At 71.9% G+C, this 54,730-nt stretch carries 53 protein-coding genes, 1 pseudogene and 2 riboswitches (2 of these 56 cut by a window edge); of the genes and pseudogenes, 34 read left to right on the top strand and 20 right to left on the bottom strand.

The window, feature by feature from the left end:
* Together ACIBQZ_RS00525 and ACIBQZ_RS00530 are read left to right on the top strand one after the other, a co-directional pair.
* Positions 1-271, top strand: the 3' portion of a protein-coding gene (locus ACIBQZ_RS00525; RefSeq protein ID WP_212991311.1) for a PadR family transcriptional regulator. 71 nt of this gene lie to the left of the window's left edge; the window shows 271 of its 342 coding nt (coding positions 72-342); its start codon lies off the left edge, out of view; the stop codon is at positions 269-271.
* The gene (locus ACIBQZ_RS00530) at positions 268-900 is read left to right on the top strand and encodes an HAAS signaling domain-containing protein (RefSeq protein ID WP_396086296.1); all 633 of its coding nucleotides are present in this window, start codon (positions 268-270) and stop codon (positions 898-900) included. Before ACIBQZ_RS00525 ends, ACIBQZ_RS00530 begins: the two co-directional genes overlap by 4 nt.
* Before the next feature lie 13 nt (positions 901-913).
* On the opposite strand, the gene ACIBQZ_RS00535 is transcribed toward ACIBQZ_RS00530, so the two are convergent.
* Entirely contained in the window at positions 914-2,575 is a 1,662-nt protein-coding gene (locus ACIBQZ_RS00535; protein ID WP_396086297.1) for a DNA repair helicase XPB, read from the bottom strand.
* Positions 2,576-2,753: 178 nt separating this feature from the next.
* Positions 2,754-5,189: a helicase-associated domain-containing protein gene (locus ACIBQZ_RS00540; protein WP_396086298.1), complete on the bottom strand. Its 2,436-nt coding sequence runs from the start codon at positions 5,187-5,189 to the stop codon at positions 2,754-2,756.
* Positions 5,190-5,260: 71 nt separating this feature from the next.
* Between ACIBQZ_RS00540 and ACIBQZ_RS00545 the strand changes: the two genes are divergently transcribed.
* The 3 genes from ACIBQZ_RS00545 to ACIBQZ_RS00555 are packed head-to-tail and all read left to right on the top strand — an operon-like array spanning position 5,261 to position 6,529.
* Positions 5,261-5,473, top strand: a complete 213-nt coding sequence (locus ACIBQZ_RS00545) for a hypothetical protein (RefSeq protein ID WP_396086299.1) — start codon at positions 5,261-5,263, stop codon at positions 5,471-5,473.
* Positions 5,470-6,096, top strand: coding sequence for an HAD family hydrolase (locus tag ACIBQZ_RS00550; protein ID WP_396086300.1), 627 nt, complete (start codon positions 5,470-5,472; stop codon positions 6,094-6,096). The genes ACIBQZ_RS00545 and ACIBQZ_RS00550 overlap by 4 nt, the downstream gene beginning before the upstream one ends.
* 46 nt (positions 6,097-6,142) lie before the next feature.
* A complete protein-coding gene (locus tag ACIBQZ_RS00555; protein WP_396086301.1) occupies positions 6,143-6,529 on the top strand; it encodes a cold-shock protein in 387 nt (128 codons plus the stop codon).
* Here the strand turns inward: ACIBQZ_RS00555 and ACIBQZ_RS00560 are convergent.
* The 3 genes from ACIBQZ_RS00560 to ACIBQZ_RS00570 all read right to left on the bottom strand — a co-directional run bounded on the left by ACIBQZ_RS00560 (position 6,526) and on the right by ACIBQZ_RS00570 (position 10,165).
* Positions 6,526-7,341 carry a 1,4-dihydroxy-6-naphthoate synthase gene (locus ACIBQZ_RS00560; RefSeq protein WP_396086302.1) on the bottom strand — a complete coding sequence of 272 codons (816 nt, stop codon included), beginning with the start codon at positions 7,339-7,341 and terminating at the stop codon, positions 6,526-6,528. The two genes, ACIBQZ_RS00555 and ACIBQZ_RS00560, sit on opposite strands and share 4 nt — an antisense overlap.
* A gap of 107 nt (positions 7,342-7,448) precedes the next feature.
* Entirely contained in the window at positions 7,449-8,195 is a 747-nt protein-coding gene (locus ACIBQZ_RS00565; RefSeq protein ID WP_396086303.1) for a futalosine hydrolase, read from the bottom strand.
* Positions 8,192-10,165: an MFS transporter gene (locus ACIBQZ_RS00570; protein ID WP_396086304.1), complete on the bottom strand. Its 1,974-nt coding sequence runs from the start codon at positions 10,163-10,165 to the stop codon at positions 8,192-8,194. The genes ACIBQZ_RS00565 and ACIBQZ_RS00570 overlap by 4 nt, the downstream gene beginning before the upstream one ends.
* Before the next feature lie 51 nt (positions 10,166-10,216).
* On the opposite strand from ACIBQZ_RS00570, the gene ACIBQZ_RS00575 reads away from it, so the two are divergent.
* Positions 10,217-11,089, top strand: coding sequence for a DUF3027 domain-containing protein (locus ACIBQZ_RS00575; protein ID WP_396086785.1), 873 nt, complete (start codon positions 10,217-10,219; stop codon positions 11,087-11,089).
* Here the strand turns inward: ACIBQZ_RS00575 and ACIBQZ_RS00580 are convergent.
* Positions 11,086-11,298 carry a DUF2530 domain-containing protein gene (locus ACIBQZ_RS00580; RefSeq protein WP_396086786.1) on the bottom strand — a complete coding sequence of 71 codons (213 nt, stop codon included), beginning with the start codon at positions 11,296-11,298 and terminating at the stop codon, positions 11,086-11,088. The two genes, ACIBQZ_RS00575 and ACIBQZ_RS00580, sit on opposite strands and share 4 nt — an antisense overlap.
* A 229-nt stretch (positions 11,299-11,527) precedes the next feature.
* On the opposite strand from ACIBQZ_RS00580, the gene ACIBQZ_RS00585 reads away from it, so the two are divergent.
* From ACIBQZ_RS00585 to ACIBQZ_RS00595, 3 genes are all read left to right on the top strand, one after another.
* Positions 11,528-13,006, top strand: a complete 1,479-nt coding sequence (locus ACIBQZ_RS00585; protein ID WP_396086305.1) for an NCS2 family permease — start codon at positions 11,528-11,530, stop codon at positions 13,004-13,006.
* 120 nt (positions 13,007-13,126) lie between these two features.
* Entirely contained in the window at positions 13,127-13,546 is a 420-nt protein-coding gene (locus ACIBQZ_RS00590) for a MarR family winged helix-turn-helix transcriptional regulator (RefSeq protein ID WP_396086306.1), read from the top strand.
* Positions 13,547-13,618: 72 nt separating this feature from the next.
* The gene (locus ACIBQZ_RS00595) at positions 13,619-14,962 is read left to right on the top strand and encodes an MFS transporter (RefSeq protein ID WP_396086307.1); all 1,344 of its coding nucleotides are present in this window, start codon (positions 13,619-13,621) and stop codon (positions 14,960-14,962) included.
* A gap of 10 nt (positions 14,963-14,972) precedes the next feature.
* On the opposite strand, the gene ACIBQZ_RS00600 is transcribed toward ACIBQZ_RS00595, so the two are convergent.
* Complete coding sequence (locus ACIBQZ_RS00600) at positions 14,973-15,647, bottom strand: FadR/GntR family transcriptional regulator (RefSeq protein WP_396086308.1); 675 nt, start codon at positions 15,645-15,647, stop codon at positions 14,973-14,975.
* A 22-nt stretch (positions 15,648-15,669) separates the two neighbouring features.
* On the opposite strand from ACIBQZ_RS00600, the gene ACIBQZ_RS00605 reads away from it, so the two are divergent.
* The 3 genes from ACIBQZ_RS00605 to thpR all read left to right on the top strand — a co-directional run bounded on the left by ACIBQZ_RS00605 (position 15,670) and on the right by thpR (position 17,919).
* Positions 15,670-16,884, top strand: coding sequence for a CynX/NimT family MFS transporter (locus ACIBQZ_RS00605; protein ID WP_396086309.1), 1,215 nt, complete (start codon positions 15,670-15,672; stop codon positions 16,882-16,884).
* Positions 16,885-16,968: 84 nt separating this feature from the next.
* Positions 16,969-17,424, top strand: a complete 456-nt coding sequence (locus tag ACIBQZ_RS00610) for a hypothetical protein (RefSeq protein WP_396086310.1) — start codon at positions 16,969-16,971, stop codon at positions 17,422-17,424.
* 24 nt (positions 17,425-17,448) lie between these two features.
* Positions 17,449-17,919 carry an RNA 2',3'-cyclic phosphodiesterase gene (thpR, locus tag ACIBQZ_RS00615; RefSeq protein ID WP_396086311.1) on the top strand — a complete coding sequence of 157 codons (471 nt, stop codon included), beginning with the start codon at positions 17,449-17,451 and terminating at the stop codon, positions 17,917-17,919.
* 1 nt (position 17,920) lies between these two features.
* On the opposite strand, the gene sepH is transcribed toward thpR, so the two are convergent.
* Positions 17,921-19,003, bottom strand: a complete 1,083-nt coding sequence (sepH, locus tag ACIBQZ_RS00620) for a septation protein SepH (RefSeq protein WP_396086312.1) — start codon at positions 19,001-19,003, stop codon at positions 17,921-17,923.
* 196 nt (positions 19,004-19,199) lie between these two features.
* Between sepH and ACIBQZ_RS00625 the strand changes: the two genes are divergently transcribed.
* On the top strand, positions 19,200-19,652 hold the full coding sequence (locus tag ACIBQZ_RS00625) for a GNAT family N-acetyltransferase (RefSeq protein WP_396086313.1): 453 nt from the start codon (positions 19,200-19,202) through the stop codon (positions 19,650-19,652).
* Here the strand turns inward: ACIBQZ_RS00625 and ACIBQZ_RS00630 are convergent.
* The 3 genes from ACIBQZ_RS00630 to ACIBQZ_RS00640 form a co-directional block, all read right to left on the bottom strand.
* Complete coding sequence (locus tag ACIBQZ_RS00630) at positions 19,649-20,830, bottom strand: pyridoxal phosphate-dependent aminotransferase (RefSeq protein ID WP_396086314.1); 1,182 nt, start codon at positions 20,828-20,830, stop codon at positions 19,649-19,651. The two genes, ACIBQZ_RS00625 and ACIBQZ_RS00630, sit on opposite strands and share 4 nt — an antisense overlap.
* Before the next feature lie 140 nt (positions 20,831-20,970).
* Positions 20,971-22,092, bottom strand: a complete 1,122-nt coding sequence (gene serC, locus ACIBQZ_RS00635) for a phosphoserine transaminase (protein ID WP_396086315.1) — start codon at positions 22,090-22,092, stop codon at positions 20,971-20,973.
* 30 nt (positions 22,093-22,122) lie between these two features.
* Positions 22,123-23,229 (bottom strand): citrate synthase 2, encoded by a 1,107-nt coding sequence (locus ACIBQZ_RS00640; protein WP_396086316.1) that lies wholly within the window; start codon positions 23,227-23,229, stop codon positions 22,123-22,125.
* A 226-nt stretch (positions 23,230-23,455) separates the two neighbouring features.
* On the opposite strand from ACIBQZ_RS00640, the gene pdxH reads away from it, so the two are divergent.
* From pdxH to ACIBQZ_RS00675, 7 genes are all read left to right on the top strand, one after another.
* Positions 23,456-24,079: a pyridoxamine 5'-phosphate oxidase gene (gene pdxH, locus ACIBQZ_RS00645; RefSeq protein WP_396086787.1), complete on the top strand. Its 624-nt coding sequence runs from the start codon at positions 23,456-23,458 to the stop codon at positions 24,077-24,079.
* Positions 24,076-25,398: an MFS transporter gene (locus ACIBQZ_RS00650; protein WP_396086317.1), complete on the top strand. Its 1,323-nt coding sequence runs from the start codon at positions 24,076-24,078 to the stop codon at positions 25,396-25,398. Before pdxH ends, ACIBQZ_RS00650 begins: the two co-directional genes overlap by 4 nt.
* 10 nt (positions 25,399-25,408) lie before the next feature.
* The gene (locus ACIBQZ_RS00655; RefSeq protein WP_396086318.1) at positions 25,409-26,338 is read left to right on the top strand and encodes an aldose 1-epimerase family protein; all 930 of its coding nucleotides are present in this window, start codon (positions 25,409-25,411) and stop codon (positions 26,336-26,338) included.
* Positions 26,339-26,340: 2 nt separating this feature from the next.
* The gene (locus tag ACIBQZ_RS00660) at positions 26,341-26,991 is read left to right on the top strand and encodes a nitroreductase family protein (protein ID WP_396086319.1); all 651 of its coding nucleotides are present in this window, start codon (positions 26,341-26,343) and stop codon (positions 26,989-26,991) included.
* A gap of 94 nt (positions 26,992-27,085) precedes the next feature.
* Positions 27,086-27,382 (top strand): type II toxin-antitoxin system VapB family antitoxin, encoded by a 297-nt coding sequence (locus tag ACIBQZ_RS00665; RefSeq protein WP_360223018.1) that lies wholly within the window; start codon positions 27,086-27,088, stop codon positions 27,380-27,382.
* Positions 27,383-27,401: 19 nt separating this feature from the next.
* Positions 27,402-28,571: an acyl-CoA dehydrogenase family protein gene (locus tag ACIBQZ_RS00670; protein ID WP_396086320.1), complete on the top strand. Its 1,170-nt coding sequence runs from the start codon at positions 27,402-27,404 to the stop codon at positions 28,569-28,571.
* Positions 28,572-28,632: 61 nt separating this feature from the next.
* On the top strand, positions 28,633-29,400 hold the full coding sequence (locus ACIBQZ_RS00675) for a DUF4230 domain-containing protein (protein WP_396086321.1): 768 nt from the start codon (positions 28,633-28,635) through the stop codon (positions 29,398-29,400).
* Between the two features lie 56 nt (positions 29,401-29,456).
* Here ACIBQZ_RS00675 and ACIBQZ_RS00680 read toward each other — a convergent pair whose 3' ends face one another.
* Positions 29,457-29,639 (bottom strand): PspC domain-containing protein, encoded by a 183-nt coding sequence (locus ACIBQZ_RS00680; protein WP_396086322.1) that lies wholly within the window; start codon positions 29,637-29,639, stop codon positions 29,457-29,459.
* 222 nt (positions 29,640-29,861) lie between these two features.
* Here ACIBQZ_RS00680 and ACIBQZ_RS00685 point away from each other — a divergent pair, with 222 nt between their 5' ends.
* From ACIBQZ_RS00685 to ACIBQZ_RS00715, 7 genes are all read left to right on the top strand, one after another.
* Positions 29,862-31,865 (top strand): DUF5941 domain-containing protein, encoded by a 2,004-nt coding sequence (locus tag ACIBQZ_RS00685; protein WP_396086323.1) that lies wholly within the window; start codon positions 29,862-29,864, stop codon positions 31,863-31,865.
* Positions 31,865-34,039: a CDP-glycerol glycerophosphotransferase family protein gene (locus ACIBQZ_RS00690; RefSeq protein WP_396086324.1), complete on the top strand. Its 2,175-nt coding sequence runs from the start codon at positions 31,865-31,867 to the stop codon at positions 34,037-34,039. The genes ACIBQZ_RS00685 and ACIBQZ_RS00690 overlap by 1 nt, the downstream gene beginning before the upstream one ends.
* A 212-nt stretch (positions 34,040-34,251) precedes the next feature.
* A complete protein-coding gene (locus tag ACIBQZ_RS00695; RefSeq protein ID WP_396086325.1) occupies positions 34,252-35,550 on the top strand; it encodes an ABC transporter ATP-binding protein in 1,299 nt (432 codons plus the stop codon).
* A 131-nt stretch (positions 35,551-35,681) separates the two neighbouring features.
* Positions 35,682-36,569, top strand: coding sequence for a hypothetical protein (locus tag ACIBQZ_RS00700; protein ID WP_396086326.1), 888 nt, complete (start codon positions 35,682-35,684; stop codon positions 36,567-36,569).
* A 142-nt stretch (positions 36,570-36,711) separates the two neighbouring features.
* Positions 36,712-37,155 carry an ATP-binding protein gene (locus tag ACIBQZ_RS00705; RefSeq protein ID WP_396086327.1) on the top strand — a complete coding sequence of 148 codons (444 nt, stop codon included), beginning with the start codon at positions 36,712-36,714 and terminating at the stop codon, positions 37,153-37,155.
* 78 nt (positions 37,156-37,233) lie between these two features.
* Positions 37,234-37,971, top strand: a complete 738-nt coding sequence (locus tag ACIBQZ_RS00710) for a beta-phosphoglucomutase family hydrolase (protein WP_396086328.1) — start codon at positions 37,234-37,236, stop codon at positions 37,969-37,971.
* Between the two features lie 40 nt (positions 37,972-38,011).
* Positions 38,012-40,378 carry a glycoside hydrolase family 65 protein gene (locus ACIBQZ_RS00715; protein WP_396086329.1) on the top strand — a complete coding sequence of 789 codons (2,367 nt, stop codon included), beginning with the start codon at positions 38,012-38,014 and terminating at the stop codon, positions 40,376-40,378.
* A gap of 62 nt (positions 40,379-40,440) precedes the next feature.
* Here ACIBQZ_RS00715 and ACIBQZ_RS00720 read toward each other — a convergent pair whose 3' ends face one another.
* On the bottom strand, positions 40,441-41,463 hold the full coding sequence (locus tag ACIBQZ_RS00720) for a coiled-coil domain-containing protein (RefSeq protein WP_396086330.1): 1,023 nt from the start codon (positions 41,461-41,463) through the stop codon (positions 40,441-40,443).
* A gap of 3 nt (positions 41,464-41,466) precedes the next feature.
* A riboswitch (cyclic di-AMP (ydaO/yuaA leader) is annotated at positions 41,467-41,604 on the bottom strand.
* 276 nt (positions 41,605-41,880) lie between these two features.
* A riboswitch (cyclic di-AMP (ydaO/yuaA leader) is annotated at positions 41,881-42,029 on the top strand.
* Between ACIBQZ_RS00720 and ACIBQZ_RS00725 the strand changes: the two genes are divergently transcribed.
* The gene (locus ACIBQZ_RS00725) at positions 42,027-43,118 is read left to right on the top strand and encodes a coiled-coil domain-containing protein (RefSeq protein WP_396086331.1); all 1,092 of its coding nucleotides are present in this window, start codon (positions 42,027-42,029) and stop codon (positions 43,116-43,118) included. Its footprint overlaps the riboswitch before it by 3 nt.
* Before the next feature lie 17 nt (positions 43,119-43,135).
* Here ACIBQZ_RS00725 and ACIBQZ_RS00730 read toward each other — a convergent pair whose 3' ends face one another.
* Entirely contained in the window at positions 43,136-43,960 is an 825-nt protein-coding gene (locus ACIBQZ_RS00730; RefSeq protein WP_396086332.1) for an ABC transporter ATP-binding protein, read from the bottom strand.
* Positions 43,917-44,813 (bottom strand): ABC transporter permease, encoded by an 897-nt coding sequence (locus ACIBQZ_RS00735; protein WP_396086333.1) that lies wholly within the window; start codon positions 44,811-44,813, stop codon positions 43,917-43,919. Before ACIBQZ_RS00735 ends, ACIBQZ_RS00730 begins: the two co-directional genes overlap by 44 nt.
* 172 nt (positions 44,814-44,985) lie before the next feature.
* Between ACIBQZ_RS00735 and ACIBQZ_RS00740 the strand changes: the two genes are divergently transcribed.
* Positions 44,986-45,594, top strand: coding sequence for a TetR/AcrR family transcriptional regulator (locus ACIBQZ_RS00740; protein ID WP_396086334.1), 609 nt, complete (start codon positions 44,986-44,988; stop codon positions 45,592-45,594).
* On the opposite strand, the gene ACIBQZ_RS00745 is transcribed toward ACIBQZ_RS00740, so the two are convergent.
* Positions 45,557-48,250 carry a putative bifunctional diguanylate cyclase/phosphodiesterase gene (locus tag ACIBQZ_RS00745; RefSeq protein WP_396086335.1) on the bottom strand — a complete coding sequence of 898 codons (2,694 nt, stop codon included), beginning with the start codon at positions 48,248-48,250 and terminating at the stop codon, positions 45,557-45,559. The genes ACIBQZ_RS00740 and ACIBQZ_RS00745 overlap by 38 nt on opposite strands.
* Positions 48,251-48,544: 294 nt before the next feature.
* Here ACIBQZ_RS00745 and ACIBQZ_RS00750 point away from each other — a divergent pair, with 294 nt between their 5' ends.
* The 4 genes from ACIBQZ_RS00750 to ygiD are packed head-to-tail and all read left to right on the top strand — an operon-like array spanning position 48,545 to position 50,676.
* On the top strand, positions 48,545-48,892 hold the full coding sequence (locus tag ACIBQZ_RS00750; RefSeq protein ID WP_396086336.1) for an Atu4866 domain-containing protein: 348 nt from the start codon (positions 48,545-48,547) through the stop codon (positions 48,890-48,892).
* Between the two features lie 31 nt (positions 48,893-48,923).
* Positions 48,924-49,220: a hypothetical protein gene (locus tag ACIBQZ_RS00755; protein WP_396086337.1), complete on the top strand. Its 297-nt coding sequence runs from the start codon at positions 48,924-48,926 to the stop codon at positions 49,218-49,220.
* Between the two features lie 20 nt (positions 49,221-49,240).
* Entirely contained in the window at positions 49,241-49,804 is a 564-nt protein-coding gene (locus tag ACIBQZ_RS00760; protein ID WP_396086338.1) for a hypothetical protein, read from the top strand.
* 17 nt (positions 49,805-49,821) lie between these two features.
* Positions 49,822-50,676, top strand: a complete 855-nt coding sequence (gene ygiD / locus ACIBQZ_RS00765) for a 4,5-DOPA dioxygenase extradiol (RefSeq protein ID WP_396086339.1) — start codon at positions 49,822-49,824, stop codon at positions 50,674-50,676.
* A 3-nt stretch (positions 50,677-50,679) separates the two neighbouring features.
* On the opposite strand, the gene ACIBQZ_RS00770 is transcribed toward ygiD, so the two are convergent.
* From ACIBQZ_RS00770 to ACIBQZ_RS00780, 3 genes and pseudogenes are all read right to left on the bottom strand, one after another.
* Positions 50,680-51,198 carry a GNAT family N-acetyltransferase gene (locus ACIBQZ_RS00770; RefSeq protein WP_396086340.1) on the bottom strand — a complete coding sequence of 173 codons (519 nt, stop codon included), beginning with the start codon at positions 51,196-51,198 and terminating at the stop codon, positions 50,680-50,682.
* Between the two features lie 30 nt (positions 51,199-51,228).
* Positions 51,229-51,432: pseudogene (locus tag ACIBQZ_RS00775) on the bottom strand (type II toxin-antitoxin system RelE/ParE family toxin); the annotation flags it as partial.
* 17 nt (positions 51,433-51,449) lie between these two features.
* A complete protein-coding gene (locus ACIBQZ_RS00780; RefSeq protein ID WP_396086341.1) occupies positions 51,450-53,009 on the bottom strand; it encodes a diguanylate cyclase in 1,560 nt (519 codons plus the stop codon).
* Positions 53,010-53,176: 167 nt separating this feature from the next.
* Between ACIBQZ_RS00780 and ACIBQZ_RS00785 the strand changes: the two genes are divergently transcribed.
* Positions 53,177-54,106 carry a DUF1996 domain-containing protein gene (locus tag ACIBQZ_RS00785; RefSeq protein ID WP_396086342.1) on the top strand — a complete coding sequence of 310 codons (930 nt, stop codon included), beginning with the start codon at positions 53,177-53,179 and terminating at the stop codon, positions 54,104-54,106.
* Here the strand turns inward: ACIBQZ_RS00785 and ACIBQZ_RS00790 are convergent.
* Positions 54,100-54,730: the 3' portion of a hypothetical protein gene (locus ACIBQZ_RS00790; RefSeq protein ID WP_396086343.1), read on the bottom strand. The gene runs 128 nt beyond the window's last position; the window shows 631 of its 759 coding nt (coding positions 129-759); its start codon lies off the right edge, out of view; it ends in the stop codon at positions 54,100-54,102. The two genes, ACIBQZ_RS00785 and ACIBQZ_RS00790, sit on opposite strands and share 7 nt — an antisense overlap.

Raw genomic sequence — 54,730 nt, forward strand, 5'->3', positions numbered from 1 at the left:
CGAGCACGAGGACCGCTACGGCACGGAGATCGTCCGCCGCTTCGGTGAGGAGCGGAACCTGGCCGCCTCCGAGGGCACGATCTATCCGCTGCTGTCCCGGTTGCGCCGCGTTGGTTGGCTGGACAGCAAGTGGAGCGAGTCGCCGTCCGGGCCGCCGCGGCGTTACTACGCCCTCACCGACAGCGGGCGGTCGGCGTTGGAGCACTTTCGCTCGGAGTGGGTTTCCTTTCGACAGACCGTCGACCGTCTCGTAGGGACCGGTGGAGCATGAGCAGCAACAAGACCGACGACGCCGTGGCGGAGTATCTGCGCGAGCTGGAGCTGCGGCTCACCGGCCTGCCGGTGCTGCAACGCCGCGAGCTGCTCGCGGAGATCGAGGCGCACATCAGCACCGAGCGCGTCGACCGCGGCGTGACCTCGGAGAGCGACCTGCTGGAGCTGCTGGAGCGGCTCGGCAGCCCGGAGGTGGTGGCCGCCGCGGCGTACGAGGAGGCCGGCATGCTCGAGCCGCGCCTCGTGCACGCCGGGACCACCCGGACGGCGGTGCGGCCGCTGCCGGTCGTCGCGCCGCCGCCGGACTCGCCGCCGCCGGCCTACCTCGGCCCGTTCCCGCCCGCGTCGGCGTCGTTCGGCGCGCACCGGCCCTACTCGGTGCCGCCGGTCGCCGGGCCGCCGTTCGCGCCGCCGCCGGCGCCCCGGAAGGAGAGCGACACGGGCCTGCGGCTGGTGATCGGCTTCGCCATCGCCACCGTGGTGTTCGTGCTGCTCGGCTGTGTCGCCGGGGGATTCCTGCTGACCAGCAGCACCGGGGGAGCACCCGCCCCGGTGGTGGAGCAGGTCGAGCCGGCCCGCCCGGCCCCGCCCGCCCTGCCGGACCAACCGGCGCCGACCGCCGAGTGACCCCGGCCGCCGGTCAGTCGATCTGCGGCAGGGGCGGGCCGAGCACGTCGTCCGCGTCGACGATCGTGTAGGCGTAACCCTGCTCGGCCAGGAACCGCTGGCGGTGCGCCGCATACTCGGTGTCGATCGTGTCGCGGGACACCACGGTGTAGAAGTGCGCCTGGCGGCCGTCCGCCTTCGGGCGCAGCACCCGGCCCAGCCGCTGGGCCTCCTCCTGCCGGGAGCCGAACGTGCCCGACACCTGGATCGCCACCGCCGCCTCGGGCAGGTCGATGCTGAAGTTGCCGACCTTGGAGATCACCAGGGTCTTCAGCGTGCCCGAGCGGAACTCGTCGAAGAGCCGTTCGCGTTCCTTGTTGGTGGTCGAGCCCTGCACGATCGGGGCTTCGAGGTATTCGCCGAGCTGGTGCAGCTGGTCGATGTAGCCGCCGATCACCAGCACCTGCTCGTTCGGGTGCTTCTCCACCAGCGCGCGGACCACCGGCAGCTTGGTGCGGGCGGTCGCCGCCACCCGGTAGCGCTCCTCGGCCTCGGTCACCGCGTACGTCATCCGCTCGGCGTCGGTGAGCGTCACCCGGACCTCGGTGCACTCGGCGGGCGCGATCCAGCCCTGCGCCTCGATGTCCTTCCACGGCGCGTCGTAGCGCTTCGGGCCGATCAGCGAGAACACGTCACCCTCGCGGCCGTCCTCGCGGACCAGGGTCGCGGTCAGGCCCAGCCGGCGGCGGGCCTGCAGGTCGGCGGTGAAGCGGAAGATCGGCGCCGGCAGCAGGTGCACCTCGTCGTAGATGACCAGGCCCCAGTCGCGGGCGCCGAACAGGTCGAGGTGGGTGAACGCGCCGCCGCGCCGCGAGGTGAGCACCTGGTAGGTGGCGATGGTGACCGGGCGGATCTCCTTGCGCTCGCCCGAATACTCGCCGATCTCGTCCTCGGTCAGCGACGTGCGGGCGACCAGCTCACGCTTCCACTGCCGGCCGGCGACCGTGTTGGTCACCAGGATCAGCGTGGTGGCCTTGGCGGTGGCCATCGCGGCCGCACCGACCAGCGTCTTGCCGGCGCCGCAGGGCAGCACGACCACGCCGGAGCCGCCGGCCCAGAAGCCGTCCACCGCCTCCTGCTGGTAGGACCGCAGGTGCCAGCCGTTCTGGGCGAGGCTGATCTCGTGGGCCTCGCCGTCCACGTACCCGGCCAGGTCCTCGGCCGGCCAGCCCAGCTTGAGCAGCGCCTGCTTGAGCCGGCCGCGCTCGGAGGCGTGCACCGCGATCGTCTCGTCGTCGAGCCGGCCGCCGAGCATCCCGGCCAGCTTCTTGCTCTTCGCCACCTCGACCAGCACGATCTTGTCGAGGCCGCGCAGCACCAGCCCGTGCGACGGGTCGTTGATCAGCTGGAGCCGGCCGTACCGGTCCATGGTGTCGGCGACGTCGACCAGCAGCGCGTGCGGCACCGGGTAGCGGGAGAACTTGATCAGCGAATCGACCACGCTCTCCGCGTCGTGGCCCGCGGCGCGCGCGTTCCACAGGCCCAGCGGGGTCAGCCGGTAGGTGTGCACGTGCTCGGGGGAGCGCTCCAGCTCCGCGAACGGGGCGATCGCCATCCGGCACGCCTTCGCGTCCGGGTGGTCCACCTCCAGCAGCAGAGTCTTGTCGGACTGGACGATCAGGGGTCCGCCGGTCACCAGGTGCCCTTCGACGTGCGAGAGAAGACCCTCCAGTGTGACACGGGCCGTGACGCAGTGAAGAAGGTTGATCCGGTGTGCAACCCTTCGCTCAAGCTGGGCGTTTCAACAAGCGGAACCATCGGACAGCGGACGGGTCGCGCGCGGGTTTGCCAACGGGGGCGCGCGGTCCCGGCCGTCACTCCGCCACGACGGCGGCCGTGATCCGGTGCAGGGCGAAGGTGTGCAGCGTCTCCGTCCGTTCGTCCTCGGCGCGCAGGTAACCGGCGCTCAGCGACACCGGCCGGACCAGCCGGGACAGCGTCGCGCCGTGCGAGTCCACGTACCCGACCCAGACCTGGGCCTTGTCGCGTACCGCCTGCTGCAGGACCGCCATCGCCTGGGTGTGCGCCTGCACCGAGGTCAGGCCCGGCACCTGCCGACCGTTGGCCGCCCGGACCGTGACCGGCGCGCGGCGGGCCGCCCGGGTCGCCACATCCCCGCGGCGGATCTGCTCGACCACCCCGGCCAGCCGTGGTCCGGCCAGGACCGGGGGCCCGGCCTGGTCGCCCAGCCGGGACGAGACCGGGGTACGGGTGACCGCGCGGCGCACCTTCGGCCGGGCCAGCACGGCCGACCCGGCGGCGTCCTCGGCCACCGGGGCGAAGCCGGCGTCCCGCAGCGCGCCCAGCAGCCGGGCGATCTGCACCGGGCTGCACAGCACCGTCGGAGCCAGCCGGCGCAGCGCGAGCGTGCCCAGCCGCTTGTCGGCCAGCACCTCGGCGATCAGCGCCTCGTCGTCGCTGCGCAGGTAGGAGCCCGCCGAACCGGCCCGCAGCCCGCCGTGCTTGCGGGCGGAGTCGTCGATCAGGTAGGCCAGCGCCTGCGGCACCGGCGTCCGTGACCGGCGCTGGAAGAGCCCGTGCAGGTCGCCGGCGCTGTAGCCGACGTCCAGGGCGCGACGCACGCTGGCCGCGGTGACCCGGTACACGCTGGCGCCGCCGGCGGATTCCGGCTCGGCGACGACGTCCAGCTCCGCCGCCAGCTCGGGCTCGGGCGGGCCCGGCACGACCACCGACAGGTCGGCCTGGACCAGCACGTGGTCGACGGGCGCGGGGAGCAGCGCGTCCAGGGCCCGTACGGCGTCCGAGGCCCCCGGCACGCGTCCGCCACCCGGTCCGGCGCCCAGCGGGTCGCCGTCGGCGGTCGGCGCCTCGGCCTGCACCAGCCGCCCGTACGAGGTCAGCGCCCCCAGCCCGGTCACGCCCAGCGTGGCGACCCCGGCCAGGGCGTCGCGATGGGCCGCCTCGCGCCCGCGGGCCCGGCGGGGCGCCTGCCAGGCCAGCAGCTCGAGCACCTCGTCGGCCTTGGGGGCGGTGCCGGGGGTGAGCGCGGCCAGGGCGGCCAGCACCTCCCGGCGGGCCTGCGGGGCGCCGGCCCGTTCGGCGTCCGGGGCCAGCGGGTTGATCGGGCGGTCCCGGTCGTCGCGCTGCCCGACCAGCCCGGGCTGCCGGGTCATCGCCAGCCACGAGTTGGCCAGCGCCTCCCAGCGCTGCGCGATGCTCAACGCGCGCCACAGGTCGTAGCCGCCGGTGGGCAGGAACACCTCGTCGACCAGGCCGGACGCCCGGCTGCTCAGCACGCCCCGGCCGGTGCCGGCGGCGTCCGCCTCGCCCAGCAGGCCGGCCGCGTGGGCCACCTCGATCAGCAGCGCGGCGGCGGGCTCGTCCAGGTTCGCGGCGCGGGCCAGCCGCTTGAGGTCACGGACGCCCAACCCGCCGGTCTTCAGCACGGCGGCCGGCTCGACGGAGAGCGCCTCCAGCAGGGTCTCGACGTAGCGGACCGCCTCCATGGCCTGTCCCGCGCCGGCCGAGTCCACCGACTTGGGCTCGCGGACCGGGCTCTCGGGGGTGGGCGGCAGCGGGCGCAGCACGCCCAGCGGCCCGGCGTCGCGGCGCAGCAGCATCCCGACCTCGCGCGGCAGCTCGACCAGCTCGCCGTCGGGGCGCGGCGCCCGGCCGGCCTCGGAGACCGGCACCAGGATGTGCTGGTCGATCAGCCACCGCACCGGCTCGGCGACGGCGCCGCCCGAGCTGAGCGCGCCGACCGGCGGACCGGCCGCGAGCCGGTCGAGCACGGCCCGGGCGCCCGCGGGCGCGGCCAGCACGGCCCGGCGCAGCTTCGCCCGGTCCGCGCACAGGGCCGCCGCCTGCGGGTCCAGATAGTCCGCCGGGCGGCCCAGGCCGGCCGGGTACGGCGAGGTGACCTCATCGACGGCCCCGACGACCTGGAGCGCGTCCTCGGGGCCGTGCAGCAGGAAACGGGACCGGAGACGGTCGATCGCCACCCGGACGTCCGCCTGGTCGGCCAGGCCGTCGGCGAGCTCCAGGATCGCGGCGACCGAGGTCAGCGCGGTCTGCTCGGCCCGGCTCAGCCGGGCGGCGTCCAGCACGGCGAGGGTGAACTCGTCCAGCGCGTCGAGGCAGCGGGCCACCGAGCCGCGGGACTGGGCGCGGACGGCGAGCGCGGAGACGTCGGAGGGTACGGGCACGACGAGATCCGGGCGCAGCTGGATCAGCGCCCCCAGGGCGTCATCGGTGAGCGACCGGAGCTGGTCGGCGAATGCGGTGGCCATCGTTCTCAACGCTAGCCGCCGTGGGACCATGATGAGAGGTCGGATCATGCGACAGACCAAGGGGAGTGACCGTGGGGACCGACAACAAGATGCCGGGCACGTCGGTGGAGGCCGGTTCGGCCTCGCGGAAGACGACCGGACGGCAGTCCTCGATCAAGGAGGGGCACCTGCCCGTCTCCGAGCTGATCGCCGACCGGCCCGCCGCGCCGTCGCCGTTCGGTGACGACCAGGAGTTCCCGCTGCCGGTGGAGCAACTGAAGTACACCCCCACCACCACGCCTTGAGGCCCGCGGTTGGCTTCGACCTGGACATGACCCTGGTCGACTCCAGGCCGGGGATCCACGCGGCCTACCGGGCGCTGACGGCCGAGACCGGGGTGTGGGTCGACGCCGACCTGGCCGTCAGCCGGCTGGGCCCGCCGCTGCGCACCGAGCTGCGCGAGTGGTTCCCGCCCGAGCAGGTGGAGGACGCGGTCACCACCTACCGCACGCTCTACCCGGACTACGCGATCACCCCGTCGGTGCCGACTCCCGGCGCCGTCGAGGCGCTGGCCGCCGTTCGCGCCCAGGGTCTACGTGTGGTGGTTGTCACGTCCAAGCTCGGCCGGCTGGCCGCGCTGCATCTGGCACACCTCGGCATGATCGCCGACGAGCTGGCCGGCGATCTGTTCGCCGAGGGCAAAGCGGCGGCGCTCACCGAGCACGGGGTCGAGTGGTACGTCGGCGACCACCGGGGTGACATGGTCGCCGCCCGGACGGCCGGGGTCCCGGGCATCGGGGTGGCCACCGGTCCGTGTGACGCCGACGAGCTGCGGGACGCGGGTGCGGCGTACGTACTGTCCGACTTGACCGGCTTCCCGGAGCTGCTCGAAAAGATAACGGTTGGGCGTGGCGCGGGGGCTGGATAACCTTGCCGTGAGCAATCGAGTCCAATGAGTGAAGTTGAGGTCAGCGGTGCCCACGGGTCGAGTGAAGTGGTACGACGCGGCGAAGGGTTTCGGGTTCGTCACCAGTGACGAGGGCGGGGACGTGTTCCTGCCCAAGGGCGCCCTGCCCACCGGGACCGCGGACCTGAAGGCGGGTCAGCGGCTGGAGTTCGGCGTGGTGGACAGCCGCAAGGGTGCGCAGGCGATGAGCGTGAAGGTGCTCGACGCGCCGCCGTCGATAGCCCAGCTGCGCCGGCGCCCCGCCGACGAGCTGCACGGCATGGTCGAAGACATGATCAAGGTGATCGAGGCGAAGATCCAGCCGGATCTGCGCCGCGGCAAATATCCGGACAAGCGGACGGCCGAGAAGGTCGCCCAGCTGGTCCACGCGGTCGCCCGGGAGCTGGAGATCTAGCGCCCGAGGGGCTTGACCACCGGAGTGATTCCCGCTGCCGCCGCACGCCCGAGCAGGGCGTCGGCGGCAGCGAACCCTTCCTCGCCCAGGTCGAGGGTGAACTCGTTGACGTACAGCCCGATGTGCCGGCGCACCACGTCGGGCTCCATCTCCTGGGCGTTGGCCAGCACAAATTCGCGGCTCGCGTCCGGGTTGGCCCAGGCCATGCTGACCGACTTGCGGATCCACTCGGCCGCCTCGGCCGGATCCACGGCGCCCTTGCGGGCCAGGATCGCGCCCAGCGGGATCGGCAGGCCGGTGTCGCCCTCCCACCACTCGCCGAGGTCGACCAGCGCGGTCAGCCCGTGTCGCGGATAGGTGAAGCGGGCCTCGTGGATCACCAGGCCGGCGTCGAACCGACCCTCGGCCACGCCCGGCATGATCTGGTGGAACGGGACGACCTCGACGCGGGCCGGCGGGTGCTGCTCCGACCAGAGGCGGAAGAGCAGGTAGGCCGTGGTGCGGTCACCGGGCACGGCGACGGTCGCGCCGGTGAGGTCGGTGCGCCCCTCGCGGGTCAGCACCAGCGGGCCGCAGCCCCGCCCGAGCGCACCGCCGCAGGGCAGCAGCTCGTAATCGTCGAGCAGCCAGGGCAGCGCCGCGAAGCTGACCTTGACCAGGTCGAACGCGCCGCGCTCGGCCGCGGTGTTGGTCACGTCCACATCGGCGAAGGTCAACTCCACCGGCTCGGCGCCGGGGATCAGGCCATGCACGAGGGCGTGAAAGACGAAGGTGTCGTTGGGGCAGGGCGAAACCGCCAGAGAAAGCGCCACGCCCTCACGGTAACGAGGCGAACCCGCCGACACCCGCAACGACCGGTGTCTGCATTGCCACACGTCGTTTCGCCCACACCACCGTGCCCCTGCCGTTGTCCACAGGGTTATCCACAGGCTGCGGCGGCGGCCTCGGCAAGCGCGGAGAATGCTTCGCGGAGACGCCAGGCGGCCCGGTCACGCGGCCCGACCGGGTTCGAGACGGCACGCAGCTCGGCGAAGGGCACACCGGCGAGCCCCGCGGCGCAGGCCACGCCGTAGCCCTCCATGGCCTCGGCCACGGCGTGCGGGTGCCGGGCCTGCAGGAGGCCGGCGGTCTGCGCGGTGCCGGTGACGGTGGCCAGGGTGAGGACGTCGCCGACGACGGCGGCGGGAAGGGCGGTGATGAGGCTCTTGAGCAGGGTGGGGTCGGCCTCGATGACGTTGCTGCCGAAGCCGAGCTGATCCACCGGGAGGAAGCCGTCCGGGGATTCCGCGCCCAGGTCGGCGGCGATGGTGCGAGCGCCCAGGACGGTGGCGCCCACGGATGCCCGGCCGGGGAAGCCGCCGGCGATGCCCGCGCTGATGACCGCGCGGTAGGGATCGTGGGCGGCTTCGGCGAGGGTGAGGAGGCGGGCGGTGGCGGCGGCCGCGGCTGCGGGGCCTACGCCGACGGGGGAGACGACGACGGCGGCGGGATCGACGCCGGCGGATCGGATGCCGGCGCGGACCGCCTCGGCCTCGGCCTCGACGGCGGTGACGATGAGCAGGCGGCCGGGGGTCCGCGGGCGCTGCCCGGACCCGGCCGGGTCCGGCTTGGTCGCCTGGTCCGGCTGCGCGGGTTGGTCCGGTTGGGTGGGCCGGGGCAGGTTCATGGGTTGGTCTCGTCGGGGGAGCCGGTGCCGTTGGTGGCGGATGACGGGCGGTAGATGTGGAAGCCGGGGGGTGCCAGATCGTCCTTGGGCTCGTTCGTGTCGGTGGCCCGGGTTCGGCCGGTCGCGCCTGCCTTGTCGGCTGCTGACGGACGGGTGGGCGCGGTGCGAGGCGGGCTGGGCCGTCCCGGCCGTGAACCCGCTGCCGGTGCGTCGGGGGTCGGGTCTGCGGTCGGTGGCGGTGGTGTCTCCGTGCGCTTGCGGGAACCGGCGCGTGAGAACAGGCGACGTTTCGGTGCGCCAGCCGCAGCGGCGCCGCCGGCCATCCCGTCAGCGCCGTCAGCGGCAGCGTCGGCGGCGGCTCGGTTGCTCTCGGCTGGATCGCCGGCTGGGGACGTCGGCCTTTCGGCCTTCCGGTCGGCGGCGGTCTGCCGGGGGTCGGTCTGCCCCGGCACCGTCCGATCGGCGGCCGGCCGGCCTGATCCGGACCGTGCGGGTGGGGCTGGGGTGGACGATGCGCGCGGCGGGCGGGCCCCATTCGTCCCGGCCGGGGTCGACTCGGTGAGGAGTGGCTCCGCGTCCTCCGGCGCCTGTTCTTCTTCCATCGTCACGTCCGGGCGGCCGTGCAGCCGCTCCTTGTGCAGGCGGCCCGCCACGATCGTGCCTCGGGCCGCCGCGGCCACCGCGAAGACCGCCATCACCGCGACGCCCAGGCGGCCGTTCAGCGGGATGATGCCTACCGCGCCGCCGACCACCCAGGCGATCATCAGCACCGTCTCGGAGTGGGCGAAGGCGCTGGCGCGCAGCCGTTCCGGCACGCGTTCCTGGATGCTCGCGTCCACCGTCAGCTTCGAGATGCCGCTGAAGATGGCCGCGACCAGCGACAGCAGCGCCACCATCGGCAGCGTGAAGAAGATCGCCGTCAGCACCGCCACGCCGGCCGTGATGGTCAGGCCGCTGGATTGCAGGGCCGTCGGGCGGCGGATGCGCAGCCGGGTGCCGACCGCCGTCGCCAGGAACGTGCCGACCGCCAGGGCGCCGCCGACCAGCGCCACCGCGCCCTGGCTGCCGATGTCGCGGCCGAAGAACGTCGTGCCCAGCGAGCCGGCCTTGACCGCGAAGGCGAAGTAGAGCAGCAGGAAGCCGTACAGGCAGCGGAAGCTCGCGCTGCCGATCAGGGTGGCCACCACCAGCTTGCCGGAGAGCGGGCGGTCCTCGCCGCGGCGCAGGCGCAGCATGGTGCGGAACGGTCTCGGCACCGCCTCGGGCGGGTCGGAGTCGGCGCGGGGTGGCAGGCGCAGCGAGATCACCATGCCGACCAGGAAGATCAGCGAGGCGACCCGCAGCGGCCACTGCGGACCGAACCAGAACGCGGCCAGCCCGATCGGCGCGACGACCGCGCCGGCGAAGGTGCCGTAGACGCTGGCGCGGGCGCCCACCTGGGACAGGCCGATCCCCTCCGGCAGCAGCCGGGGCACCGCGGCCGAGCGGGCCACCCCGTAGGCCCGGGACAGCGCCAGCACGCCGAACGCCGCCGGATACAGCCCCCAGCCCAGCAGGTTGTCCGCGATCACGTACGCCAGGAACGCCCGGCCCAGCATCGTCACGGCCAGCGCGTACCGGCGGCCGTGCCGGAAGTGGTCCAGCAGCGGGCCCACCACCGGGGCCAGCAGGGCGAACGGCACCATCGTGATGAACAGGTAGAGCGCCACCTTGCTGCGGGCCTCGCCCAGCGGCACGTTGAAGAAGATCGTGCCGGCCAGGCCGATCGCGATCAGGGTGTCGCCGGCGCAGGAGATCGCGTGCAGATCGAAGAGCCGGACCATGCCGATCTCGTTGGCCGCGCCGCGGGCCCGGGCGTCACCGACCCGCCGGGTGGCCCACGCGCTGCCGCGCACCGATCCCCGCACCAGCATGCGGAGCGCCCTCACGCTGGTGCCGACGGTGCGTCCGATGGTGGGAAGCAGCGGCATCGCCCCATCCTGTCGCATCGGGGCGACATCCGTCCCCTCCCGGGTGCGGAGATCTGGGGGAGTCGCTGCGTCGGCCGTGCGCGAGTAGGGAACAATGATGCCGTGACGACCAGGACCTCAGTGCGTGCCGCCCGACTTGACCAGGTCTGTGCCGATGCTGTCGGGGTTGCGCGCGGTGCCATCACCGAAGTGGAGCCGAGTGATGTCGGTGACCATCTCGAGGCGGTGGCCGAGGGCGACCGGGTCGTGACCCACTTCTTCGAGAGCCACCTGGCCGGCTACCAGGGCTGGCGCTGGGCCGTGACGGTGACCCGGGTGCCCCGCTCGCGGCACGTCACCGTCTGCGAGACCGTGCTGCTGCCCGGCCCGGACGCGATGCTCGCCCCGGCCTGGCTGCCCTGGAACGAGCGGGTGCAGGCCGGCGACCTGGGCGTCGGCGACCTGATGCCGACCGCGCCGGACGACGACCGGCTGGCCCCGGGTTACGTGCTCAGCGACGACGCCGCCGTCGAGGAGGTCTCCTGGGAGCTCGGCCTGGGCCGGTCCCGGGTGATGTCCCAGGAGGGCCGGATCGAGACCGCGCAGCGCTGGTACGACGGCGACGCCGGCCCCGAGGCGCCCATCTCGACGGCCGCCCCCCGCAACGCCCGCTGCGGCACCTGCGGCTTCTACCTGCCGCTGGCCGGCGCGATGCGGGGCATGTTCGGCGTGTGCGGCAACCTGTACGCGCCCGACGACGCCAAGGCGGTCAGCGCCGACCACGGCTGCGGAGCGCACTCCGAGGCACTGCTCGGCGCGACGGAGCAGCCGGTCGAGGAGCTGCCCACGGTCTACGACGACAGCGAGGTCGAGGCGGTCGCGGTCAGCCGCGCCCACGGCTCGGTCGAGACCGGCGAGCCCGCGGAGCCCTACGGCCACAGCTAGGCCGTCTCGGTCACCTTGAACTCGGGGTGGGTCAGGGCCCGGCGGCGGCGTCGGTTGGCGTCGTGCCGGAGCATCGTCAGCAGGCCCGGGATGCCGCACAGCATGCCCGCCAGGCAGGTCCACAGCCAGCTCTCCGGCGCCCCGGCGAGCAGCAGCACCAGCCCGGCCACCGCGAAGGCCGCCGTGCCGCCCAGCGCGAACGGCACCATCGGCGGGTCCAGCGGTTCGGGCCGCGGCTTCCGGGCGCCGGTGAGCGCGTCGAGGCCGTGAGGGTGTTCCTGGGGTGCGGGGGACAGGTCGGCCACGAGCATCAGCGTACGTCCGTGGTGATCGTCCGTGTGCCCCCGTGACTGTTGTAACAGTTTCGATCTTTTGCCGAGGTCAGCGTTCTGATTTGATGCGCGCATCGACCCCTGTTGGTCCTGTGGAGAGGCGCGAATGTCCACTGCTGCTGCCGAGACGGACGCCGGCGCGTCCGGGCGTACCCCGAAGAATGCTTTTGATCGATTTTTTGAGATCTCGGCCCGCGGCTCGACCGTGGGGCGGGAGGTGCGCGGTGGGTTCGCCACGTTCTTCACGATGGCCTACATCGTGGTGCTCAACCCGCTGATCCTGGCGGCGGGCGTGGACGCGGTCGGTGGCACGCTGCCGGTCGCGGCCCTGGCGGCCGGTACGGCGCTGGTGGCCGGCGTGATGACGATCCTGATGGGCGTGGTGGCCCGCTTCCCGCTGGCGCTGGCCGCGGGACTCGGCGTGAACGCGCTGGTGGCGTACGAGATCGCGCCCGAGATGACCTGGGCCGACGCGATGGGTCTGGTGGTCATCGAGGGCGTCGTCATCGGCGTGCTGGTGCTGACCGGGCTGCGTACCGCCGTCTTCCGCGCCGTGCCCACCCAGCTGAAGACGGCGATCGGCGTCGGCATCGGGCTGTTCCTGATGATCATCGGTCTGGTCGACGCGGGCTTCGTGCGGCGCATCCCGGACGCCGCCGGCACGACCGTGCCGGTGGAGCTGGGGCTCGGCGGCAAGCTGACGACCTGGCCGCTGCTGGTCTTCAGCGTCGGCGTGCTGTTCACGCTGGTGCTCTTCGTCCGCAAGGTCAAGGGCGCGATCCTGATCGGCATCCTGGTCACCACCGTGCTGGCGATCATCGTGGAGGCGATCGCCAAGGTGGGCCCGTCGTTCGTCGACGGCAAGCCGAACCCGAGCGGCTGGTCGCTGAACGTGCCCGCGCTGCCGGACAAGATCGTCGACCTGCCCGATCTCTCGCTGCTGGGCAAGTTCAACGTGTTCGACTCGTGGGGCCGGGCCGGCTGGCTGGTCGTGCTGATGTTCGTGTTCACCCTGCTGATCACCGACTTCTTCGACACGATGGGCACGATGGTCGCGGTGGGCCAGGAGGGTGAGCTGCTGGACGCCGAGGGCATGCCGCCGCGCACCAGGGAGATCCTGCTCGTCGACTCGATCGCCGCGGCGGCCGGCGGCGCGGCCAGCGTCTCCAGCAACACCTCGTTCATCGAGAGCGCCTCGGGTGTCGCCGAGGGGGCCCGCACCGGGGTGGCCAACCTGGTCACCGGCGTGCTGTTCCTGCTGGCCATGTTCCTGGCCCCGCTGGTCACCGTGGTGCCGTTCGAGGCGGCGTCGACGGCGCTGGTGGTGGTCGGCTTCCTGATGATGATGGCGGTCCGGCAGATCGACTGGACCGACTACGAGATCGCCATCCCGGCGTTCCTGGCGATCACGCTGATGCCGTTCACGTATTCGATCTCCAACGGCATCGGCGCCGGGATCGTCTCGTTCGTGGTGATCAAGCTGGCCGTCGGCAAGGCCCGCGAGGTGCACCCGCTGCTGTACGGCGTCGCCGTGCTCTTCGTCCTGTACTTCCTGCGCGGCCCGCTGGAGTCGATCCTGCTGTGACTGACGGGTCACCGGGTGCGCTAGCGTGCCCGGTGACCACGGTCATAGCCGTCGGCATGTCGTTAGCCAAGCTCATTAGCTAAGCTAAGAAACGTGATGGAGCGGTCGGTGGCGGAGCGGATGACAGCCGAGCAACTGGCCATTTCGCTGCGCGAGTCGATCACCCGGCTCAATCGTCGGCTGCGCCAGGCGCGGGCGGTCGGCGATCTGACGTTCAGTCAGCTTTCGGCGCTGACCAGTTTGCAGCTGGCCGGCGCGCTCACCCCACGGGAGCTGGCCGACACCGAGCGGGTGCAGCCGCCGACGATGACCAAGATCGTCGGCAAGCTGGAGGAACGTGGGCTGGTCGTGCGGACCCCCCACCCGACCGACCGCCGCCAGGTGATCCTGGCGGCGACCGAGCAGGGCCGGTTCGTCTACGCCCAGTTCGAGAAGGCGCGCAACGAATGGCTGGCCCGGCAGCTCGTCGAGCTGACCCCGGACGAACGCGACACGCTCGAGCGGGCCGCGCAGATCCTGCAGCAGGTGGCTCGCAACTGAGCGGTCGCGCCGCGTCCGGTCGTTCCGTCACATCGCGATGACGCGTACGGCTGATGAGGAGGCGCAACCCGAGTGCGGGCAGTGCTGAGCACGACATTCCGGTCCTTGCAGGTCCGCAACTACCGGCTGTTCTCGATCGGGCAGCTGGTCAAGCTCGTCGGCGTGTGGATGATGTTCACCGCGCAGGACTGGCTGGTCCTGGAGCTGTCGAACAACTCGCCCGGCGCGCTGGGCATGGTGACCGCCCTGCAGTTCCTGCCCGTGCTGCTGCTGACCCTCTGGGCCGGCAAGCTCGCCGACCGCTTCGACAAGCGCAAGCTGCTGATCAGCGCGAACGCGGCCTTCGCGGTCACCGCGATCCTCTTCGCGATCCTGGTGGCCAGCGGCGTGGTGGTGCTCTGGCACGTGTTCCTCTTCGCCGGCCTGCTCGGCATCGCGAGCGCCGTGGAGACCCCGGTGCGCCAGTCCTTCGTCTCCGAGCTGGTCGAGCTCCGGCTGCTGCCCAACGCCCTGGCGCTGTCGGCGGCGACGTTCAACACCGCCCGGATCGCCGGCCCGGCGCTGGCCGGCCTGGCCCTGGCGCTGTTCGACACCGGGCCGGTCTTCCTGATCGCCACCGCGCTCGCGGTCGCGCCGATCTTCAGCTACCTGGTCATGCGCCCGCAGGACCTGAACCGGTCGATGGAGCGCCCGTCGGCCGAGGACACCCGCATCACCGACGGCCTGCGGTACGTGTGGAAGCGGCACGACCTGCTGCTCCCGATCGCGCTGATGGCCGCGGTCGGCATGATCGGCTTCAACTTCCCGGTCACCCTGGCGGCGCTCGCCAAAATCAACTTCCATGCCGGCCCGTCGTCCTTCGGGCTGCTGACCACGGCCCTGGCGGTGGGCGCGCTGGGTGGCGCGCTGGCCGGCAGCGGCCGCCGCAGCAGGCCCGGGGTGTACGTGGTGCTGGGTGCGGCGCTGGCCTTCGCGGTCTTCGAGATCGCGGTCGGCTTCGCCCCCACGTTCCTGGTGGCGATGATCCTGCTGGTGCCGACCGGGTTCTTCTCGATCTACCTGGCCCAGGCGACCAACCACCGGGTCCAGATGGGCCTGCACGCGGCCTACCGCGGCCGGGTGATGGCCCTGTACGTGCTGGTCTTCCTGGGCACGACCCCGATCGGCGCGTCGCTGGCGGGCTGGTGGGGTGAGCACTTCGGGGTGCCGTCGAGCATCTGGGCGGCCGGCCTGTTCTGCCTGGTGGCCGCCGTCACGGCGCTGATCTGGCAGCTGCGCACCAGCGGGGACCGGCTCTCCGTGCACGGGGGCTCGCGGCCGGGGCTGACGCTGGTCCGCACCGCTCCGGACGAGAACGAGGAGATCGTCGAGCCGCTCCCGGCCCCGGTCGACCCGGCCCGGGCGGTCGCCGCCTGAGCGTCCCGCCTCAGCGGGCCGCTTCGCAGCTTGACGTGTAGGCGGCGGCCTCGGCCGTGGCGGTCGCCGGGTCCGCGGCGCGGATCGCCTCGAGCAGGCGGCTGTGGTCGAGATATTCCTCCGGGCTGAGCCGGGCGCCGAAGTGGTCCCGCAGCGAGTCGCGGATGACCTGGCCCAGGTCGGCGTAGAGCTCGATCAGCACGTCGTTGTGCGAGGCGCCGACCACGGCCAGGTGGAACGCCGAGTCGGCGTCGACGAAGGAGTCCCGGTCGCCGCCGGCCCAGGCCCGCTCGCGCTGGGCCAGCAGGGCGTCGAGCCGCAGCAGGTCCTCCGGGGTGCGGCGGCGGGCCGCGAAGCCGGCCGCCGCGGCCTCCAGGGTGCCGCGCAGCTCGGTCACGTGCGCCGGGTCCGCGGTCGCGAAGCGCCGCTGCATCACGCCGGCCAGCTCGCTGGTCGCGATCACCCAGGTGCCCGAGCCCTGCCGGATGTCGAGCAGGCCGTTGTGGGCCAGCGCCCGCACCGCCTCGCGGACGGTGTTGCGGGCCACCCCGAGCTGGGTGACCAGCTCGGGCTCGGTCGGGATGCGGGAGCCCACCGGCCACGCGCCGGAGGTGATCTGCTGCCGGAGCCGGGCGATCACCTGATCGGAGAGAGTGGCGCCACGGGAGACTGGACCCATATTCATCCCATCATTCTATGATGGGGTCATGACGACCACCAGCACCGCGCCGCGCACCGGCGCGAAGATCCACCCGCTCGCCGTCGTCGGGCTGGTGCTGGTGGCGATCAACCTGCGGCCCGCCGTGACCAGTCTCGGGCCGGTGCTGGCGGAGGTGCGGGCCGGTCTGGGGATGAGTGCCGCCGTCGCCGGCCTGCTCACCTCCGTTCCCGCGGTCTGTTTCGCCCTGGTCGGCTCGACGGCGCCGCTGCTCGCCCGCCGCTGGGGGACCGGCGGGGTGATCGCGCTGGGTACCACCGCGCTCGCGCTCGGCCTGGCCGTGCGGCCGTTCGCCGGGGGCACGGCCTCGTTCATCGCGCTGACCGCGCTCGCGCTGGCCGGCATCGCGCTGGCCAACGTCCTGCTCCCGGTCGTGGTCAAGCAGCGTTTCCCGGACCGGGTGGGCGCGATGACCGGCCTCTACTCGGTGGCGCTCAACCTGGGGGCGTCGACCGCGGCGGCGGTCACGGTGCCGCTGACGTCCGGCGCGTTCCACGGTGACTGGCGGCTCGGGCTGGGGGTGTGGGCGGTGATCGCGGCGGCCGCCCTGCCGCCCTGGATCCTGCTGGCCCGCGACCGCACCCCGCATCCCGTACCGGCCGGTCTGATCGGGGCGGCGGCGCCGGTGGCGGGGTTGCAGCTGCGGCGGCAGCCGATCGCCTGGGCGCTGGCCGTCTACTTCGGGCTCCAGTCGACCGCCGCGTACGTGATCATGGGTTGGCTGCCACAGATCTTCCGGGACGCCGGGCTGTCCGCGCGCACCGCCGGTCTGCTGTTCGCGGTCACCGCGCTGCTCGGCGTACCGCTGTCCTTTCTGCTCTCCGCCTTTGCCGGCCGCCTGGTGCGGCAGAGCGGCCTCGCCGTGCTGATCGGGCTCTTCGGCCTGGCCGGCTATGCCGGGCTCTGGGCCGGCCCGGCCGCCGCACCCTGGCTGTGGGTGGTTTTGCTGGGGGTGGCCAACTGCTCGTTCCCGCTGGTGCTGACCATGATCGCGCTGCGCGGCCGGGACGCGGCGACGGTGGCCCGGCTCTCCGCCTTCGCGCAGAGCACCGGTTACCTGCTCTCGGTGCCCGGTCCCATCGTGGTCGGGGTGCTCTACGACCGGACCGGCAGCTGGCAGATCCCGCTGGCGCTGATGGCGCTGCTGATGGTGCCGCAGATGGTGGCCGGCGCGCTGGCCGGCCGGGACCGGCAGATCGGCTGAGGACAAACCTGTGGATATGTATGGCAGACCGGGTCATCCGAACGGCTCTCTCCGTTCACCGGGGGCAGGCCTTAGCGTCAGACCGTGGCAATCTCGCACATAGCTGTGCTCGCGACGGCGCTGCTCGCGCTGTTGTGTCTGCCATGCGCCGTGGCAGTCGTCGTCTGCGCGGACGAGCTGGTCGCCCGCCGGTTCTGGTCCCGGCACGGGCGGCAGGAGATCCGCGCCCTGAGCTGCCTCGACCGGGGGCTCACCGCCGGCGAGGCGGAGCTGTGCCCGCCCGACCGCGAGCTGACCATCGACGAGCTGGTGGCCGATCTGCGCCGGCTCGACCGGCAGCGCCGCAGCTCGCCCACCACCGAGTCGGTCCTCTGGCTCGCCGCCGTGCTGCGGGCCTACGACCAGCGGCTGGCGCTGGCGAGCCGGTCCCTCGGGCTCACCGAGCACCTCACCCAGCTCGACGGGATGGATCGGGAGATCGAACGGATCCGGGTGGAGGGCCTGCTGCACGCCGCCGGCATTCAGCTGCGGACGGCCTGAGGGCGCACCCCGTAGGGTCGTTCCGTGCGCTTGTTCGTCGCGGTCTATCCACCCGATGAGGTGTCCAGGGATCTCCGCCGCCGCCTGACCGGGGCGGGCCGGCTGACGCCGATCGAGCGCTGGCACGTCACGCTGGCGTTCCTCGGCGAGGTGGACGCGGAGCGGCTGCCGGCGGTCGAGCAGGCGCTCGGGCTGGTCACCGTGCCGAAGGGGACGGAGTTGCGGCTGCGCGGCGGCGGGCGGTTCGGCCGGGGCCGGTCAACCGTGCTGTGGGCCGGCGTCGACGGGGAACTGGGGCAGTTGCACCGGGACGTCTGCGAGCGGCTGGGACTGCCGGACGGGGAGTTCACCCCGCACCTGACCGTGGCGTACCGGGACGACCCGGGGGTGTCGCTGGCCCTCGACGGGTACGTCGGGCCGCCCTGGTCGCTGGACGAGATAGCCCTCGTCCGGAGCGATCCGGGGGAGGGCTACACGACGGTGCGGAGCTGGTGACTCAGGAGCTCTCGCGGGCCGCCGGTCCGCCGCCGAACAGGACGTCGTCCCAGCTCGGCAGGCGCTTGCGGGGCTTCGCGGTCTCCTCGGAGTCGGTGGAGTCGCCGCCCTGGGACTGGCCCACCGTGCGGCGCGGGCGCAGCACCGCGAGGCTCGGCACCGCCGGGACCTCCTTGGGCAGGTCGGCGTCGTCGTCGAAGGCGGAACCCGCACCGCCGCCGAGCAGCGCGGCCGCGCCACCGGCGACCGGGCGACGGGACTCCTGCGCGGCCGGTTCCAGCCCGCGGCCCGAGCCCTGGCCACCCAGCGGGCGGTCGAGCGAGGCCAGCAGGGCGTCGCGCCCGGCGCGGATCGGGTCGCGGGTCGTGCGGGGCGCGTCGGCCGCGGGCAGGCCCCGGCCGCCGCGGGCAGGCTCGGTGATCCGCGACGGGCCGGGCAGGCCGTGCCCGCCCCGCTCGTGCGGGGTGCGCTCCGGCACCGGCTCCTGGCCCAGGATCTGGGTCGGCCGCTCGGCACACAGATACTGCGCCATGTCGTCGTGCGGGGCCACCACCTGGCGGCCCTTGTCGAGATCCCACATCGCCTGGGCGGTCGCCTTGCCGGACGGCCACGAGGCGACGATGCGCCAGGTGCCGTCCTCGCGGCGGAACGCGTCCCAGGAGATCTTCTCGGTGTCGATGCCGTGCTGGGACAGCCGGCTGTCCACGACCTCGGCCAGCGGGGCGCCCGAGTCGGACGTCTTCAGCCGGGTGCGGCGCGCGTGCTGGGCCAGCATGGCCCGCTCCTGCAGCACCGGCCCCGCATACCGCAGCACGCGGTCGACCGGGACGCCGGCCACCCGGGCGACGTCCTCGGCGGACTCGCCGGAGCGGATCCGGGCCTGGATGTCGCGTGGGGACAGGGACGCCATCACCTCGGCGTTCGCCACCGCCACGGCCGTGCCGATCGGATGCGGTGTGCCGTCGGACTGCAGCGCGCCGCTGATCCGGTCGTCGATCGGGAGTGCCAGGAGCCGGCCCACCTCATCGGCGAGCACCAGGGCCTGACCGTCCTCGGAGAGGGCTACGAAGCGTACTGGCCGCATGCGTTGCCTCCGTCCCGTGCTCGCCGCTGTCTGGCCTGTGCTCCCGAGAGTCAGCCACCCGGGCGCGTTTCGGAACACGGTACGCGTCCCGGTCACCCGATGGTGGTAAGCCACGCCGTCAAAGTCATTGACCTGCAGAGATGATCTTCGCTGATAAACCGTTGCGGTGCCCGTGGCACGAGCCTACAAAGACGGCATGACAGTCGACCTGCGCCCGATCACCGCGGAGAACTTCCAGGCCGTCATCAAGCTGGAGGTCAGGCCGGAGCAGTCGGAGTTCGTCGCCCCCAACGTGCGGGGCATCGCCGAGACGCACATCTATCCGGACGCGGAGCCGCGGGCGGTCTACGCCGATGACGAACTGGTCGGCTTTGTGCTCTTCCACCCGGTCGACAAGGACAAACCCGCCGCGGGGCACTGCATCGTACGGCTGATGGTCGGCGCCCAGTTCCAGGGGCGCGGGCTGGGCCGGCAGGCGCTGGAGGCGGCCGTCGACTGGATCGTCCGCGAGCGCGGGGCCGACCGGGTGCGCCTCAGCGTGGTCCCGTCGAACGAGCGAGCCCGCGGCCTCTACCGCACCGCGGGCTTCGTCGAGACCGGCGAACTCGACGACGGTGAGGTCGTCATGGTCCGCCAGGTCGGGTCCTAGCCGTTCGCGGCCCGGCGGCCGGCGTACTCGGAGGTGCGGTGGGCCGGGTACTGGATCAGGTTGTCCGGTTCCTCGTCCACGCTGCTGGCCCAGCGGCGGGCGGGCTCCAGCGGGTCCTCCTCGTACATCGGCCGGCTGCGGAACTGGCGGCCGTAGTCGAGCATGCCGTCGATGAGCCGGTCGACGTCGCGGGTCGGCCGCACCACCAGGCGCATGAACTGGCTGGTCATGCCCAGCTTGTTGCCGCACTCGCGGGTGTAGACGCCGTGGTTGGCGACCAGGTAGTCGCGCAGCGCCACCCCGGACCACTCGGTCGGCAGCTTGACCAGGATGAAGTTGCCCTGCGACGGGAAGACGGTCAGCCCGGGGATGCGGGTCAGCTCGACGGCCATCGCCCGGCGGTCGCGGCTGAGCAGGCGCAGGCTGTCCTCGTACTCGTCCTGGTGATCCTCGATCATGTAGACGACCTTCTCGGCCAGCGAGTTGAGGTTCCACTTCGGCAGCACCTTGGCGATCTTGCCGGCGATCGCCGGGTTGGCCATCATGTAGCCGAACCGGATGCCGTGCAGACCGAAGTTCTTGCCCAGGCTCTTGAGCACGACGGTGTTCGGCCGGATCACCGCGTCCGGCCCCACCGACGGGTACTGCTCCGAGTCGGAGAAGTCGATGAAGGACTCGTCGATGACCACCAGGTCGAGGTCGCCGAGCGCGTCCATGAACCGGATGACGTCGCGGCGGGGCAGGTAGCAGCCGTCCGGGTTGTTGACGTTGCAGACCACCGCGACCCGGGAGCCGCGGTCGCGGATGAACCGGACGTAGTCCTCCAGGTTGAGCCGGAAGCCGTCGCGTTCCTGCAGCGGGAACATGTCGACCCGCTTGCCGGTCTCCAGCGGCTGGTCGGTCCACCGGCCGAAGGTCGGGATCGGGATCGCGATGCTCTGCTTGATCAGGAGGTGGTCGATCCAGGTGATCAGCTCGGTGGACCCGTTCGCCATCGCGATCGTCTGCGGGTGCAGGCCCAGCACGCTGGCCAGCTTGTTGGTGATGCTGGCCGAGTCGCTCGGGTAGTACTTCAGGATGTTCTTCAGATCCCGGGAGAGCTCGTCGAACATCTCCGCGGTGGGGAAGTACGGGTTGCACGGGATGCAGAAGTCGACGATCTCGGCGCCGTCGTTCATGTTTCGAGAGAGATCGAAATAAGAGGCGCTGTGTGCGCCCTTGTGCAGGATCGAGGTATCGATACCCGTCCGTGCCATCGTGCCCTCCCGAAGTCCTCGGACAATGCCGCCCGTCAGTACGGGCGGCACCGCCGGATCGTTCAGGAGTTATGGATGACGTAATCAATGCAGCGCGTGAGCGCCTCGACGTCGGCCGGGTCCACGGTCGGGTAGAGAGCGACCCGGAGCTGGTTGCGCCCCAGCTTGCGGTAGGGCTCCGTGTCCACGATGCCGTTGGCGCGGAGCACCTTGGCGAGCGCCGCGGCGTCCACGCTGTCGGCGAAGTCGATCGTGGCCACCGCGTTCGACCGCAGCGCCGGATCGGTGACGAACGGGGTCGCCACCGCCGAGCGCTCCGCCCAGCCGTAGATGGCCGCGGCGCTCTCCGCGCTGCGCTTGGCCGCCCAGCCCAGCCCGCCCTGCGCGTTCATCCAGTCGACCTGCTCGGCCGCCAGGAAGACCGTGGCCAGCGCCGGGGTGTTGTAGGTCTGCTCCAGCCGGGACTGCTCGATCGCGGTGACCAGATCCAGGAACTGCGGGATGTAGCGGCCGGATGCCTTGATCTCGTGGGCCCGCCCGATCGCGGCCGGTGACATCAGCGCGATCCACAGCCCGCCGTCGGAGCCGAAGGCCTTCTGCGGCGCCAGGTAGTAGACGTCGGTCTGGGCCAGGTCGACCTCGAGGCTGCCGCCGCCCGAGGTGGCGTCGGTGAGCAGCAGCGCGCCGGGGTCGGCGCCGGCCACCCGCCGCACCGGCACCGCCACGCCGGTGGAGGTCTCGTTCTGCACGCTCGCGTAGGCGTCCACCCCCGGCTCGGCGGTCAGGTAGGCCGCCTGCCCGCCCGGGGCCCGGTGCACGGTCGGCTCGGCCAGGAACGGCGCGTCCCGCACCGCCTTGGCGAACTTGGCGCCGAACTCGCCGAACTCGGCGAACTGGGCCTTGTCGCGGATCAGCCCGAAGGTCGCCGTCTCCCAGAACGCGCTGGTGCCGCCGTTGGAGATGATCACCTCGTAGCCGTCCGGCGCGGTGAAGAACTCGGCGATGCCGGCGCGCAGCCGGGCCACCTGGTCCTTCACCGTGCGCTGCCGGTGCGAGGTGCCCAGCAGGGTCGTCGCCACCCGGGACAGCGCCTCGACGCCCTCGGGACGGACCTTGCTCGGCCCGGAGCCGAACCGCCCGTCGACGGGTTTGAGGTCGTCGGGAATCCGGATCGGGTCAGCCACGGGGGGTCCTTCCAGGGGAACGATCAGCCGTTACAGATTATGCGGCACCGCGTCCCAGCCCTCGACGTCCTGGGGCTTGCGGGGCTCGGGTCCGACATAGAGGGCGCTGGGGCGCACGATGCGGCCCAGCCTCTTCTGCTCGAGGATGTGCGCGCTCCAGCCGGCCACCCGGGCGCAGGTGAACATCGAGGTGAACATGTGCGAGGGCACCTCGGCGAAGTCGAGCACGACCGCCGACCAGAACTCGACGTTGGTGGCGAGCACCCGGTCGGGCTTGCGGGCGTGCAGCTCGGCCAGGGCCGCCTTCTCCAGCGCCTCGGCGACCTCGAAGCGGGGGGCGCCCAGCTCCTTGGCCGTGCGGCGGAGCACGCGGGCGCGCGGGTCCTCGGCGCGGTAGACCCGGTGGCCGAAGCCCATCAGCCGCTCGCCGCGGTCGAGCACGCCCTTCACGTACGCCTCCGCGTCGCCGCTGCGCTCGACGGCCTCGATCATGTGCAGCACGCGGGAGGGCGCGCCGCCGTGCAGCGGGCCGGAGAGCGCGCCGATGCCGGAGGAGATGCAGGCCGCGGCGTCCGCGCCGGTGGAGGCCACGATGCGGGCGGTGAAGGTCGAGGCGTTGAGGCCGTGCTCGGCCGCCGAGATGAAGTAGGCGTCGACCGCCTTGACGTGCCGCGGGTCGGGCTCACCGCGCCAGCGCTTCATGAACCGCTCGACGATGGTCTGCGCCTTGTCGATGTCCTTCTGCGGCACCGCCGGCAGGCCCAGCCCGCGGGCGGCCTGCGCGACGAACGACAGCGCGGTCACCGAGACCCGGGCCAGGTCGGTGCGGACCTGCTCGTCGTCGATGTCGAGCAGCTGGCCGAGCCCCCAGTACGGCGCGAGCATGGCGACCGCGGACTGCACGTCGACGCGGATGTCGCCGGAGTGCACCGGCACCGGGAACGGCTCGGCCGGCGGCAGCCCAGGGCCGAACCGGCCGTCGACCAGCAGCGCCCAGACGTTGCCGAACGAGACCTGGCCGATCAGGTCCTCGATGTCGACGCCCCGGTAGCGCAGCGCGCCGCCCGCCTTGTCGGGCTCGGCGATCTCGGTCTCGAAGGCGATCACGCCTTCCAGGCCCGGCTTGAAATCGGACACGATGCGCCTCCTGGGGTCCCGGCCGGACTGAAGCCGTGGGTGTTTCATCTTGCCCGCTGGGTGACCGGTGGTCGACCCGGCGGTATGTGCTCTCGGCGACACCTATCCTCGCCGAGGCGACGGTCCCCCGTCCGGGACTTAGGTTCGATTCGTCATTCTTGGACCAAGGTCGTCATTCTTCGGCAAGGGAGAGCGTGTGACCGCCGAATCCCCGTCGCCCGCCGGCATGCGGCGCGACTACACCGAGCGCGGCGCGCTGCTCGAGGCCGACCTGGCCGCCGACTGGGCCGGCCAGTTCGCCCGCTGGTTCGCCGAGGCGACCGCGGCCGGGCTGCCCGAGCCGAACGCCATGATCGTCGCCACCGCCGACGCCGCCGCCCGGCCCAGCGCGCGCACCGTGCTGCTCAAGGGCTACGACGAGCGCGGTTTTGTCTTCTTCACCAACTACACCTCCCGCAAGGGTGCCGAGGCGCTGGCGAACCCCGCGGCTAGCCTGGTCTTCCCGTGGTTCCCGATGCAGCGGCAGGTGCTGGTCGCCGGCGCGGTCGAGCTGGTGGACCGGGCCGAGACCGAGGAGTACTTCGCGACCCGGCCGCGCGGCTCGCAGCTCGGCGCCTGGGCCAGCCCGCAGAGCCAGGTGCTGCCGGACCGGGCCGCCGTCGAGGCCGGGCTGGCCGCCGCGGTCGAGCGGTTCGGCGCGGGTCCGGTCCCGGCCCCGCCGCACTGGGGCGGGCTGCGGGTGGTGCCCGAGACCGTCGAGTTCTGGCAGGGCCGCAGCAACCGGCTGCACGACCGGCTGCGGTTCCGCCGGGACCCCACCGGCTGGGTCGTCGAGCGGCTCGCTCCGTGACCCAGGGCCCGGTCGAGGCGGCCGGCCAGCTCACCGGGGAGGCGGCCGAGGCGCGGGGCCGGCGCTGGGTCATCGACGTCCGGCCGTTGCGCGGGGCCGCGTACCGGCGGATGTGGCTGGGCAACGGGGTCTCGTACTTCGGCTTCCAGTTCACCGCGGTGGCCGTACCGGTGGAGATGTTCGCGATCACGCGGTCGTCCGCCTGGGTCGGGTTGCTCGGCATCGCCGCGCTGGTGCCGTTGTTGATCTTCGGGCTGTGGGGCGGCGCCGCCGCCGACGTGGTCGACCGGCGCAAGCTGCTGCTCGCCGGCTCCACCCTGGCCTGGCTGTCCACCGGCGGCCTGCTGGCGCAGGCGCTGCTCGGGCTGCACAGCCCGGTGGTGCTGCTCGCGCTGACCGCCGTGCAGTCGGCCGGCTTCGCGGTCAGCTCGCCGGCCCGGCAGGCGATCATCCCGCGGATCGTGCCGGCCGGCCTGGTGCCGGCCGCGAACACCCTGAACTACACGACCACCACCGCCGGCGGCGTGCTCGGCCCGCTGGCCGCGGGCGTGATCCTCGGTCTCTGGTCCACCGACGCCGGCGTGACCATCGCGTACGCGATCGACGCGCTGCTGTTCACCATCACGCTCTGGGCCACCTGGCGGCTGCCGCCGATCCCACCGGTGCACGACGACGGGGTGACCGCCAAGCCCACCGCCGGGCTCCGCGGCATCGTCGGCGGCCTGCGGTTCCTGGTCACCCAGCCGGTGCTGCTGCTCTCGTTCGCGGTGGACCTGGTCGCGATGGTCTTCGCCATGCCGCGGGCGCTGTTCCCGGAGATCGCCGAGGACCGCTTCGGCGGCGGCTCGGCCGTGGGCTGGCTCTTCGCCGCCATCGCGATCGGCTCGGTGCTCGGCGGCCTGACCTCGGGCTGGATCGGCCGGGTCCGGCGGCAGGGGGTGGCCCTGGTGCTCGCCGTGGTGGGCTGGGGCGTCGCGGTCGGACTGGCCGGCCTGGCGCACTCGCTGTGGCTGATGGTGCTGCTGCTCGCGGTCGGCGGCGCGGCAGACCTGGTCAGCGCCGTCTACCGGCAGTCGATCCTGCAGACGTTCGCGCCCGACCGGTTGCGCGGCCGGCTCCAGGGTGTCTTCACCGTCGTGGTGGCCGGCGGGCCGCGGCTCGGCGACCTGCGGGCGGGTGCGACCGCGGACCTGACCGGTCCGACCGCCTCCTGGGCCGGTGGCGGCTTCGCGGCCGCCGGGCTGGCCGTCGTGCTCGCGCTCGCCTTCCCCGCCCTGCTTCGCTACCGTCCCCCCGCCGACCCGGAGGCCACCCGATAATGTCAGCGGCATGACTGACGTCGTGGCGGCGAAATCTGGATTGCAGTGGGCCATCGAGGCCGACGGACATCGGGCGGTGATCGCGGAGGTCGGTGGCGTCCTGCGCCACTATTCCGTGGGCGCCCGGGAGGTTCTGGACGGCTTCGGCCCGGACGAGATCTCGCCTGCCTCGGCCGGCCAGATCCTGGCGCCGTGGCCCAACCGGATCCGCGACGGGCACTACACCTTCGAGGACACCGCTCACCAGCTGCCGCTGACCGAACCGGACCGGCACAACGCGATCCACGGGCTGACCAACTGGTCCCGGTGGAAGCTCACCGACCAGACCGGCGACTCGGTGACGGTCGAGTTCGACCTGCCGCCGCAGGTGGGTTATCCGTGGTCGCTGACGCTGCGCACCCGGTGGAGCGTCTCGGCCGACGGGCTGCGCTCGGTGCAGGAGGTCGTCAACACCAGCGACCGGAACGCGCCCTGGGGCTTCTCCGTCCACCCGTATCTGCAGCTGCCCGGCGTCGCGGTCGACGACACCATGCTGCACGTGCCCGGCCACAGCCGGGTGCTGGCCGACGCGCGGCTGCTGCCGATCGGCGCGGTCAAGGTGGCCGGCACCGAGTACGACTACACCGAGCCCCGCCGGATCGGCACGGCCGTCCTCGACACCACCTGGGGCGACCTGGAGTACCAGGCCGACGGTGGTTCCGCGGTCACCATCGCGGCGCCGGACGGTGCCCGGTCGGTCACCGTCTGGGCCGACTCCGCGTTCCGCTGGTGGCAGGTCTTCAGCGGCGACACGCTGCAGGGCGAGCGGTTCCGCCGGTCGCTGGCGATCGAGCCGATGACCTGCCCGCCGGACGCGTTCCGCTCGGGCCGCGACCTGATCGTGCTGGAGCCGGGGCAGACCTGGCGCGCGTCCTGGGGCGTCCGGCCCTCGGCGGCCTGAGCATGGAGTTCGACGAGGTGCTGCGCCGGCGCCGGATGATCCGCACCTACGATCCGGACCGGCCGGTGCCGCCGGAGCTCGTGGACAAGCTGCTCCGGCACGCGCTGCGCGCCCCGTCGGCGGGCTTCTCCCAGGGCTGGGGCTTCCTGGTGCTGACCGAGCCGGCGGACCGGGAGCGCTACTGGTCGGTCACCGCTCCGCAGGGTGACACCGCGGCCGAGCGGGCCGCGGCCGGCTCCTGGCTGGACCGGATGCGCTCGGCGCCGTTGATCATCGTGGCGCTCTCCAACAAGTCGGTCTACCTGGACCGGTACGCCCAGGCCGACAAGGGCTGGACCGATCGGGACGAGAACCGCTGGCCGGTGCCGTACTGGGACATCGACACCGGGTTCGCCGCCCTGCTCATCCACCTGACCGCGGTGAACGAGGAGCTGGGTTCGCTGTTCTTCGGCGTGCCGGCCGAGCGTGTCGGTGCATTTCGGGACGCATTCGGCGTACCGGAGGAATTCGTGCCGGTCGGCGCGCTGACCATCGGCTATCCCGCGCCGGACAAGAGGTCACCGTCACTACGCCGGGGGCATCGCCCGGTGGGCGAGGTGGTGCATCATGGCCGATGGACCCCGGCTGGAGTGCGCTCCGCGAGCGACACCTGACCGGTCGATAGGCTGGCGGCTCGCTAGGCTGGCAGACAGATCTGCCACCGGGCGGGCCGAATGTGCGTGAGGGACCGGAGGGGAGCGTGCCGTCGTGATCTTCAAAGCGGTACGGGACGGAGCGCCGTACCCCGACCATCACACGACACTCAAGAAGTGGGCCGAGATCCCGCCCCGGCCGATCCGGCTGGCCGATCTCATCACCACCAAGCGTGAGCTGGCGCTGGACAAGCTGCTCGCCGAGGACTCGACGTTCTACGGCGACCTGTTCCCGCACGTCGTCGAGTGGCACGGCGGCCTCTATCTGGAGGACGGCCTGCACCGCGCGCTGCGGGCGGCGCTGCAACAGCGCAACCAGATCCACGCGAGAGTGCTCGTCATCGACAACTAACACCGCTAGTTTCATAACCATGGCCGTCTCTCCGCTCGATCTCCTCGACCTGGACGCTCTGCTGACCGACGAGGAGCGCGACGTGCGCGCGCTCACCCGCCGCGTCGTCGACGACCGGGTCCGCCCGCACGTGGCCGACTGGTACGAGCGCGGCCAGGTGCCCGTTCGAGACCTGGCCCTCGAGTTCGGCAAGCTGGGCCTGCTCGGCATGCACCTGCAGGGCTACGGCTGCGCCGGCGCCTCCGCGGTCTCCTACGGGCTGGCCTGCCTGGAGCTGGAGGCCGCCGACTCGGGCGTGCGCTCGCTCGTCTCGGTGCAGGGCTCGCTGGCGATGTACGCCATCTGGAAGTACGGCAGCGAGGAGCAGAAGCAGCGCTGGCTGCCCGGCATGGCCGCGGGCGAGCTGATCGGCTGCTTCGGGCTCACCGAGCCGGACCACGGCTCCGACCCGGCCAACATGGCCACCCGGGCCCGCCGCGACGGCGACGACTGGGTGCTCACCGGCGGCAAGATGTGGATCACCAACGCGCCGGTCGCCGACGTGGCGGTGATCTGGGCCCGCACCGACGAGGGCGTGGCCGGTTTCGCCGTGCCCACCGCGACCGCGGGCTTCGCCGCCCGCGAGGTCAAGCTCAAGCTGTCGCTGCGCGCCTCGTCCACCGGCGAGATCACCCTGGACGACGTCCGGGTCCCCGAGTCGGCACGGCTGCCCGCCGCGCGCGGCCTCAAGGCGCCGCTGTCCTGCCTGACCGAGGCGCGGTTCGGCATCGTCTGGGGCGCGCTGGGCGCGGCCCGCGACTGCCTGGAGACCGCGATCGCGTACGCCGGCAGCCGCGAGCAGTTCGGCCGCCCGATCGCCGGCTTCCAGCTGACCCAGGCGAAGCTGGCGGACATGACCCTGGAGCTGCAGAAGGGCTATCTGCTGGCGTTGCACCTCGGGCGCCGGCACGACGCCGTGGGGCTGCGCCCGGAGCAGGTCAGCGTCGGCAAGCTGAACAACGTGCGGGAAGCCATCAAGATCGCCCGGCAGTGCCGCACGATCCTCGGCGCCAACGGCATCAGCGGCGAGTATCCGGTGCTCCGGCACGCCAACAACCTCGAAAGTGTGCTCACGTACGAGGGAACCTCGGAGATCCACCAGCTCGTGATCGGGCAGAAATTGACGGGTCTGAACGCGTTCGGCGGCTGACCGGATGCGAGTGTCGTACCCCTTCCGTACCGTGGTCAGCAGAAGGAGGGGGTGAGCACCGATGGCCGGCTCGAGTGAGGTCGACGAACCGACCCGGGAATATCCCGAGGTCGAGGACCAGCTAGCGACCCGCCCCACGGCGACTCCCGACGAGGTGGCACCGGCCGGTCAGGCCGGTCCGGGCCTCGGCGGTTTCGCCCGCGTCATCATCTTCACCGGCGTGGTCTTCGCGCTGATCGTCGCGATGTGCCTCGGCCTGCGCGCGATCAATGTGCTGCCCAGCTTCGACAACCCGTTCTCCGACAAGACCACCGACCGCAGCCAGCCGGTGCTGCTGCAGTCGATGCGCGACCTGAGCCGCTACGTCGCGGCCGACGGCACCTTCCAGGTCATCGTCGACCTGCAGGAGGACAAGGACAACATCCCCGACTTCCTGCTCAACAAGCGCACGCTCTTCGTGGGCTCGGGCACGGTCGAGGAGTACGTCGACTTCGGCACCCTCGCCGAGGGCGCGATCAAGGTCAACAACGCCGACAAGTCGGTCCAGATCGAGCTGCCCGCCCCGCAACAGGGTCAGGCCGCCCTCGACATGGAGCGCAGCTACGTGGTGGCGGAGGAGCGTGGGCTGCTCAACCGCATCGGCGACGCGTTCCGCAGCGACCCCGACCAGCAGCAGCGCGTCTACCAGCTGGCCCAGCAGCGGATCACCGAGGCCGCCCGGGCCAGCGGGCTCGACCAGCGGGCCCGCGACAACACCGAGAAGATGCTCTCCGGCCTGCTCACCAGCCTCGGCTACACGACGGTGACGGTCACCTTCGCGGCGCCCTGACACGCACAACGGCGCCCCTCCCCGGGATCGGGGAGGGGCGCCGCCGTGTCGTCGGGTCACTCGTTGGGCAGCAGCACCCAGAGCACCAGGTAGACCAGGAACTGCGGGCCGGGCAGCAGGCAGGACACCACGAAGATCAGGCGCATCACGCCGGAGGACACCCCGAACCGGCGTGCCAGGGCGGAACAGACGCCGGCGATCCATCGGTCGTCACGGGGCCGGGCCAGTCGGCGGGTCACGTCACTCACTCCCCATCATCAGCTTGCTGCGGCGCAGCGCCGCAACCACGTTCCACGGTATGGACCGGGGACCGCTCCGCCCTCGGTCCCGAGGTGGAGAACGCCCCTCACATTCCCGTAAGGGCTACCCGTACCCGGTGGGGACGCGCTGTTAACATCGGGTCAATTCCGCCCCTCCACGGCCCGTGTGCGCGGGCGGTCTCAGGTGGGAGGGATGTCTCGGTGACGCTCGCCGTGCTGTGCGGGAGCACCGGCAACGACCTCGACCCGGGTGCGGCTCGCCGGCTCGCCGACGAGCTGACCGCGGCGCTCGCCGCGGCCGGGGCCACCACGGTCGCCCCGGTGCCGGGGTCCGACGTTGCGGGTCAGCTGCGCGAGATCGCCCGGATCGCCGCGGGGGCCGACGGGCCGCTGCTGCTCTGCGCCGGCAACCTGGTCGGGCATCCGAGCCTGCTGCGCACCCTGGCGACCGAGCCGGCCGGCCGCAGCACCGCCCTGGTGATCGCCGAGGAGGGTGGTGACCTGCGCGAGGAGCGCGGCCGCCTGGTCCTGGCCGCGGACGGGACGACCCGCTTCCTGGGCGCGCTCAGCATCGCCCCGGCCGATCTGCCGATCCTCGCGGCGGCGGCCGCGCAGGCGGCCGAGCCGGCCCCCGCCGCCGGTGCCGCGGGCGTCGCCACGGCGACCGCCCAGCGCGACACGATCGACGTGCTGCTGCGGGCGCTGCTGGCGGCGGGCCTGGTGCCGATCGCGACCCGGGTACGCCTGCTGCACGCCGAACGCGTGCACACCGACGCCGAGCTCGCCGCCGCCCGGACCAGAGTCGCGGCCGTCGACGAGGACGCCGCGCTGCTGAGGCTGGCCGTCAAGGAGAAGGACGACTTCTTCACCACGTACGCGGTGAGCAGCTGGTCGCCGCTGGTCACCAAGCTGTGCGCCCGCCTCGGGCTGTCGCCGAGCGAGGTCACCGGCCTGTCCGTGGCCTTCGCCGTGGCCGCCGCGCTGGCCTTCTGGCAGGGCTCCCGGCCCGCCCTGATCGCCGGCGCCGTCCTGCTCTTCCTCGGCTTCGTGCTGGACTGTGTGGACGGTCAGCTGGCCCGCTACACCCGGCAGTTCGGGGCGTTCGGCGGCTGGCTGGACACGATGGCCGACCGGGCCAAGGAGTACGCGGTCTACGCCGGTCTCGCCGCCGGGGCGGAACGGGCCGGGCTGCCGTACGCGTGGCCGCTGGCGATCACCGCGATCGTCCTGCAGACCGTCCGGCACATGACCGACACCTGGTACGGCGCCCTGCACGACGAGGCCGCCGCCCGCCAGTCCGTCGGAACCGCGGGCAACGCCGACGCCGGCGGTGGCGTGGGAGCCCGGCTGAGCCGCGCCTCGAACCGGGTCCAGGCGGACACCGGCTCGGTGGCGTACTGGCTCAAGCGGATCGTGGTCTTCCCGATCGGCGAGCGCTGGGCCCTGATCGCCGTGCTCGCCGCGGTGTCGAACGGGCGGGTGGCGCTGGCCGCCGTGGTCGGGTGGGGGCTGCTCGCGGCCGCGTACACCCTGGGTCTGCGCTCGTTGCGCTCGATCTCGATGCGCGTCGGCGTGCTGGACACGGTCGACACGTCGCGGCACCGCGACGACGGCCTGCTGGTCCGCGCGGTGCTGGGCGCCGCGAAGGTCCGGGCGCCGCTGGCCGGCGCCGTCGTCGCGGCGCTGGCGGCGCTGGGGCTGGTGCTCGGGTTGCTGGCCGGCGGGGTGCCGGGCGGCACCGAGTGGGGCTCGTGGGTGAGCGGCGATCTGCGGATCGCTCAGGTCCGGGCGGGCGACGCCGCGGTCTGGCTCGTCGGGGCCGCCGTGCTCGTGCTCGGCGCCGGGCTGGCCGCCCGTTCCCGGCACAACGGCCCGCTGGACTGGCTGATCCCGGCCGGGCTGCGGGCCGCCGAATACCTCATGGTGGTCGCCGTCGGGCTGATCTGCGCCGTGCCACCACCGGTTGTTTACCTGTTGTTGTTCATGCTGGCACTGGATCACTACGACCTGACCGCCCGGATGGAGAAGGGTGCGCCGGACGCCACTGCGGCGAGGACATTGTTCGGCTGGGACGGCCGGGTCGTCATACTGGTGCTCAGTGCACTGGGCGGGGTCGCCACGGTCGGAGAGCTGCTGCTCGCGGCTGTTGTCGGCGGCTCGTTCCTCGCGGGGGCGGTCAGAGACTGGCGATCCGGAGGTACGTGATGACCCTGCTCAGCGTGGTGCTGCCCGTGTACAAGGTGCAGGGTTACCTGCGCCAGTGCCTGGACTCACTGCTCGAGCAGCCGTTCACCGACTTCGAGATCGTGGCCGTCGACGACTGCTCGCCGGACAACAGCGCCGCCATCCTCGCCGAGTACGCGGCCCGCGACCCCCGGGTGCGGGTCGTCACCCCGGCGGAGAACGTCGGCCTGGGCCGGGCCCGCAACCTGGGCCTCGACCACGCCGTCGGCACGTACGTCTGGTTCGTCGACAGCGACGACTGGCTGGCCCAGGGCGCGCTGACCGCGGTTGCCGACCGGCTCGCCGACACCGACCCGGACGTTTTGATCCTGGGCTTCGACCGGGTGCACTGGGACGGCCGGGTGGTGACCGCCGGCGCCGGGAAGACGCTCGCCGAGGCCCCGGAGACGTTCACCGTGCTCGAGTGGCCCCAGGTGGTCAGCGTCCTGCACGTGGCCTGGAACAAGGTCGTCCGCCGGGAGCTGCTGGTCCGGCTCGGCTTCCGCTTCGAGCAGGGCTGGTACGAGGACGTCTCCTTCACCTATCCGCTGCTGGCGGCGGCGGAACGGATCAGCGGGCTGCCGCGGACCTGCGTGCACTACCGGCAGCGGCGGACCGGGGCGATCACCCGCACCCTGGGCGACCGGCACTTCGAGATCTTCGACCACTGGGAGCACGCGTTCGCCCTGGTGGACAAGTATTCGGAGCGGGGCGAGGAGCTGCGGCCGGCGCTGTTCCGGCGGATGCTCTGGCACTACCTGACCGTGCTGCGCAACGCCGAGCGGGTGCCTCGCGGCTCGCGCCGGCGCTTCTTCGACCGGATCGTCGAGCACTTCGGCAAGTACCGGCCGGCCACGGGCTACGAGCTGCCGGAAGGGCTGGAGGCGCTGCGCTACCGGATGGTGGAGCGGAGTTCGTTCCTGCCGTTCCGGGTGCTGGAGGGCCTCGCCCGGATGGGCAAGAAGGCCCGCCGGCTCAAGCGGGTGGTGACCCGCAAGGCCCGCCGGGCCCGCACCAGGGTCCGCGAGGGCGTGTACCGCGGCTACTACCGGCTGGCGCTGCGGGGGCCGGTCGACGACAACCTCGCGCTGTACGCGGCGTACTGGTATCGCGGGGTGAGCTGCAACCCGGCGGCGATCGCGGCGAAGGCCGCCGAGCTGGCGCCGGACGTGCGCAACGTGTGGGTGGTGGGCCGGTCCCGGCTCAAGGCCGTGCCGCCGGGCACCGACTACGTGGTCGCCGGCTCCTGGCGGTACTACCGCGCGCTGGCCCGGGCCCGCTGGATGATCAACAACGTCAACTGGCCGGACTGGGTGGTCAAGCGGCCCGGCACCACGCACGTGATGACCCACCACGGCACCCCGCTGAAGATGATGGGCATGGACCAGGCGGACCATCCAGCCGCCGCCAAGGACCAGGACTTCCGGGCGCAGATGCGCCGGGCGGACCGCTGGGACTTCAGCATCACGGCGAACGCGCACACGACGATCTCGTGGGAGCGCGCGTATCCCTGCCGGTACGAGACGCTGGAGGTCGGCTACCCGCGCAATGACCGGCTGGTGGCCGCGGCGCCGGCGGAGGTCGCCGCGATCCGCGCCAAGCTGGGCATCGCCGACGGGGAACGGGTCGTCCTCTACGCGCCGACGCACCGGGAGTGGTTGCCGGCCGGGCAGCAGGTGCTGGACCTGGAGGCGTTCGCCGACCGGCTGGGGCCGGAGACAGTGCTGCTCGTCCGGGCGCACTACTTCCACGTGACCGCGGTGCAGCGGACCGAGGCCCGGCGCGGGCGGATCCTGGACGTGTCGGCGTACCCGGTGGTGGAGGACCTCTATCTGGCCGCCGACACGATGATCACCGACTACTCGTCGGCCATGTTCGACTTCGCCGTGCTGGACCGGCCGCTGGTCATCTTCGCCCCCGACTGGCCGGCCTACCGGGAGCTGCGCGGCGCCTACTTCGACCTGATGGAGCTGCCGCCGGGCGCGGTGGCGACCACCTTCGCCGACCTGGTCGAGGTCTTCGCCTCCGGCGCCTACGCCGGCGACCTGGCGGCCGCGCGCCGGGCCCGGTTCCGGGAGCGGTTCTGCTACCTCGACGACGGCAAAGCGGCGGAACGGGTCGTGCGCCGGGTGTTACTGGCCGGTACCAGTAAGTAAATCTTCCGGTAGCGGGGCCGGTGCGTCGGCCGCCCGTACGGACCCCTGAGTACCGCCACCTGCACAGACGATGCATTTAGTTGATCTTGAGCCGCCCGAAAATGGGTGACCATGTGGTGACTGTCGGCAAATGGCACGTTCACCCGATGGCAGGCATCGATGGCTGTAGTCACGCTAAGCCATCGTCGCAGCTCAAACGCAGGAGGTTGACGGTGTCCACCGTCGCGCTCAAGGACGTCACGAAGGTCTGGCCGGACGGTACGGTCGCGGTCGACCGCGTCAGCCTCGACGTCGAGGACGGCGAGTTCATGGTCCTGCTGGGGCCGTCCGGGTGCGGCAAGTCCACCATTCTGCGCATGATCGCCGGCCTGGAGGATCCCTCCGCCGGCGCCATCCTGCTCAACGGCGAACCGGTCATGGACCTCGCGCCCCGGGACCGCCAGATCGCCATGGTCTTCCAGGATTTCGCCCTCTATCCGCACATGACCGTCGGCGACAACATCGGCTTCCCGCTTAAGCTCTCCGGTCTCGAGTCCGGGCCGCGCGGCGAGCGGATCGGCGACGTGGCCAGCGCCCTGGGCATCGGTGACGTGCTCGGCCGCAAGCCCGGCCAGCTCTCCGGCGGCCAGCGCCAGCGGGTCGCCATGGGCCGGGCCATCGTGCGCCGGCCCGGGCTGTTCCTGATGGACGAGCCGCTGTCCAACCTGGACAGCGGCCTGCGCGCGGAGCTGCGCGCCGAGATCACCGGGCTCACCCGCGAGCTGGGCGTCACCACCATGTACGTCACCCACGACCAGGCCGAGGCGCTGACCATGGCCGACCGGGTGGCGATCATGCGCAAGGGTGTGCTGCAGGACCTGGGCACCCCGACCGAGGTGTACGGCCGCCCGGCCACCCTCTACGTCGCCGCCTTCCTGGGCGCGCCGCGGATGAACCTGCTCGAGGCGTCGGTCTACGTGCACCTGGACCGCTACATCGCCCTGAACCTCGGGGAACAGGCCCTCTACCTGCCCTGGAACGACATCCGGGCGCGCGCCATCTCGCATTACCACGGTGAGCGGATCGTCGTCGGCATGCGGGCGGAGGCGCTCACTCCGGTCGCCCCGGACACCCCGGGCGACGTGCTGCAGGGCCGCATCCGCTACCTCGAGCACCACGGCCACGAGTCGCTGGCCTTCCTCGACATCGGCGCGACCGCCGTGGTGGTCGACGAGCTGGGCAAGGCGGTCACCGAGACCGACGCCGAGACCGGGGCGCTGCGGCGGATCGGCGGGGCGTTGCAGCGGCTCACCGGGCGTGCGGACAAGGCGGTGCTGGAACGCGAGCAGACCGAGAAGGCGTCCGTGCTCAGCGACCCGGGACGGCACCACCGGCGGCCCGCCGAGCTGGCCGTGCGGCTGGCGCCGTACCCGGCGGTCACGCCGGGGCATCCGCTGGCGATCAACGTGCGGATGGACGCCCTGCACTTCTTCGACGAGCGCGGTGATCGCATCGACGTCGGTTGGCGCTGACGCCCGGCTCCACCGGCCTCTCGACGGCCCTTGACCTCATGGCATATCGTCCCGCCTACGTCGGTGCGATGGCGTATCGACGTCGTTGAGGTGAGGAGGGGACGGCTGTGGCTCAAGCATCCGGACTTCTGGTGATCGAACGGATTCTGCGCGACCGGCAGGGCATCTGGCAGCAGGTGGTCGAGGACCGATCCCTCACCCGCCTGACCGGGCAGATGCTGCTCAGCTCCATGGTGGCCCTGGCCTGCTACGGCGCCGTGCTCGGCTCGTTCCACAGCGTGTGGATGGCGATGACCTCGGCGGTGAAGCTGCCGCTGCTGTTCCTCGTCACGCTCGCCATCTGCCTGCCCACGCTCTACCTGTTCAACCTGGTCTTCGGCGCGCGGCTGTCGGTGCGGCAGTCGCTGTCGCTGGTCATGGTCGCGCTGACCGTCACCGCGATGCTGGCGCTCGCGTTCGCGCCGATCGCGCTGTTCTTCCTCATCACCGCCCCGGACTACGGCTTCTTCAAGCTGCTGAACGTGGCCATCCTGGCGCTCTCGGCCCTGGTCGGGCTGCGCTTCCTGACCGGCGGCATGCGGGTGCTCAACGAGAACGGCCTGCTGGCGCCGGAACCGCCCGTGGTGGAGAAGGCGCCCGCCGCCGTGGCTCCGGGCGGCACCGACGCCGCCTCGGCCTCGAGCCCGGCCGCCGGGCCGGCCAACGGCAGCGGTGGCACCGCGACGCTGACCGCGCCGGCGCCCGTGCAGGCCGCGCCCGCGGTCCCGCCGGGCTACATGCTGACCCCCATCGTGAACCCGCACCAGCGCCCGGTCCGGCCGTCGAAGCAGACCCAGGCGACGCCGCCCAGCATGACCCTGCTGTACGTGTGGATCCTGCTCTTCGGCTTTGTCGGCACCCAGCTGGCGTGGACCCTGCGGCCGTTCTTCGGCAGCCCGGGGATGAAGTTCAGCCTGTACCGGGAGATCGACGGCAACTTCTACGCCGAGATCCTGCGGACGCTGTCGCACCTGTTCTGAGCTCTTTTCGGCTCTCTTGACTGCCACGGAGGCGGTACACGGCGTAGGCTGCTCGGCGGTGGAAGAAACCGTCGACCACGATGTGCCGCGTCCGGCTCCGGGCAGGGAGTCGCCGGACGCCGCTCGTGTGCACGCAGCCGCGGTGCCCGCCGATCAATCGACCCTCCTGGATCGTCCGTTCGGCCGCGACGAGATCACCGTGGTCCGCCACGAGGTCTCGGCACGGCTGGACGCCGGTCCGCTCGGCGAGCGACTGCACGGCTTCGTGCTCGCGATCAACGAAGTGATCACGAACGCCGTGCTGCACGCCGGTGGGCAAGGTCGCATCGTGCTCTCGGTCACCGGCGCGGCGGTGTGCTGCACGGTCACCGACTCCGGGCCGGGCATTCCGGAGCAGTACCGCCGGCCGCCGGAGGTCCCGGAGGCGTTCGAGGTCGGCGGCCGGGGCATCTGGCTGGCGCACCAGCTGTGCGACGAGGTGACGATGGCGACCGGCCCCATTGGGACAACTATCGAACTATGCGTGCGGCTGCCCGGCCGCGAGACCACGTCTGGCCTGCTCAACGAGGGTGCGGCGGCCGGCTGAACGGGGAATGAAACGCCGTGGAAATGTGATCGTGGGCATTGAGGCGTGTCGGCGATCCGGGGCGACTACATTGGGCCAGTGCTCGGACTACCTCCTCATGTGACAGCATGCCTCTTCGATCTCGACGGCGTGCTCACCCAGACCGCCCTGGTTCACAACGCGGCGTGGAAACAGACCTTCGACGCGTTCCTCCGGACGTGGTCGGAGCAGCAGGGGCAGCCCTTCGTGCCGTTCGATCCGGGCGCCGACTACCACCAGTACGTCGACGGCCGGCCACGCGCCGACGGGGTCCGCACATTTCTCGCCTCTCGCGGCATCACCCTGCCCGAAGGCACGCCCGGCGACGGTCCCGACGCGGAGACCGTCAACGGCATCGGCAATCGCAAGAACGAGCTGGTCCTGCAGAAGATCAGCGAAGGCGCCGTCCAGGTCTACCCCGGCTCGGTCGACTACCTGCACGCCGTCAAGGCCGCAGGCTTGCGCCGGGCAGTCGTCTCGGCCAGCGCCAACTGCGCCGACGTGCTGCGCGCGGCCGGCATCGCGGACCTCCTCGAGGTCCGCGTCGACGGGGTCACCGCCCGCGAGCAGAATCTGCCCGGCAAGCCCGCACCGGATACCTTTCTCCATGGAGCAAAGCTGCTCGGGGTGGCGCCGGAGCAGTGCGCTGTGTTCGAGGACGCGCTAGCCGGTGTCGCCGCCGGCAAGGCCGGCGGCTTCGGCATCGTGATCGGTGTGGACCGGGTCGGCCAGGCCGACGCGTTGCGCGAGCACGGCGCCGACATCGTCGTGCAGGACCTCGCCGAACTCCTTAAGTAATCCCCTTACAGACTTCTTCTCAGTTGCGAGAGGCACCACCGTGATCCGTGAACGGGCCTACCCCGTCGATCCCTGGCACATCAGGGAGACCCGGCTGGACCTGGACCTGCTGGCTCAGTCCGAGTCGGTCTTCGCCCTGGCCAACGGCCACATCGGCCTCCGGGGAAACCTGGACGAGGGTGAGCCGCACGGCCTGCCCGGCACCTACCTCAACTCGTTCTACGAGCTGCGGCCGCTGCCGTACGCCGAGGCGGGCTACGGGTTCCCCGAGTCGGGCCAGACGATGGTCAACGTCACCAACGCCAAGCTCATGCGCCTGCTCGTCGACGACGAGCCGTTCGACGTGCGATACGGCGAGCTGCGCTCCCACGAGCGCACCCTGGACCTGCGCGCGGGCACGCTCGAGCGGGTGGTGGAGTGGGTGTCGCCGTCCGGCCAGGCGATCCGGGTCCGCACCGTCCGGATGGTGTCTTTCACTCATCGTGCGATTGCCGCCTTCCTGTACGAGGTCGAGCCGCTCGACGCCTCGGCCCGGCTGATCCTGCAGTCCGAGCTGGTCGCCAACGAGCAGCTCCCGCCGACCAGCAAGGACCCGCGGGTCGCGGCGGTGCTGGATCACCCGCTGCAGGCCGAGGAGATGCTGGAGCAGCGCACCGGCGGCCTGCTGGTGCACCGCACCAAGGCCAGCGACCTGCGGATGGCCGCGGCGATGGAGCACCTGGTGGAGACGCCGGGCAAGCACGCGGTGACCACCGAGGGCCACCCGGACTGGCTGCGCACCACCGTCGCCTGCAAGCTCGAGCCGGGCCAGAAGCTCCGGGTCGTGAAGATCGCCGCGTACGGCTGGTCCAGCAACCGGTCGCTGCCCGCCGTGCGCGACCAGGTGGGCGCCGCCCTGGCGAGCGCCCGGCTGGACGGCTGGGAGGGTCTGGTCGAGGCGCAGCGCGAATACCTGGACGCCTTCTGGGACCACTCCGACGTCAAGGTCGAGGGGGACCCGGAGGTCCAGCAGGCCGTCCGCTTCGGCCTCTTCCACACGCTGCAGGCCGGTGCCCGCGCCGAGCAGCGCCCGATCGGCTCCAAGGGGCTCACCGGCCCGGGTTACGACGGTCACACCTTCTGGGACGCCGAGACCTTCGTCCTGCCCGCGCTGACCTACACGCAGCCGGCGGCGGCCGCGGACGTGCTGCGCTGGCGGCACTCCACACTGGATCTCGCCCGGGAGCGCGCGCAGACCCTCGGCCTGCAGGGCGCGGCCTTCCCGTGGCGCACCATCCGCGGGCAGGAGTGCTCGGCGTACTGGCCGGCCGGCACCGCCGGGTTCCACATCGGAGCCGACATCGCCGACGCCGTACGGCGCTACGTCTCGGCCACCGGCGACTTCGAGTTCGAGCGCGACTACGGGCTGGAGCTGCTCGTCGAGACCGCCCGGCTGTGGCGCTCGCTCGGGCACCACGACCGGCACGGCCGCTTCCACATCGACGGCGTCACCGGCCCGGACGAGTACACGGCCGTGGTCGACGACAACGTCTACACCAACCTGATGGCGCAGCAGAACATGCTCGCCGCGGCGGACGCGGCCAAGCGGCACCCGGAGCTGGCCCGCAAGCTGGGCGTGGACGACGAGGAGTCGGCCTCCTGGCGGGACGCGGCGGCGTCGGTGCACATCCCGTACGACCGGGAGCTGGCCGTGCACCAGCAGTCGGAGGGCTTCACCCGGCTGGCGGAGTGGGACTTCGACAACACCCCGCCGGAGGCGTACCCGCTGCTGCTGAACTACCCGTACTTCGACCTGTACCGCAAGCAGGTGGTCAAGCAGGCCGACCTGGTCATGGCGATGTACGTGCGCGGCGACGCCTTCACCCCGGAGGAGAAGGCCCGCAACTTCGCGTACTACGACGCGCGTACCGTGCGGGACTCGTCGCTGTCGGCCTGCATCCAGGCCGTCATGGCCGCCGAGGTGGGCTTCCTCGAACTGGCCCACGACTACCTGGGCGAGGCCGCCCTGATGGACCTGCACGACCTGCACCAGAACGCCCGCGACGGCGTGCACGTGGCGTCGCTGGCCGGCTCCTGGATCGCCCTGGTGGCGGGCCTGGGCGGCATGCGGGACTTCAACGGCCAGCTCTCCTTCGCGCCCCGGCTGCCGAGCCGGATCAACGGGCTCGAGTTCTCGCTGCTCTGGCGGGGCCTGCGCCTGCGGGTGGAGGTGACGGCCGAGGAGGTCACCTACTCGCTGCGCAACGGTGGCGGCTCGGCCCGCCTGGACCTGCTGCACCACGGCAAGGAGGTCACCATCACCCAGGTGAAGCCGGTGGTGCTGGCGATCCCGCCGGCCGCGCCGACCGGCCCGCCGCCCGGACAGCCGGCCGGCCGGGCCCCGGTCCGCCGGGCCACCGGGGTCTGACCCGGAAACGACGAAGCCCCCGTCCTCCGCGAGGAGGACGGGGGCTTTTCCGCGCTGCCGCGCTAAAGCATCGAGACGTGTACGTGGTCCGTGTGGTCGCTGGGACCGCTGTACGACTTCCAGCCGGTGGCGGGGAACCAGATCTGCTTGTTCCAGATGACGTAGAGGATGCCGAGCCGGTCGGCGTTACGCACCAGGAAGGCCATCAGGTTGTTGCCGTACTCCCGGGTGTCCCGGTTGTGCCAGGGTGCGAAGCCGCTCTTCTGCAGTGACCAGTCACACGCGCGTCCCTTGGGATGCTCGAACGGCCCGCCGTTGCGGTGACAACCGACGAATCGGTTGAACTTCGCCTTCTTCACTTCCTTGTACATGTGGAACGTGCGCCCGGTGATGCAGCCGCCGGTGGTCGGGTCGTCGACGTTGCACGACTCCGGGCTGAACTCCCCGTCGGAGTTGCGTGGCGCCGGTGCGGCCACCGGTGACTTGGCGAGCACGAAGCCGCCCGTCACGGTGGTGCCGCCGACCTTGGCCAGCGCGTTCTCGGCCGACTCCTTCTGCTTCTCCATCAGCGCGAGGTTCTGCTTCTGCGCCCGGACCTCCTGGTCGAGGCGGGTCTTGGTGGCAGTCACCTCGTCGATGGCCGCGTAGAGCTCGCGCAGCTTGCCGTTGTTGAGGGCGTTGATCTCCTCGAGCGAGACCGCCTTGCGCAGGAAGCCGTCCGGGGTGTCGGTGTTGAGCAGGAAGCCCATCGTGGAGATGCCGCCGGTGCGGTACTGCTGCGCGGCGACCGCGCCCACCTCGGGCAGCAGCAGGTCCCGCTTCGCCTCGGCGTTCTTGACCTGCAGGGCGAGGCCCAGCTGGGTCTTGGTGGACTTCTTGACCGCCGCCTTCGCCGTCAGATAGCGCCGACCGGTGGAGTCGAGCACATCGTTCAGCAGCGGATTGTCGTCGCCGTCGTCGGCGGTTGACGACTTCTTGGTGTCGTCGGGGTCGGCGTTCGCCGGGGATGCGGGGGAGAGCATCATCGTGACCGCGGCGAGCGGAGCCAGGGCGAGGATCAGCCACCGGCGGGGTCTTGCCGTCATTCAGAATCCTTCCACGTGACCACCGGCCGGGTTAGCTGACGGGTTCGGGACGGAAGCGATCCCTACCACTGACTCGTGGATTCACCCCGGTACTTCTGTGGTTCCCCGGCTCATCTCGCGACGATTAGATGGTGGGCTGCCGGCACCTTGGGGGCAGCGCCTTCTGGCAGTAACCGGCGGCCAGCTTACCTGACAACAGCCCCGCTGACAGTGCTGCCGCGGGGGTAAAACCGTTACCGGGTAACGACTTTCCGTTACCACTCGATGGAATAACGCAGCTCATAGGCCGTAACGACGTATCAATGTGAGTCGTTGCATTCTCTCCGGCATTCCTCACCCGCAGTGGTCGGTCGATTGCTCACTGTGTGACGACTGTCGATTCCTAGCATTGATGGGTAGTGTTCGTCACGGTCTCAGCGCAGACCGCCGCCTAATCGCCGCAAGGCGAGCCGGGGACCCACCCGAAGTAATGGGGTGAATCCGATCCGTGCGCCGCGCGGATCGGTAGGGATCACTTCCGTCCCGAACCCGTCAGCTAACTCGGTCGGCGGCCGACGGAAGGAATGTTCGTGAGGCTCAATCCTGCCCGCCGGCGATTAGCGACCGTGCTCGCGGCGCTCGTCGCCACCACGGGGCTGGCCCTCGCCGCCCCGACCTCCGCCTCCGCCGCTCCCCGTCCGCTCGCCGCGCCGGGCGACTCGGGCGACGACGGCGAGGGCGGCTCGAAATCCCTCATCCAGCAGCTCGAGGCGGCGTCCAAGGGCTTCGTCGAGGCCAAGGAGGCGCTGGAGCGCTCCAAGAAGCGCCAGCAGCAGCTCACCGCCAAGCTCAAGGAGATCGACACCGAGCTCGGTCCCAAGCAGGCGGCCCTGGACGAGATCGTCCAGCAGTCCTACCGCACCGGCCGGCTCGGGCCGATGACGGCGCTGATCACCGCCGACTCCACCGGCAGCATGCTGGACCGGGCGCGGACCCTGGAGACGATCGCCGTCAAGCAGGACCGCGCGGTGCGCGATCTCAAGGACGCCAAGGTCCAGCAGGAGCAGGCGAAGGTCGCGATCGACGCCGCCGTCCGGGACCAGCAGCGTCAGCTCACCGTCATGGCCAAGCGCAAGAATCAGGCGGAGGGTGCCCTCAAGGCCGCCAACGCCGCGAGCGGGTCGAGCGGCGAGTCGAGCGACTCCTCGTCGTCCGGCGGCGAATCAAGCGGCGGTGGCAGCAGCTCCCAGGCCGCGGCCGCGCCCCGCAACTCGGACGGCTCGCTGCCGAGCGAGTCGTGCAGCCTCAACGACCCGACCACGTCGGGCTGCATCTCGCCGCGCACGCTGCACGCGATGAAGGAAGCGAAGAAGGACGGTTTCACCCGTTTCGTCTCGTGCTTCCGTCAGCAGAACAGCGGTGAGCACCCGAAGGGCAAGGCTTGCGACTTCGCGGCCGACAAGAACGGCTTCGGCGGCGACGCGACCGGTGCCAGCCGGACCTACGGCAACCGGCTGTCGACCTACTTCATCAACAACGCGAGCCGGCTCGGCGTGCTCTATGTCATCTGGTTCCGCCGGATCTGGCTGCCCAGCAGTGGCTGGAAGTCGTACTCCGGGGCCGGCGGCGATCCGTCGAGCGATCACACCAACCACGTGCACCTGTCGATGCGCTGACACCGGGAGTGCGGGGCCTACCGCTTGACGTAGGCCTCGTACTCCTTCAGCACGTCCTCGGTGGTGCCGTCGGCGCGGATCACGCCGGACTCCAGCCAGATGGCCCGCTCGCAGGTGTCCCGGATCGACTGCTCGCTGTGGCTCACCAGGAAGACCGTGCCGGCCTCCTTGCGCAGGTCGCGGACCCGCTGCTCGCTGCGCCGGCGGAACTTGGCGTCGCCGGTGGCCAGCGCCTCGTCGATCAGCAGCACGTCGTGCTTCTTGGCGGCCGCGATGGCGAACCGCAGTCGCGCGCCCATGCCGGAGGAGTACGTCCGCATCGGCAGCGAGCTGAAGTCGCCGCGCTCGTTGATCCCGGAGAAGTCGATGATGTTCTTCACCTGGGACTTCACCTCGGCCGGTGACATGCCCATGGCCAGACAGCCGAGCACCACGTTGCGCTCGCCGGGCAGGTCGTTCATCAGCGCCGCGTTGACGCCGAGCAGCGACGGCTGGCCGGCCGCGTAGATCGCGCCCCGCTCCACCGGCAGCAGGCCGGCGATGGCGCGCAACAGCGTCGACTTGCCCGAGCCGTTGGTGCCGATCAGGCCGATCGCCTCGCCCTTGTGTGCGACGAAGCTCACACCTTTGATGGCGTGCACCTCGCGCAGCGTGGCCGGCTTGGTGCCGGTCACGATCCGCTTGAAGCTCGCCAGCGGGCTGCCGGTGCCGGGCGTGGCGGACTGCTGCACCCGGTAGACCACGTGGGCGTCGTCGACGATGACCGTCGGCACCGGCCGATCGCTGCCGGTCAGGTTGTCAGCCACGGCCGTACCCCTTCTCTCCGCGCCAGAAGTAGACATATCCCCCGATGCCGACCACCAGGGTCCACGCGACCGCTTCGAGCCACAGCACCGTGGCCGAGCCGGCCAGCGGGACGTCCTCCATCAGCGCGTGCCGCATCAGGTCGATGAAGACGAGCATCGGGTTGGCCTCGACCACATTGAGCTGCCAGCCGCTCAGGTTGTCGGAGAAGCGGGTCACCGGGTAGAGCACCGCCGAGCCGTAGAGCCACATCCGCATGACGAACGGCACCAGCTGCTTGAAGTCCGCGACCTTGCTGCCCAGCCGGGCCGCCGCCAGCGCCAGGCCGGCGTTGAAGACGCTCTGCAGCAGGAAGATCGGCACGATGAGCAGCCACTCCCAGGTGATCGGCTCGCCGAAGCCCAGCACGATGACGATCAGCACCGCCATCGAGGCCAGCATGTTGCGGATCTCGACCGTGGTGATCGCCAGCGGCAGGCTGGCCCGGGGGAAGTGCAGCGCCCGGATCAGGCCCATGTTGCCGCTGATCGCCTGGATGCCGGCCTGCACCACGGACTGGGTGAAGCCGAAGATGAAGACACCCGTGCACAGATAGGGGACGAAGTTGTCGACCCCTCGCTGGGTGTCCAGGACGACGCCGAAGATCACGTAGTAGACCGCGGCATTGATCAGCGGCGTGAGCACCTGCCAGAAGACGCCGAGCCGGGTCTTGCCCAGCGACGACGTGACCTTGGCGTTGGCGTACGACGCGATGAAGTGCCGGTAGGCCCAGAGTTGCCGGGAATACTCCCGCAGGCTGGGGAGTTTTCCCGCGGCGCTGAGGCCGTGCCTGCGGGCCAGCTCCTTGAGCGTCAGGCCGGTGTCGGAACCGGCGACCGCCGTCTGGGGCATCGGGTGGCGCTCCGATCTGGTCGGTCCGCTGGGGATCGGGGACCTTGGTGACTTGCGCGGGAACACATTAAACAGTGTGCCGCGATGGAACGGCGTCGTATCGACGTTGAATCCGAAAGTAGCCGAACGAGCGCCGGAACGCAACCGTTGCGTCCTGGCGTATAGTGCTCCTGTGGTTACAGCGAAACGTGCGCCCGCCGGAGCGGCGGTGCTCCGCGGGGACATCACCGCGGCCATCCGAAACGCGGTCATGAACGAGCTGGCCGAGGTCGGCTACGGCCGCCTGTCGATCGAGGCGGTGGCGCGCCGGGCCGGCGTGGGCAAGACCGCGATCTATCGCCGGTGGAGCAACAAGCTGGAGATGGTCCTGGAGATCGTCTCCGCTGTGGCGGAGCGTAGCGTGCCTATGCCAGACACCGGAAGCTTCGCGGGTGATCTGCAACTGCTCATGTTCATCGTGAGCAAGGCGTTGCAGCACCGGATCGCGTCGCAGATCATCCCGGACCTGATGGCCGAGGCGGCGCGCAACCCGAAGATCGCCGAGACGCTCCAGCGCGCCCTGCGCACCCACCAGCAGGCCGTCGGCGAGAAGCTCGTGGGTCAGGCGGTGGAGCGCGGCGAGCTGCCCGCCGACACCAACCCCGATCTCGCGGTCGACCTGATGCTCGGCCCGCTGTACTGGCGGCTGGCGGTCTCGCGCACGCCTATCGACGACGACTACCTGGAGCTCCTCAGCACGGCCGTCATGGGCGCGCTGCGAGCGAGCCGGCCAGCGCACTGAAGCCGTCGGTGACGATGCCGGTGCCGAGCTGCTCCGGCGGCATCGGCCGGGCGAAATGGAAGCCCTGCGCCCGGACGTAACCGAGCGCGCCGAGCTTCGCGGCCTGCGCGGGCGTTTCCACGCCCTCCGCGACGGCTTCCATCCCCATCGCGCGGGCCAGCTGCAGCACGGCGCCGGCGATCAGGTCGGGGCCGGGCACGGGGGCGAACGAGCGGTCCAGCTTGATCTGGTCCACCGGGCAGTTCGCCAGCAGGCTGAGCGTCGAGGCGCCGGTGCCGAAGTCGTCCAGCGAGAGCCGTACGCCCAGGGTCCGCAGCGCGCGCAGGGTCTCCTGGGTCGCGCCGCCGCCCACGGCCGTCGACTCGGTGATCTCGACGGTCAGCCGGTGCGGGTCGAGCCCGCTGTCGGTCAGCGCCGCGGCCACGTCGGCAGCGAAGCCCGGCTCCCGCAGCTGCCGGGCCGAGGCGTTCACCGACATCGTCCCGGGCGCGAGCTCGCCCAGCTCGGCGATCCAGGCCGCGGCCTGACGGCAGGCCGTGCGCAGCACCCAGCGACCGAGCGGCACGATCAGCCCGGTCTGCTCCGCGCCGGGGATGAACTCACCCGGGCCGAGCAGGCCTCGCGTGGGATGCTCCCAGCGGACCAGCGCCTCCACCCCGGTCAACCGGCCCTCGGGCAGCGTCACCACCGGCTGGTAGTGCAGCACCAGCTCGTCGTGGGTGAGCGCGGCCAGCAACGCGGAGGCGAGCCGGCTGCGTTCGGCGCCGCGGGCCTCGGTGCCCGGCCGATAGCGCTGACAGCCGCCCTCGCCGCGCTCCTTCGCCTCGTACATGGCGATGTCGGCCTGGCGCAGCAGGTTGCCCGCGTCGTCGCCGCCGCGGCCGTCCACCACGCCGAAGCTGGCCCGGACCGCGAGCAGGTGGCCGTCGATGTCGACCGGTACGGCCAGCGCGCCGGCGATCCGGCCGAGCACCCGGTCCACGGCCGCGCCGCCGAGCCCCTCGAACAGGATCGCGAACTCGTCGCCGCCGAGCCGCGCGATGGTGTCGGTGGGCCGGATGCCGGCGCGCATCCGCTCGGCGACCGCGACCAGCAGCCCGTCGCCGACCGCGTGGCCCAGCGTGTCGTTGACGGTCTTGAAGTCGTCCAGGTCGATCAGCACGATGCTGATCCGGTGCCCGGGACCGGCGGGGGTGATGCTGGCCGCGAGCCGCTCGGCGAACAGCGCCCGGTTGGCCAGCCCGGTCAGCACGTCGTGGGTGGCCTCGTAGCTGAGCCGCTCGTGCGCCTGGACCGTCTCGGTGACGTCCCGCGAGTTGCTGACCACGCCACCGACGCTGGGCTCGTCCGTCAGGTTGACGCTGATGATCTCCAGGGTCCGGTAGGTGCCGTCGGCGTGGGCCAGCCGCACCTGGTAGGTCGCGGAGTTGCCGGGGCGGCTGATCACGTGCCCGACGTTGGCGGCGATCGTGGCGCGGTCCTCCGGGTGCACCCGGTGCACGATGGAGGTGCCCACCAGCGGTCTCGGGGCCAGGCCGAGCACCCGCTGCACGGCCGGGCTGATGTAGCGGATCCGGCCGTCCGGCTCGGTGATCGTCACGACGTCGGTGGAGTTCTGCACCAGCAGGCGGAAGCGCTGCTCCTTGTGCCGCAGCTCGAGGAAGTTCGCGTCGAGGCGGCCGAGCAGGTGCTCGTTCTCCCGCAACGCGGTGAGCTGGCGGACCACGACCAGCGCGGTCAGGATCACCGCCGCCACGGTGACCGGGATGCGGTCCGCGCTGTCCTCCACGACCACGGCGATGAGCAGCGCGTTCGTCGCGGCGGCGACCAGATACAGCAACGGGCTGTGCCGCTGGCGCCGGGCGGCCGGGCCGGCGCCGCGGGGACCGGCCCGCCTGGCCGCGCCGAGCGCGACCAGGAACCCGGAGACCGGCACGACCAGCAGGGTGGTGTCGAGGGCGGGCCGGTCGCTGAGCAGCGGCGTCAGGGCAACGCCGAGGCCGCCGGCGACCAGCGCCGCACCCAGCGCGGTCAGCGAGCGGCCGGCCAGCGACCCGGCGCCGGTGACCGCCACCTTGGCCGTGCCGACCACGACGATCGACCCGGTGATCAGGAAACCGGCGCTCGTCACGATCGAGACGTCACCGGCCGCCGTGTCCGCGAACAGGTGCCGGGCGACGAAGTGCCAGCAGAAGATCGCCGCGCCCGCGACGATGACGCCGATGTCGAGCCCGACCGTCACCCGCCGGGCCCGCGAGCCCGCGGCCATCGGCAGGCCGAACAGCGGCCAGGCCAGCAGGAGCAGGAAGGCCGCGTGCAGCAGCCCGGTGATCAGCCCGACCCGGGTGGTGACGCCGGCCGCGACCGACTCGTACGAGTGGGACACCATCGTGGCGGTCAGCACGGCCAGCGCGAGGCTCATCCGGCGCCAGAAACGCCGGGCGGCCCCCGGGAGGAGCGGGTCGGCGCCGGCCCGGTGGCACAGCCCGGCGGCCAGCGCGGCGCCGCAGGGCATCAGCAGCCAGCTCACCAGGGCAGGAATCGCCGCACCGAGGGCGAACACGAGGAAGAACCACGCGGAAGCGGTCACCGCCAGGGCGCCGGAGGCCAGGAGCAACCGCCGATCCCACGCGGCATGACGCGGGGCGTGGTCCATGGAACTCCTCTCGTCCGGGGCGTCGTCACCCGAACGATCGGTGCGGGGCGAGCCGAATGAGCATTCCGGACCACGGCGCCGGGTTCAAGTGCGCGGCTGCGCTGTTTCGGCCAGCAGCGGGAACACCCGGGCCCGTCGTGGCGCAGGACGTCGGTCGCCTGCGGTGCCCGCGGGCCGGTCCGGCCGGCTGCGGACCAACCGGGTGTACGCAATCACCCGGTGAATTGCTCATCCGGGGCGGGGTCCCTGCCGAAGTTGGGGGCCCACCCCGCGCCGTCCCCCGGAGCAGCACTGATGCGAAACCACCGCGTTGACGCGACCATCTTCGGCGCGGCACCGCTGCTCGCGCTCGCGCTCGGCGGCGTGGCCCCCGAGCGGCTCGCCGCGCCGGTGCCGGCCGGCACCGGCGACGCCGCCCCGCTGGTCGGGGTCTGGCGCAGCGCGGACAGTACGGTGAAACTGCGCCTGGACGCCGACTGGTCGTACCTGGGCAGCGTCGAGGGCCGGCACCGCGCCGCCCGGGGCACGTACCGCCCCCAGGGCTCCGGGCTGGTGCTGCGCGACGAGACCGGGCTGCGGACGCCGGTGACGGTCGCCGAGGACGTCCTGGAGATGGCCGGGCACCAGCTCTTCAAGGCCTGACAGCGCCGGTGCCGGCTGCCGTGCTGGCGCGATGACGGCGGCGGGCGCCGGCTGGACGACCTCGCCGGGGGTGGCGGCCCGGGTCCGCCCGCCCGATCTGTACCTGCTCACGCACCACGAGGGCGTGCCGTTCGTGGACGACGGGCTACGCGACGGTGCCGGGATCCGGGCCTGGATGACCGGCCGTTTCGAGCGTGAACTGGCTGCTCGGGGCGTACCGTCGCGGGTGTTGACCGGGTGTTACGCGGCCCGGCTGCGCACCGCCGTGGCCCGCGACGACCTGCTCGCGGCCGGGTGGTCTTCTGCGCCGCCGCTAAGTCATTCCTGATCGGGGCCGATGCAAGGGGCATGCGGCTCCGAAGGCTCCTGCTCCCGCTGCTCGCGCTGCCGATCGCGCTCGGCGGCTGCGGGTTGCTCGGGCTCGACACGTCGAACCCGAGCCCGGCCGCGAGCGCCACCCCCGCCCCCGGCGCCGACTGGATCGTGGTGGCCACCGGCAGCGCCACGCCCAGCCCGGTGCCGTCGCGCGGCGGCTCGCGCAGCCCGGTCCTGCCGCCGGTCACGTTCCTGCCGGTGGTGCCCGGCTGCGCCCAGGACTGGATCGTCAACCCGCCGCTGATCCCGCTCGAGGTGGTGCCGGGCGCCGGCAAGCTGACCGTGACCTGGCCCCGGCAGTACGACTCCGACTACCGGATCACCGCGGTGCGGCAGCCGCTGAACTCCGGCAACCAGCCGGACTACACCTGGCAGAACGTGCCGGCCGGCACCGGCTGCACGGTCACGGCCACGATCAGCGGGCTCTCGCCGGGGGTGCCGTACATCGTGTGGCTGGACGCGCCCCATACCGGTTACGAGCTGGACGGCACGCGGCATCCGTACAGCGGGCGTTCGGGGGTCGTCTATCCGCGGTGAAGGTTTAAGCTGCAACCATGACCATCATGCCGGCCGCGTTCATCGGCCACGGCAACCCGATGAACGCGCTGGAGACCAACCGCTACACCCGGGCCTGGCGGGCGTTCGGCGCCGCCGTGCCGCGGCCGCGGGCGATCCTGGTGGTGTCCGCGCACTGGTACATCAACGCGACCGCGGTCACCGCGATGCCCCGGCCCCGCACGATCCATGACTTCTTCGGCTTCCCGCAGCGGCTCTTCGACGTCGACTACCCGGCGCCCGGCCTGCCCGCGCTGGCCGAGGAGGTAAGCGACATCGTCAAGCCGACCTGGGTCGGCGCCGACGTCGACTCCTGGGGCATCGACCACGGCACCTGGTCGGTGCTGGTGCACGCCTTCCCGGAGGCGGACATCCCGGTCACCCAGCTGTCCATCAACGCCGACCGGGGCTTCGACTACCACCTGGAGCTGGGCGCGAAGCTGGCCCCGCTGCGCGAGTCCGGCGTGCTGATCCTGGGCAGCGGCAACGTGGTGCACAACCTCGGCGGGGTGCGCCGGGACCTGCCGGACCAGGGCTTCGACTGGGCCCAGCGCTTCGACTCCGACGCCAAGGAGACGATGCTGGACGACCCGCTCAACGCGGCACGGCTGGACGCGCACCGGGACTTCCGGACCGCGGTGCCCACCCCGGACCACTTCCTGCCGCTGCTCTACCTGGCGGGACTGGCGGGGGCGAGCCGGGAGGGCGCGGACGTGCTGGTCGACGGGTACGCGTACGGCAGCCTGTCGATGACCGCGTACACGCTGGGCATGACGGCGGTGGGGCAGCCGGCGGACGGCACCGCGGCGGCGGCGATCCCGGTGGACCTGCCCCCGGACGGGGTCAACATCTGACGCTCAGGCGTCGGCCTCGTAGCTGATCTCCAGGCCGTCCTCGTCGTCCCACTGCTCGCCGACCTCGGTGAAGCCGTACTGGGCGACCAGCGCGTAGGACGCCTTGTTGTCCGGGCTGATGGTCACGCGGACCCGGCGGACCAGCGGATCGGCGGCGGCCCGGGCCAGCAGCGCCTCGAACGCGGCCCGGGCATAACCCCGGCGCCGGTACGCGGGATCCACGGCGTACCCGATCTCGACCAGGCCGTCCGCGCCGGGCCGGGCGTGGAAGCCGGCCCGACCGACGGTGAGCTGCCGCTGCTCGTCCCGGATGACCCCGGTGACCCAGCCGGCCTCGGCGGGATCGCGGGCGACCTGGTCCCGGCGCATCGCCCAGGTGCCCCGGCACTCGGGGCCGACCAGGTATTCGGTGAGCGGAACGGGACTGAGCGCGGCGGCCTTGTCCAGCTCACCGGCGGCCAGCGCGGCCAGGACGGGCCCACTGAGCTGCACGATCCGCACCCGCTGCCCGCTACGCTCCACGGCTGCATCCTGCCACCGGGCGGTGACCCGTCAGGCGATGGCGGCGACGTCGCCGCTGCTGCGTGAGTCCGCGGGCCCGCCGCACCTCGGCGAGCCGGTGCCCGAGGACGATGGAGAGCAGCTCCTGTAACGCTGCTCGGCCAACGGTATTGCCGTCCGGTACCAGGCGTTCCACTGCCCGGCCTTGTCGCCCGCCACCAACAGAATCGTGCACCGCCACGGGTCGAAGGCGAACCTCGGTGGCTGCTCCGTCAGGCGGCGGTGGTGTTGCGGCCGCTCCATTTGGCGGCGTAGAGGCGGTCGTCGGCCGCGCGGAAGAGGGATTCGCCCGTCATGCCCGGCGACCAGGTCGCCACGCCCACGCTGACCGTCAGGCGGACCTCCGGCAGGATCGTCGCCGCCGCCACCGCGGTCCGGATGCGTTCCGCCACCTCGCGGCCCGTGGTGCCGTCGCCCTGGAGGAAGACCACGAACTCGTCGCCGGCGTAGCGCACCGCCTCGTCGCCGGTGCGGCAGTGCGCGCGCAGGATCGTCGCCACCTCGCGCAGGGCGCGGTCGCCCGCGCTGTGCGAGTACGCGTCGTTCACCGCCTTGAAGTGGTCCACGTCGATGAGCAGCACGGTCAGCGGCCGGCTGCCCGCCGCCCGGTCCACCTCACCGATCAGCAGGTCGAACCTGCGCCGGTTGCCGAGCCCGGTCAGCGGGTCGAGCAGGATCTCGCGTTCCGCCCGGGCCCGGGCCGCCTCCGCCTCCTCGCGCTGGCCCGCCTGGCGCAGCATCGCCAGCCGCTGCAGCCGCAGCCGCCACAGCTCGCGCATCTGTCCCTCGACCGCCTCGAACAGGTCCCGGCTGGACTGGCCGCCGTCGAGTTCCAGGGCGGTCAGGGCCAGCTCGAAGCGGATGATCGGGCGCTCGTCCGGGCGGGAGCCGTGCTCGCTGAGCTCGCGGGCCGCGATGAACTCGCGGCGGGCCTCGTGCGGGAAGCCGTGCGCCCGCAGGCTGATGCCCAGCGCCAGGTGGGCCATCCGGGCGTACTGGTAGGTGCCGCCGGTGCGCAGCGGCATGATCGCCTCGCGGGCCAGCTTCTCCGCCACCGTCGTCTCGCCCAGCTTCGCCAGGGCCAGCGCGTGCACGGCGGTGGTGTGGGTGTCCGGCTGGACGTCCAGCCGGTGCCGGGTGATCTCGGCGCTGCGGCGCAGCCGGCTCCGGGACTCCTCGGCCCGGCCGACGTGCGCCAGCCGCATTCCCCAGTAGAGCAGCGTGACCGCGTGCACCAGGTCGAACGACGTGGAGCGGCTCGGGGCGTCGTCGGCGCACAGCTGGTCGTAGGCGATGGCCGCGGTTTCGTACATCTCCGCGGCGGTGGCGGCCTCGGCGAACGAGCACATCGCCGAGCGGTGCCGGTCGGTGCCGGCCGGGCCCGCGTTCAGCAGCACGCCGGCCCGGGCCAGGTGCTGCATGCAGTCCAGGTAGTGGCCGCGGAGCAGGTGCAGCTGGGCCAGGTCGCAGCGGGCCTTGGCCTCACTGAGCAGCGACCCGGCGGTGCGCAGCAGCTCCTCGCCGAGCGCGGCGGCCTCGATGAGCCGGCCCATCGCGAGCAGCGCGTACATCTTTCCCTGGATCAGGAACCGGGCGGTCTTGTCGTCCCGGACGGCGCGGGCGATCATCTGGTACGCGTCGGCCGCCCGGACCGCCTCATGGGCCTCGCCGTTGCTGGCCATCCGGTGCACCTGAATGGCGAGCAGGTGCAGCGGCCCGTACGCGGTGACCGGCACCGGCAGCCGTCGGTCGCCCGAGATCCAGTCCACCATCTGCCCAGTATCAGCCGTTCCGTCGGACAGTAAATCCACCGGACCGATATGCCTGACTTCTGTGACCCGGGCGAGCGGTGGTCACAGCGTGCCAAGACCGGCGGACTGCCCACTTCTGTCCACCTTGCAACACCCAGGGTTGCCGAAGCAGTGCGTATGGTGACGGTATGGCGTACGTCGCTCGGGGCCGACGCCGGGCCGTCATGTGGGCCCTGGCGGTCGAGCTGCTGCTCTCCGGATTCGCCATCGCCGCCGGCAGCGTGCGCCAGCCGTCGCTGGGCGCCGACTATGCGGACATCAACCAGGTGGCGGCGACCCGGCCGATCGAGGCCGGGCCCGGCTCGTACACCTGGGACTGCGGGCGCAACGAGAACGGGCACCGGAACACCGGCAACGTGGTCGTGACCCCGGGCCGGGCCGGGCCGGTGCACCATTTGCACGACTACCTCGGCAACCTCTCCGTCGGGGTCGGCAGCACCGTCAGGAGCCTGGCCAAAGGGGACACCACCTGCGCCAACGGCGACAAGTCGACCTATTACTGGCCGGTGCTGCGGACCGTCGGCCCCGAGGACGGGCCGCACGGCGGTGCTGTCCAGCTGGCGGCGTCGGTGTCGTTCACCTACCTGGGCAACGCCCGGGGGCCGGTGGTGGCGATGCCGCGGCTGCTGCGGGGTGCGGTCGGGGACGCGTACGCCGTGACCAACGGCGGTGCCCGGGCCGCGGCGGTCTGGAGTTGTTCCGGCAGCCCCGAGCGGCGGAGCCTGCGCTACGTGGTCTGCCCCCGGGGCGAGCAGGTGCTGCGGGTCTTCGACTTCCCGAGCTGCTGGGACGGCCGGCGGCTGGACAGCGACAACCACCGCCAGCAGCTCGTCTTCCCCGCGCCCGGCGGCGGTTGTCCGATCTCGACCTTCGCGGTGCCGCGGCTGCGGATCGTCGCCGCTTACGACATCGCGCCGGGCACCCGGTACCGGATCGACTCGTTCGACGCGCAGCGGCACAGCCCGCTCACCGATCACGCGATCTTCGTCAATCTCATGCCGGATGCCCTGATGAGCGAGGTCGTACGGTGCCTGAACGCCGGCCGCGACTGTCAGTAGCCCGGGTCGGCGGGGGCGTCGTCCGCGCCGGCGTCCCCGTTGTCCGCGGTGCCACCGGTGCCGCCGGCGGACTCGGGCAGGTCGCCGGTCTTGCCGCCCTTGGGGTCGACCGCGAACCAGGTGCCCGCGACGCCCTGACCCAGGATGTCGCCCGGCTTGCCGTCCTTGGCGAAGTAGTACACCGGCCAGCCGTTGATGGTGACCTGGCAGTGACCGTCGGCGCGCTCGACGTACCCGAGGATCTTGGGGTCGATGCCCTTCGGGAAGATCTTGCCGGGCGACTTGATCAGCAGCGGCGGCCAGGCCTTGGCGCACGCGCCGTTGCAGGTCGCCTTCGGCGGCTTGTTGCTGTCCTCGTCGAAGCGGTAGAGGGTGCGGCCGGCGCCGTCGGTGACGTAGGTGCCGATGACCGGGTTCTCGGCGGTGTTGAGCTCGACGTTCCTGCTGCCCGACCGGATGCTCCTCGGCGGCGTGATGTCCCGGTCCGACGCGCCACTGAAGATCTTGACCCACTTCTGGGTCTTGGCGACGGTCGGCTCGGGGATGGGCTCGGTTGCCGGGTCCGGGGTCTCCTCGCCGGCCAGCTCCGGCGGGGTGGTCGGCTCGGGCGGCACGGCGGGCGCG

The organism is Actinoplanes sp. NPDC049599 (assembly GCF_044465625.1).
Taxonomy (GTDB): Bacteria; Actinomycetota; Actinomycetes; order Mycobacteriales; family Micromonosporaceae; genus Actinoplanes.

Excerpts from the sequence above, each read along its gene's own strand:
- ACIBQZ_RS00585 (WP_396086305.1), top strand. The coding sequence starts at position 11,528 with ATGTCCACTGCTGCTGCCGAGACGGACGCCGGCGCGTCCGGGCGTACC.
- ygiD (WP_396086339.1), top strand. The coding sequence starts at position 49,822 with ATGACCATCATGCCGGCCGCGTTCATCGGCCACGGCAACCCGATGAAC.
- ACIBQZ_RS00735 (WP_396086333.1), bottom strand. The coding sequence starts at position 44,813 with ATGCCCCAGACGGCGGTCGCCGGTTCCGACACCGGCCTGACGCTCAAG.
- ACIBQZ_RS00745 (WP_396086335.1), bottom strand. The coding sequence starts at position 48,250 with ATGGACCACGCCCCGCGTCATGCCGCGTGGGATCGGCGGTTGCTCCTG.
- ACIBQZ_RS00600 (WP_396086308.1), bottom strand. The coding sequence starts at position 15,647 with ATGAATATGGGTCCAGTCTCCCGTGGCGCCACTCTCTCCGATCAGGTG.
- ACIBQZ_RS00720 (WP_396086330.1), bottom strand. The coding sequence starts at position 41,463 with ATGACGGCAAGACCCCGCCGGTGGCTGATCCTCGCCCTGGCTCCGCTC.
- ACIBQZ_RS00530 (WP_396086296.1), top strand. The coding sequence starts at position 268 with ATGAGCAGCAACAAGACCGACGACGCCGTGGCGGAGTATCTGCGCGAG.
- ACIBQZ_RS00760 (WP_396086338.1), top strand. The coding sequence starts at position 49,241 with ATGCGGCTCCGAAGGCTCCTGCTCCCGCTGCTCGCGCTGCCGATCGCG.
- ACIBQZ_RS00540 (WP_396086298.1), bottom strand. The coding sequence starts at position 5,189 with ATGGCCACCGCATTCGCCGACCAGCTCCGGTCGCTCACCGATGACGCC.
- ACIBQZ_RS00570 (WP_396086304.1), bottom strand. The coding sequence starts at position 10,165 with ATGCCGCTGCTTCCCACCATCGGACGCACCGTCGGCACCAGCGTGAGG.
- ACIBQZ_RS00660 (WP_396086319.1), top strand. The coding sequence starts at position 26,341 with ATGGAGTTCGACGAGGTGCTGCGCCGGCGCCGGATGATCCGCACCTAC.
- ACIBQZ_RS00785 (WP_396086342.1), top strand. The coding sequence starts at position 53,177 with ATGGCGTACGTCGCTCGGGGCCGACGCCGGGCCGTCATGTGGGCCCTG.
- ACIBQZ_RS00625 (WP_396086313.1), top strand. The coding sequence starts at position 19,200 with ATGACAGTCGACCTGCGCCCGATCACCGCGGAGAACTTCCAGGCCGTC.
- ACIBQZ_RS00675 (WP_396086321.1), top strand. The coding sequence starts at position 28,633 with ATGGCCGGCTCGAGTGAGGTCGACGAACCGACCCGGGAATATCCCGAG.
- ACIBQZ_RS00750 (WP_396086336.1), top strand. The coding sequence starts at position 48,545 with ATGCGAAACCACCGCGTTGACGCGACCATCTTCGGCGCGGCACCGCTG.
- ACIBQZ_RS00755 (WP_396086337.1), top strand. The coding sequence starts at position 48,924 with ATGACGGCGGCGGGCGCCGGCTGGACGACCTCGCCGGGGGTGGCGGCC.
- pdxH (WP_396086787.1), top strand. The coding sequence starts at position 23,456 with ATGCGGCGCGACTACACCGAGCGCGGCGCGCTGCTCGAGGCCGACCTG.
- sepH (WP_396086312.1), bottom strand. The coding sequence starts at position 19,003 with ATGCGGCCAGTACGCTTCGTAGCCCTCTCCGAGGACGGTCAGGCCCTG.
- ACIBQZ_RS00655 (WP_396086318.1), top strand. The coding sequence starts at position 25,409 with ATGACTGACGTCGTGGCGGCGAAATCTGGATTGCAGTGGGCCATCGAG.
- ACIBQZ_RS00690 (WP_396086324.1), top strand. The coding sequence starts at position 31,865 with ATGACCCTGCTCAGCGTGGTGCTGCCCGTGTACAAGGTGCAGGGTTAC.
- ACIBQZ_RS00565 (WP_396086303.1), bottom strand. The coding sequence starts at position 8,195 with ATGAACCTGCCCCGGCCCACCCAACCGGACCAACCCGCGCAGCCGGAC.
- ACIBQZ_RS00580 (WP_396086786.1), bottom strand. The coding sequence starts at position 11,298 with ATGGTGCCGTTCGCGCTGGGCGGCACGGCGGCCTTCGCGGTGGCCGGG.
- ACIBQZ_RS00670 (WP_396086320.1), top strand. The coding sequence starts at position 27,402 with ATGGCCGTCTCTCCGCTCGATCTCCTCGACCTGGACGCTCTGCTGACC.
- ACIBQZ_RS00605 (WP_396086309.1), top strand. The coding sequence starts at position 15,670 with ATGACGACCACCAGCACCGCGCCGCGCACCGGCGCGAAGATCCACCCG.
- ACIBQZ_RS00590 (WP_396086306.1), top strand. The coding sequence starts at position 13,127 with ATGACAGCCGAGCAACTGGCCATTTCGCTGCGCGAGTCGATCACCCGG.
- ACIBQZ_RS00780 (WP_396086341.1), bottom strand. The coding sequence starts at position 53,009 with ATGGTGGACTGGATCTCGGGCGACCGACGGCTGCCGGTGCCGGTCACC.
- ACIBQZ_RS00725 (WP_396086331.1), top strand. The coding sequence starts at position 42,027 with ATGTTCGTGAGGCTCAATCCTGCCCGCCGGCGATTAGCGACCGTGCTC.
- ACIBQZ_RS00730 (WP_396086332.1), bottom strand. The coding sequence starts at position 43,960 with ATGTCTACTTCTGGCGCGGAGAGAAGGGGTACGGCCGTGGCTGACAAC.
- ACIBQZ_RS00630 (WP_396086314.1), bottom strand. The coding sequence starts at position 20,830 with ATGAACGACGGCGCCGAGATCGTCGACTTCTGCATCCCGTGCAACCCG.